At 64.3% G+C, this 57,671-nt stretch carries 52 protein-coding genes and 1 pseudogene (2 of these 53 only partly in view); 29 read left to right on the top strand and 24 right to left on the bottom strand.

The features are described 5' to 3' along the window. Positions 1–179, bottom strand: a pseudogene (locus J7024_RS07025) (type II toxin-antitoxin system RelE/ParE family toxin) (it extends 99 nt beyond the left edge of the window). A gap of 419 nt (positions 180–598) precedes the next feature. Here J7024_RS07025 and dapF point away from each other — a divergent pair. The 8 genes from dapF to hslU all read left to right on the top strand — a co-directional run bounded on the left by dapF (position 599) and on the right by hslU (position 8,776). Next, positions 599–1,468 (top strand): diaminopimelate epimerase, encoded by an 870-nt coding sequence (gene dapF, locus J7024_RS07020; protein WP_124828169.1) that lies wholly within the window; start codon positions 599–601, stop codon positions 1,466–1,468. 36 nt (positions 1,469–1,504) lie between these two features. Beyond that, entirely contained in the window at positions 1,505–2,227 is a 723-nt protein-coding gene (locus J7024_RS07015; protein WP_175761504.1) for a DUF484 family protein, read from the top strand. A gap of 13 nt (positions 2,228–2,240) precedes the next feature. Then, the gene (gene xerC / locus J7024_RS07010) at positions 2,241–3,161 is read left to right on the top strand and encodes a tyrosine recombinase XerC (protein ID WP_124828170.1); all 921 of its coding nucleotides are present in this window, start codon (positions 2,241–2,243) and stop codon (positions 3,159–3,161) included. 74 nt (positions 3,162–3,235) lie between these two features. Then, positions 3,236–4,450, top strand: a complete 1,215-nt coding sequence (locus J7024_RS07005) for a class I SAM-dependent rRNA methyltransferase (protein ID WP_124828171.1) — start codon at positions 3,236–3,238, stop codon at positions 4,448–4,450. Between the two features lie 198 nt (positions 4,451–4,648). Beyond that, the gene (locus J7024_RS07000; RefSeq protein WP_124828172.1) at positions 4,649–5,719 is read left to right on the top strand and encodes a CobW family GTP-binding protein; all 1,071 of its coding nucleotides are present in this window, start codon (positions 4,649–4,651) and stop codon (positions 5,717–5,719) included. Between the two features lie 491 nt (positions 5,720–6,210). Then, complete coding sequence (dksA, locus tag J7024_RS06995) at positions 6,211–6,627, top strand: RNA polymerase-binding protein DksA (protein ID WP_006477498.1); 417 nt, start codon at positions 6,211–6,213, stop codon at positions 6,625–6,627. Between the two features lie 258 nt (positions 6,628–6,885). Then, the gene (gene hslV, locus J7024_RS06990; RefSeq protein WP_006760749.1) at positions 6,886–7,422 is read left to right on the top strand and encodes an ATP-dependent protease subunit HslV; all 537 of its coding nucleotides are present in this window, start codon (positions 6,886–6,888) and stop codon (positions 7,420–7,422) included. A gap of 10 nt (positions 7,423–7,432) precedes the next feature. Beyond that, positions 7,433–8,776 carry an ATP-dependent protease ATPase subunit HslU gene (gene hslU, locus J7024_RS06985; RefSeq protein WP_124828173.1) on the top strand — a complete coding sequence of 448 codons (1,344 nt, stop codon included), beginning with the start codon at positions 7,433–7,435 and terminating at the stop codon, positions 8,774–8,776. An 83-nt stretch (positions 8,777–8,859) separates the two neighbouring features. On the opposite strand, the gene J7024_RS06980 is transcribed toward hslU, so the two are convergent. The 3 genes from J7024_RS06980 to J7024_RS06970 all read right to left on the bottom strand — a co-directional run bounded on the left by J7024_RS06980 (position 8,860) and on the right by J7024_RS06970 (position 11,160). After that, positions 8,860–9,402 (bottom strand): response regulator transcription factor, encoded by a 543-nt coding sequence (locus J7024_RS06980; RefSeq protein WP_124828174.1) that lies wholly within the window; start codon positions 9,400–9,402, stop codon positions 8,860–8,862. 13 nt (positions 9,403–9,415) lie between these two features. Then, positions 9,416–10,822 carry an ATP-binding protein gene (locus J7024_RS06975; RefSeq protein ID WP_124828175.1) on the bottom strand — a complete coding sequence of 469 codons (1,407 nt, stop codon included), beginning with the start codon at positions 10,820–10,822 and terminating at the stop codon, positions 9,416–9,418. A 116-nt stretch (positions 10,823–10,938) separates the two neighbouring features. After that, positions 10,939–11,160: a cysteine-rich CWC family protein gene (locus J7024_RS06970; protein WP_175751047.1), complete on the bottom strand. Its 222-nt coding sequence runs from the start codon at positions 11,158–11,160 to the stop codon at positions 10,939–10,941. Positions 11,161–11,466: 306 nt separating this feature from the next. On the opposite strand from J7024_RS06970, the gene argB reads away from it, so the two are divergent. The 3 genes from argB to slmA are packed head-to-tail and all read left to right on the top strand — an operon-like array spanning position 11,467 to position 13,786. Continuing rightward, positions 11,467–12,366, top strand: a complete 900-nt coding sequence (gene argB / locus J7024_RS06965; RefSeq protein WP_124828177.1) for an acetylglutamate kinase — start codon at positions 11,467–11,469, stop codon at positions 12,364–12,366. After that, on the top strand, positions 12,363–13,154 hold the full coding sequence (locus J7024_RS06960; protein ID WP_124828178.1) for a pyrimidine 5'-nucleotidase: 792 nt from the start codon (positions 12,363–12,365) through the stop codon (positions 13,152–13,154). Before argB ends, J7024_RS06960 begins: the two co-directional genes overlap by 4 nt. Further along, the gene (slmA, locus tag J7024_RS06955; RefSeq protein ID WP_234744936.1) at positions 13,121–13,786 is read left to right on the top strand and encodes a nucleoid occlusion factor SlmA; all 666 of its coding nucleotides are present in this window, start codon (positions 13,121–13,123) and stop codon (positions 13,784–13,786) included. Before J7024_RS06960 ends, slmA begins: the two co-directional genes overlap by 34 nt. Positions 13,787–13,857: 71 nt before the next feature. Here the strand turns inward: slmA and J7024_RS06950 are convergent, their stop codons facing one another. The 4 genes from J7024_RS06950 to J7024_RS06935 form a co-directional block, all read right to left on the bottom strand. After that, positions 13,858–14,865 (bottom strand): fimbrial protein, encoded by a 1,008-nt coding sequence (locus tag J7024_RS06950; protein WP_175751049.1) that lies wholly within the window; start codon positions 14,863–14,865, stop codon positions 13,858–13,860. A gap of 125 nt (positions 14,866–14,990) precedes the next feature. Next, positions 14,991–17,645 carry a fimbria/pilus outer membrane usher protein gene (locus J7024_RS06945; protein ID WP_124828181.1) on the bottom strand — a complete coding sequence of 885 codons (2,655 nt, stop codon included), beginning with the start codon at positions 17,643–17,645 and terminating at the stop codon, positions 14,991–14,993. A 161-nt stretch (positions 17,646–17,806) separates the two neighbouring features. Beyond that, positions 17,807–18,568, bottom strand: a complete 762-nt coding sequence (locus J7024_RS06940; protein WP_124828182.1) for a fimbria/pilus periplasmic chaperone — start codon at positions 18,566–18,568, stop codon at positions 17,807–17,809. A gap of 125 nt (positions 18,569–18,693) precedes the next feature. Further along, a complete protein-coding gene (locus J7024_RS06935) occupies positions 18,694–19,227 on the bottom strand; it encodes a fimbrial protein (RefSeq protein ID WP_124828183.1) in 534 nt (177 codons plus the stop codon). 414 nt (positions 19,228–19,641) lie between these two features. Here J7024_RS06935 and J7024_RS06930 point away from each other — a divergent pair, with 414 nt between their 5' ends. From J7024_RS06930 to J7024_RS06905, 6 genes are all read left to right on the top strand, one after another. Next, a complete protein-coding gene (locus tag J7024_RS06930; RefSeq protein WP_234744933.1) occupies positions 19,642–20,940 on the top strand; it encodes a hypothetical protein in 1,299 nt (432 codons plus the stop codon). After that, the gene (locus tag J7024_RS06925) at positions 20,922–22,754 is read left to right on the top strand and encodes an autotransporter family protein (protein ID WP_234744931.1); all 1,833 of its coding nucleotides are present in this window, start codon (positions 20,922–20,924) and stop codon (positions 22,752–22,754) included. Before J7024_RS06930 ends, J7024_RS06925 begins: the two co-directional genes overlap by 19 nt. A 262-nt stretch (positions 22,755–23,016) precedes the next feature. Continuing rightward, on the top strand, positions 23,017–24,162 hold the full coding sequence (gene metX / locus J7024_RS06920) for a homoserine O-succinyltransferase MetX (protein ID WP_124828185.1): 1,146 nt from the start codon (positions 23,017–23,019) through the stop codon (positions 24,160–24,162). Next, positions 24,159–24,767 (top strand): methionine biosynthesis protein MetW, encoded by a 609-nt coding sequence (gene metW, locus J7024_RS06915; protein WP_034179337.1) that lies wholly within the window; start codon positions 24,159–24,161, stop codon positions 24,765–24,767. The genes metX and metW overlap by 4 nt, the downstream gene beginning before the upstream one ends. Positions 24,768–24,863: 96 nt before the next feature. Then, entirely contained in the window at positions 24,864–26,285 is a 1,422-nt protein-coding gene (locus tag J7024_RS06910; protein WP_124828186.1) for an AmpG family muropeptide MFS transporter, read from the top strand. Further along, positions 26,275–27,318, top strand: coding sequence for a M48 family metallopeptidase (locus J7024_RS06905; RefSeq protein ID WP_175751051.1), 1,044 nt, complete (start codon positions 26,275–26,277; stop codon positions 27,316–27,318). Before J7024_RS06910 ends, J7024_RS06905 begins: the two co-directional genes overlap by 11 nt. A gap of 22 nt (positions 27,319–27,340) precedes the next feature. Here the strand turns inward: J7024_RS06905 and J7024_RS06900 are convergent, their stop codons facing one another. After that, the gene (locus J7024_RS06900; protein WP_124828188.1) at positions 27,341–28,291 is read right to left on the bottom strand and encodes an AraC family transcriptional regulator; all 951 of its coding nucleotides are present in this window, start codon (positions 28,289–28,291) and stop codon (positions 27,341–27,343) included. A gap of 228 nt (positions 28,292–28,519) precedes the next feature. On the opposite strand from J7024_RS06900, the gene J7024_RS06895 reads away from it, so the two are divergent. Next, positions 28,520–29,572, top strand: a complete 1,053-nt coding sequence (locus J7024_RS06895; RefSeq protein ID WP_124828189.1) for an NAD(P)-dependent alcohol dehydrogenase — start codon at positions 28,520–28,522, stop codon at positions 29,570–29,572. A gap of 117 nt (positions 29,573–29,689) precedes the next feature. Here J7024_RS06895 and J7024_RS06890 read toward each other — a convergent pair whose 3' ends face one another. The 5 genes from J7024_RS06890 to gatC form a co-directional block, all read right to left on the bottom strand. Next, a complete protein-coding gene (locus J7024_RS06890; RefSeq protein ID WP_175770384.1) occupies positions 29,690–30,463 on the bottom strand; it encodes an exodeoxyribonuclease III in 774 nt (257 codons plus the stop codon). Positions 30,464–30,513: 50 nt separating this feature from the next. After that, on the bottom strand, positions 30,514–31,353 hold the full coding sequence (locus J7024_RS06885) for a polyphosphate kinase 2 family protein (RefSeq protein ID WP_124828191.1): 840 nt from the start codon (positions 31,351–31,353) through the stop codon (positions 30,514–30,516). A 126-nt stretch (positions 31,354–31,479) separates the two neighbouring features. Next, positions 31,480–32,955 carry an Asp-tRNA(Asn)/Glu-tRNA(Gln) amidotransferase subunit GatB gene (gene gatB / locus J7024_RS06880; protein WP_124828192.1) on the bottom strand — a complete coding sequence of 492 codons (1,476 nt, stop codon included), beginning with the start codon at positions 32,953–32,955 and terminating at the stop codon, positions 31,480–31,482. A 4-nt stretch (positions 32,956–32,959) separates the two neighbouring features. Further along, a complete protein-coding gene (gatA, locus tag J7024_RS06875; RefSeq protein WP_124828193.1) occupies positions 32,960–34,450 on the bottom strand; it encodes an Asp-tRNA(Asn)/Glu-tRNA(Gln) amidotransferase subunit GatA in 1,491 nt (496 codons plus the stop codon). 66 nt (positions 34,451–34,516) lie between these two features. Further along, positions 34,517–34,816 carry an Asp-tRNA(Asn)/Glu-tRNA(Gln) amidotransferase subunit GatC gene (gene gatC, locus J7024_RS06870; protein WP_096508406.1) on the bottom strand — a complete coding sequence of 100 codons (300 nt, stop codon included), beginning with the start codon at positions 34,814–34,816 and terminating at the stop codon, positions 34,517–34,519. A gap of 366 nt (positions 34,817–35,182) precedes the next feature. Here gatC and J7024_RS06865 point away from each other — a divergent pair, with 366 nt between their 5' ends. The 5 genes from J7024_RS06865 (at position 35,183) to rodA (ending at position 41,456) form a co-directional block, all read left to right on the top strand. Next, complete coding sequence (locus J7024_RS06865) at positions 35,183–36,226, top strand: rod shape-determining protein (RefSeq protein ID WP_004189550.1); 1,044 nt, start codon at positions 35,183–35,185, stop codon at positions 36,224–36,226. A 128-nt stretch (positions 36,227–36,354) separates the two neighbouring features. Beyond that, positions 36,355–37,404: a rod shape-determining protein MreC gene (gene mreC / locus J7024_RS06860; protein WP_124828194.1), complete on the top strand. Its 1,050-nt coding sequence runs from the start codon at positions 36,355–36,357 to the stop codon at positions 37,402–37,404. Beyond that, the gene (gene mreD, locus J7024_RS06855) at positions 37,401–37,913 is read left to right on the top strand and encodes a rod shape-determining protein MreD (protein WP_009687274.1); all 513 of its coding nucleotides are present in this window, start codon (positions 37,401–37,403) and stop codon (positions 37,911–37,913) included. Before mreC ends, mreD begins: the two co-directional genes overlap by 4 nt. 121 nt (positions 37,914–38,034) lie before the next feature. Further along, entirely contained in the window at positions 38,035–40,296 is a 2,262-nt protein-coding gene (gene mrdA / locus J7024_RS06850) for a penicillin-binding protein 2 (protein WP_124828195.1), read from the top strand. A gap of 11 nt (positions 40,297–40,307) precedes the next feature. Further along, positions 40,308–41,456 (top strand): rod shape-determining protein RodA, encoded by a 1,149-nt coding sequence (rodA, locus tag J7024_RS06845; RefSeq protein ID WP_124828196.1) that lies wholly within the window; start codon positions 40,308–40,310, stop codon positions 41,454–41,456. Between the two features lie 117 nt (positions 41,457–41,573). On the opposite strand, the gene J7024_RS06840 is transcribed toward rodA, so the two are convergent. From J7024_RS06840 to J7024_RS06795, 10 genes are all read right to left on the bottom strand, one after another. Continuing rightward, positions 41,574–42,353, bottom strand: a complete 780-nt coding sequence (locus tag J7024_RS06840) for a tetratricopeptide repeat protein (protein ID WP_234744929.1) — start codon at positions 42,351–42,353, stop codon at positions 41,574–41,576. After that, positions 42,350–43,135, bottom strand: a complete 786-nt coding sequence (locus J7024_RS06835; RefSeq protein ID WP_175761508.1) for an HpcH/HpaI aldolase family protein — start codon at positions 43,133–43,135, stop codon at positions 42,350–42,352. Before J7024_RS06835 ends, J7024_RS06840 begins: the two co-directional genes overlap by 4 nt. Positions 43,136–43,360: 225 nt before the next feature. Then, positions 43,361–43,813 (bottom strand): 6-carboxytetrahydropterin synthase QueD, encoded by a 453-nt coding sequence (gene queD / locus J7024_RS06830; RefSeq protein WP_098550281.1) that lies wholly within the window; start codon positions 43,811–43,813, stop codon positions 43,361–43,363. An 18-nt stretch (positions 43,814–43,831) separates the two neighbouring features. Continuing rightward, complete coding sequence (gene queE, locus J7024_RS06825) at positions 43,832–44,464, bottom strand: 7-carboxy-7-deazaguanine synthase (RefSeq protein ID WP_124828199.1); 633 nt, start codon at positions 44,462–44,464, stop codon at positions 43,832–43,834. Between the two features lie 75 nt (positions 44,465–44,539). After that, positions 44,540–45,274 (bottom strand): 7-cyano-7-deazaguanine synthase QueC, encoded by a 735-nt coding sequence (gene queC / locus J7024_RS06820; RefSeq protein ID WP_124828200.1) that lies wholly within the window; start codon positions 45,272–45,274, stop codon positions 44,540–44,542. 529 nt (positions 45,275–45,803) lie between these two features. Beyond that, positions 45,804–46,037 carry a hypothetical protein gene (locus J7024_RS06815; RefSeq protein WP_234744926.1) on the bottom strand — a complete coding sequence of 78 codons (234 nt, stop codon included), beginning with the start codon at positions 46,035–46,037 and terminating at the stop codon, positions 45,804–45,806. Between the two features lie 34 nt (positions 46,038–46,071). Then, a complete protein-coding gene (locus J7024_RS06810) occupies positions 46,072–47,271 on the bottom strand; it encodes an XRE family transcriptional regulator (protein WP_234744925.1) in 1,200 nt (399 codons plus the stop codon). Then, on the bottom strand, positions 47,268–47,933 hold the full coding sequence (locus J7024_RS06805) for an alpha/beta hydrolase (protein WP_234744923.1): 666 nt from the start codon (positions 47,931–47,933) through the stop codon (positions 47,268–47,270). Before J7024_RS06805 ends, J7024_RS06810 begins: the two co-directional genes overlap by 4 nt. 171 nt (positions 47,934–48,104) lie before the next feature. Continuing rightward, on the bottom strand, positions 48,105–48,908 hold the full coding sequence (locus J7024_RS06800) for a hypothetical protein (protein ID WP_234744921.1): 804 nt from the start codon (positions 48,906–48,908) through the stop codon (positions 48,105–48,107). 82 nt (positions 48,909–48,990) lie between these two features. Next, positions 48,991–49,737: a hypothetical protein gene (locus J7024_RS06795; RefSeq protein ID WP_234744920.1), complete on the bottom strand. Its 747-nt coding sequence runs from the start codon at positions 49,735–49,737 to the stop codon at positions 48,991–48,993. 405 nt (positions 49,738–50,142) lie between these two features. Between J7024_RS06795 and J7024_RS06790 the strand changes: the two genes are divergently transcribed. The 6 genes from J7024_RS06790 to J7024_RS06765 all read left to right on the top strand — a co-directional run. Continuing rightward, entirely contained in the window at positions 50,143–50,589 is a 447-nt protein-coding gene (locus J7024_RS06790; protein WP_234744919.1) for a hypothetical protein, read from the top strand. Positions 50,590–50,755: 166 nt separating this feature from the next. Beyond that, a complete protein-coding gene (locus J7024_RS06785) occupies positions 50,756–52,321 on the top strand; it encodes a recombinase family protein (RefSeq protein WP_234744915.1) in 1,566 nt (521 codons plus the stop codon). Then, positions 52,318–53,220 (top strand): plasmid partitioning protein RepB C-terminal domain-containing protein, encoded by a 903-nt coding sequence (locus J7024_RS06780; protein WP_234744914.1) that lies wholly within the window; start codon positions 52,318–52,320, stop codon positions 53,218–53,220. Before J7024_RS06785 ends, J7024_RS06780 begins: the two co-directional genes overlap by 4 nt. After that, the gene (locus tag J7024_RS06775; RefSeq protein ID WP_234744913.1) at positions 53,217–54,098 is read left to right on the top strand and encodes a plasmid partitioning protein RepB C-terminal domain-containing protein; all 882 of its coding nucleotides are present in this window, start codon (positions 53,217–53,219) and stop codon (positions 54,096–54,098) included. Before J7024_RS06780 ends, J7024_RS06775 begins: the two co-directional genes overlap by 4 nt. Before the next feature lie 285 nt (positions 54,099–54,383). Beyond that, positions 54,384–54,578, top strand: coding sequence for a hypothetical protein (locus J7024_RS06770; protein ID WP_137330768.1), 195 nt, complete (start codon positions 54,384–54,386; stop codon positions 54,576–54,578). Next, positions 54,575–57,671, top strand: the 5' portion of a protein-coding gene (locus J7024_RS06765; protein WP_234744912.1) for an anti-phage-associated DUF499 domain-containing protein. It continues 29 nt past the right edge of the window; the window shows 3,097 of its 3,126 coding nt (coding positions 1–3,097); it begins with the start codon at positions 54,575–54,577; its stop codon lies off the right edge, out of view. The genes J7024_RS06770 and J7024_RS06765 overlap by 4 nt, the downstream gene beginning before the upstream one ends.

Here is a 57,671-nt window from a genome sequence, read left to right as displayed (position 1 = left end):
AGCCCACCGGCGAGGCGGTGAAGGTGCCAGCCCGGGACGTTCATGTCGAGCGGCTGACTCGCGATGTCGAGACGGGCAAGCTGGCGCCGCAACCTCGGGACATGATCCGGCCGGATGCCCGCCTTGTTCCCGTTCATGAAAACCGCCTCCAGCCTCATGTGCTGCCATGACTTGATCATGGGCCTCCCGTTACTCGCGTGCGATATCGACGGCATGGCCCACATGGCGTAGAGCCAGACTCTACGAATCGCCTGATTGAGTCGTCAATTTGACCGGTACGAAAACACGCACCCGGTTCGTCCCGTGCGCAGGCAAAGCCCGGGCGCGTGCAGCCGGATTCACTCGCCCTGGCAACGCCCGCCGCACCACACACCTCAATCTGCCCATTCGTCGCCCGCGCAACCAGTCGGCCGATCGACCGACACCTTCCGGCTCCGCCGCCCGAACGACACCCGCCGCCCCGCCCGCGCAGGACGCCCCTGTCAGCTGCATGTATCATTTGCGGTTGAGATCGGCACGACGAACGAAGCCGCCCGCAATGGCGGCACGTCGCCGTCGTCGCGCCGACCGCCTTGTTCGCCATGGAATCCCGGACCCTGTGAAACTCTCGTTCACCAAGATGCACGGCGCGGGCAACGACTTCGTCGTGCTCGACGGCTATTCGCGCGCGTTGCCGCCGCTCACCGAAGCGCAAGTGCGCGCGCTCGCCAGCCGACACTTCGGCATCGGCGCCGATCAGTTGCTGCTCGTCGAAAAACCGACCATCGACGGCGTGGACTTCAAGTACCGGATATTCAATTGCGACGGCGGCGAGGTCGAACACTGCGGCAACGGCGCACGCTGCTTCGTGAAATTCGTCAGCGACCGCGGCCTGACCGACAAGCGCACCGTGCGCGTGCAAGTGATGAAGGGCCTGATCACGCTGACGATGCAGGACAACGGCGAAGTTGTCGTCGACATGGGCGCGCCCGTGTTTGCGCCGGCGCAGGTGCCGTTCGACGCGTCGGGGCTCGACGGCCGCACGGAAGGCCGCGACACGCTGTGGCCGCTCGACGTCGGCGGCCACACGCGCTGGATCTCGACGGTGACGATGGGCAACCCGCACGCAGTGCAGGTCGTCGACGACGCCGAAGCGTATCCGGTGCTCGAAGAAGGCCCGCTGATCGAGCGCCATGCACGCTTTCCGGAGCGCGTGAACGCCGGCTTCATGCAGATCGTGTCGCGCAACGAAGTGAAGCTGCGCGTATATGAACGCGGCGCGGGCGAAACGCTCGCGTGCGGCACCGGCGCGTGCGCGGCGGTGGCGGCCGGCATCCGGCGCGGCCTGCTCGATTCGCCGGTGACCGTGCACACGCACGGCGGCACGCTGACGATCGGCTGGGACGGCGCGCGCGACGAAGCCGCCGCGCTGATGATGGCCGGGCCCGCCGCGACCGTGTTCGAAGGCGAGATCGACCTGAACGTCTGACCCTTCAACGTCCTGATAACTGAACGCTCCCGTCACATGAACGATCGCGAAGTCGCCGACTACCTGCTCGCCAATCCCGAATTCTTCGCGCAACACGCGGAACTGCTCGCGACGATCCGTCTTGCGAACCCGCACGGCAAGGCCGCGATCTCGCTGCAGGAGCGGCAGATGGAAATGCTGCGCGACAAGAACAAGCACCTCGAGCGCCGGCTCGCGGAGCTGGTGCGCTACGGGCACGAGAACGACAGCCTGTCCGCGAAGTTCAGCCGCTGGACCGCCCGCGTGATCGCCGAGCGCGACCCGTACGCGCTGCCGCGCACGATCGCCGACGGCATATCCGACGTGTTCGACGTGCCGCAAACGGCGCTGCGCGTGTGGGACGTCGCCGACACTTACGCGCAGGCCGATTTTGCGCGCCAGGTCGGCGAGGAAGTGCGTCTGTTCACGAACGGCCTGTCGACGCCGTACTGCGGCGCGAACACCGGCTTCGAAGCGGCCCAGTGGCTCGCGCCCGCGGTGGTTCCGGCAGCGAACGCGGCGGAAGGCGGCGAAGCCGCGCCGGCGGGCGACGGCGCGGCCACGTCGGTCGCGCTGCTCGCGCTGCGCGCGCCGCTCGCCGGTGCAGACGCGTCCGCCTTCGGCCTGCTCGTGCTCGGCTCGCCCGATCCGCGCCGGTTCCACGACGGGATGGCCACCGATTTCCTCGCGCAGATAGCGACGCTCGCGAGCGCCGCGCTCACGCGCCTGCTGCCGCACTGACGCCGCACCCGCGATGACCGACGATCCGATCGCCGCCTACCTGTCGAACCTGAAGTACGTCAGGCAGTTGTCGGAACATACGCTGCGCGCGTATACGCACGAACTCGACGAACTGAAGAAGCTCGCGGCCGGCCGGCCGCTCGAAGCGCTGACGGCCGCCGACATGCGCGGCGCGGTCGCCCGCGCACACGCGGGCGGACTGTCCGCGCGATCGATCTCGCATCGGCTGTCCGCGTGGCGCGCGTTCTACCGCTGGCTCGCGCAGCGCATCGAGATGGCGGCGAACCCGGTCGCCGCGGTACGCGCGCCGAAACGCCCGAAAACCTTGCCGAAAGCGCTGTCGGTCGACGACGCATCGGCATTGATGGACGCGCCGCTCGCCAACACCACCGAAGGCATCCGCGATCACGCGATCCTCGAACTGTTCTATTCGTCCGGGCTGCGCCTCGCCGAACTCGTCGGGCTCGACGTGATGTACACGCAGGCCGACGGCTACCGGTCGACCGGCTGGCTCGATCTGGCCGAAGCCGAAGTCACCGTGCGCGGCAAGGGCAACAAGGAACGCAAGGTACCGGTCGGCCGCAAGGCGATCGACGCGCTGAAGGCGTGGCTCGCGGTGCGCGGCGAATTCGTGAAGCACGACCCGCATCCGCTGTTCGTGTCCGTGCGCGGCAACCGGATGGCGCCGGGCGTCGTGCGCGAGCGCGTGAAGCGCGCGGCGCTCACCGCAGGCATCCCCGCCAACGTCCACCCGCACGTGCTGCGCCACTCGTTCGCGACGCACGTGCTGCAATCGAGCGGCGACCTGCGCGCGGTGCAGGAACTGCTGGGTCATGCGAGCGTCGCCGCGACACAGGTCTATACGTCGCTCGACTTCCAGCATCTCGCGAAGATTTACGACAGCGCGCATCCGCGCGCGAAGAAGCGCGACTGACGCGTCCCGTCTTACCCGCCGCGTACGGCGACCGGCACCGGCCGGCTTCGCCCGCGGCCCATTTCGATCCGATCATGCAAACCGTCACACTCAAACCGTCCAAGGAAAAATCGCTGCTGCGCCGGCATCCGTGGATCTACGCCAATGCGATTGATCGCGTCGACGGCAAGCCCGCGCCCGGCGCGACCGTGATCGTGCGCGCGCACGACGGCCGCTTCCTCGCGCGCGGCGCGTACAGCCCGCAGTCGCAGATCCGCGTGCGCGTATGGAGCTTCGACGAGAACGAGCCGATCGACCACGCATTCTTCAAGCGCCGCGTGCAGCGCGCGGTCGCGCACCGCACGACGATGGTGTCGGGCACGGGCGCCGTGCGGCTCGTGTTCGGCGAGGCCGACGGGCTGCCGGGGCTGATCGTCGACTACTACATTGCGGACACGGCCGAGCCGGGCGCCGCGCCGCGCGGCCAGCTCGTGTGCCAGTTCATGGCCGCCGGCGTCGAAGCATGGAAGGACGCGATCGTCGCCGCGCTCGGCAGCGCGACCGGTTGCCCGAACGTGTACGAACGCTCGGACGTATCGATCCGCGACAAGGAAGGGCTCGAGCAGACGACCGGCGTGCTCGCGGGCGACGCGCCGCCCGCGACGCTGATCTCGAACGAAAACGGTGTGCGGTATCACGTCGACGTGCCCAACGGCCACAAGACGGGCTTCTACGTCGACCAGCGCGACAACCGCGCGCTCGTCGCACAGTACGCGGCCGGCCGCGACGTGCTGAACTGCTTCTGCTACACGGGCGGCTTCTCGCTTGCGGCGCTCAAGGGCGGCGCGACGCGCGTCGTGTCGATCGACTCGTCGGGCGACGCGCTCGCGCTCGCGCGGCAGAACGTCGTGGCGAACGGTTTCGACGCCGAACGCGCGACCTGGCTCGACGCGGACGCGTTCAAGACGCTGCGCCGCCTCGTCGACGAGGGCGAGCGTTTCGACCTGATCGTGCTCGATCCGCCTAAGTTCGCGCCGACTCGCGACAGCGTCGACCGCGCGGCACGCGCCTACAAGGACATCAACCTGAGCGGCTTCAAGCTGCTGCGTCCGGGCGGCCTGCTGTTCACGTATTCGTGCTCGGGCGCGATCGACATGGATCTGTTCCAGAAGATCGTCGCGGGCGCGGCCGCCGACGCGAAGGTCGATGCGCGCATCCTGAAGCGGCTCGGCGCGGGCGTCGATCACCCGTTGCTCGCCGCATTTCCGGAAGGCGAGTATCTGAAGGGCCTGCTGTTGCAAATCGTCTGATCGCCCCGATCTACGCGCACACTCGCGTCCGGCGGCCGTTCCCGCTGGCGGATGCGCGCTCGCCCCTGTCGTCCGGACGACGGGCGCGGGCTTGACAGGTATGTTTCAATGGATGGTTGTGCGCCCCGGCTCGCGAGTCGACGGCGCGACGCACACATCCTGGTTTTGACCCCGATTCACGAACCACAGGCGACCGACATGGCCACTCCCGTCACCATCCTCACCGGCTTCCTCGGCAGCGGCAAGACGACGCTGCTCAAGCGCATCCTGAACGAACAGCACGGCATGAAGATCGCCGTGATCGAGAACGAGTTCGGCGAAGAGAACATCGACAACGAGATCCTCGTGCAGGACTCGAACGAGCAGATCATCCAGATGAGCAACGGCTGCATCTGCTGCACGATCCGCGGCGACCTCGCCCGCGCGCTCGGCGATCTGGCCGCGAAGAAGCGCGAAGGCAAGCTCGATTTCGACCGCATCGTGATCGAAACGACCGGCCTCGCGAACCCGGGCCCCGTCGCGCAGACCTTCTTCATCGACAGCGAAATCGCCGACGACTTCCTGCTCGACGCCGTCATCACGCTGGTCGATGCGAAGCACGCGAACGCGCAGCTCGACGAACACGAAGTGGTGCAGCGCCAGGTCGGCTTCGCCGATCGCCTGTTCATCACGAAGTCGGACCTCGTCGACGACCAGACCGTCGCGGCGCTCAAGCACCGCCTGATGCACATGAACCCGAAGGCGGCGATCAAGGTCGTGAATTTCGGCGAAGCGGACATCAAGGAAATCTTCGACCTGCGCGGCTTCAACCTGAACGCGAAGCTCGAGATCGACCCGGACTTCCTCGCCGAGGACGACCACGCGCACCATCACCACGACCATGATCACGATCACGCGCATTGCGACCACGATCACGGTCAATGCGCGCACGATCACGACCACGGTCACCACCACCATCACGCGCACCACGACGACAAGATCAAGTCGTTCGTGTACCGCAACGACCGCCCGTTCGACCCGAACAAGCTGGAAGACTTCCTCGGCGGCATCCTGCAGATCTACGGGGAACGGATGTTGCGCTACAAGGGCGTGCTGTACATGAAGGGGGTCGATCGCAAGGTCGTGTTCCAGGGCGTGCACCAGATGATGGGCAGCGATCTCGCCGCCAAGTGGCTGCCGGTCGAGAAGAAGACCAACAAGATGGTGTTCATCGGCGTCGACCTGCCGCAGGACCTGATCACCGACGGCCTCGACGCCTGCCTCGCCTGAGCATCCGGGCAAGCCCCGCGAGCCGCCCGCGCGGCCGCCTCGGCGAGTTGCCGGGGCCGTCGCGCGGTGCCTTTTCCGGGAAGGGTTTCGCCGTCATCGCTTTTTCGCGATTTGCGCGTTATATTTTCTAGATATTGGCGCAGCCGACGGGGATCGACCCGATACGGCGCCCGCTTGCGATTCAGTTACAATACGTGCCCGCTGGAGTACGGCAATAACAGGCCCGGTTCTTGCAGAACCATTACCCGGGCATCGCAACCGCGCCGGATCGCCCATCCATTACCCGGCCGCGGCCGAAGCGATCTGCCGCGCAGCACACCGGTTCGCCGCGCGCAAATCCGCGCCAGGCCTATCCTGGTATTTGAGAACCGGTTTTCCAGAGGCTTTCGGCCCCGCGGCGGCAAATCGCAAATGATTGCAAGCGCAGTTGCGGGTAATCCCAAAGTGCAGGCACTATCTCCGGATTTGCCGCACATTGAAGAAGCAAGCAGATGACGAAGAAACTCTTGACCGAAGCCGAAATCCTGAAGATGAGCGACAAGGATTACATGAATGAGGATCAGCTCGCCTTCTTCAAAAATCGGCTCGAACAGTTGCAGGCGGACATCCTCAAGAACGCAGGCCAGACGACCGAGAACCTGCGCGAGACGGTGATCGTGCCCGATCCCGCCGATCGCGCGACGATCGAGGAAGAGCACGCGCTCGAGCTGCGTACGCGCGATCGCGAACGCAAACTCCTCAAGAAGGTTCAGCAATCGCTCGCCCGCATCGATTCCGGCGACTACGGCTGGTGCGAGGAAACAGGCGAACCGATCGGCATTCCGCGCCTGCTCGCGCGTCCGACGGCCACGCTGTCGCTCGAAGCACAAGAGCGCCGCGAGCTGCGCCAGAAGCTGTTCGGCGACTGATCGAGCGGCGCTCCGCTCAAACACGCTGCTTCCCGAAAGCGCGCGGCCTGCCGCGCGCTTTTTGTTTTTCCGGCACCGGCCCTGGTGCCGGCCTGCCGGCGACGACGCGCGCCGGACGATTTGCATCCCCCTCTTGATATCCCGGCGGCCGCCCTAAAATGACACGGACGCGCGCCGGACCGCTTCCCGGCGCACTGCGATTCATGCGGCGGCGCCTCGCGCCGCCCGACTCTTCCCCGTTTTTCTCAAGGAACGCAGATGGAGCAATTTCACGGCACGACCATCGTTTCGGTCCGGCGCGGCGACAAGGTCGCGCTCGGCGGCGACGGCCAGGTAACCCTCGGCAACATCGTCATGAAGGGTGGCGCGCGGAAAGTGCGGCGGATCTACAACAACCAGGTACTGGTCGGATTCGCAGGCGGCACCGCCGATGCGTTCTCGCTGCTCGATCGCTTCGAGGCGAAGCTCGAGAAGCACCAGGGCAACCTGACCCGCGCGGCCGTCGAGCTCGCGAAGGACTGGCGTACCGACCGAATGCTGCGCCGCCTCGAGGCGATGCTGATCACGGCCGATGCCACCACCACGCTGGTGATCACCGGTAACGGCGACGTGCTCGATCCGGAGGGCGGCATCTGCGCGATCGGTTCGGGCGGCGCCTATGCGCAGGCCGCGGCCCGCGCGCTCGCGGAGAACACCGAGCTGTCGCCGCGCGAGATCGTCGAGAAGTCGCTTGAGATCGCCGGCGACATGTGCATCTACACGAACCACAACCGCATCATCGAAACGATCGAGTAAGGACCGCACCATGAGCACCATGACCCCTGCCGAGATCGTCTCGGAACTCGACAAGCACATCATCGGCCAGGCCAGGGCGAAGAAGGCCGTCGCGGTCGCGCTGCGCAACCGCTGGCGCCGCCAGCAGGTCGCCGACCCGCTGCGCCAGGAAATCACGCCGAAGAACATCCTGATGATCGGGCCGACAGGCGTCGGCAAGACCGAAATCGCGCGCCGCCTCGCGAAGCTCGCCGATGCGCCGTTCATCAAGATCGAAGCGACCAAGTTCACCGAAGTCGGCTACGTCGGCCGCGACGTCGACAGCATCGTGCGCGATCTGATCGAGATCTCGGTCAAGCAGACGCGCGAATCCGAGATGCGCAAGGTGCGCAGCAAGGCGACCGACCAGGCGGAAGACCGCATCCTCGACATCCTGCTGCCGCAGCCGCGTGCGGTGGGCTTCGGCGGCAACGCCGATCACGCGAACGACGACAACAACTCGACGCGCCAGACCTTCCGCAAGCGTCTGCGCGAAGGCCAGCTCGACGACAAGGAAGTCGAACTCGACCTCGAGCAGCCGTCGGCCGGCATGGACATCATGGCGCCGCCAGGGATGGAAGAGATGACCGAGCAGATCCGCTCGATGTTCTCGAACCTCGGCAGCGGCAAGAAGCAGCGCCGCAAGGTGAAGATCAAGGAAGCGCTGAAGCTGCTGACCGACGAGGAAGCGGCGAAGATGCTCAACGACGAGGAAGTGAAGACGAAGGCCGTGCAGAACGTCGAGCAGAACGGCATCGTGTTCCTCGACGAGATCGACAAGATCACGTCGCGCAACAACGAAGGCAGCGGCGGCGAAGTGTCGCGCCAGGGTGTGCAGCGCGATCTGCTCCCGCTCGTCGAAGGCACGACGGTCAACACGAAATACGGGATGGTGAAGACCGATCACATCCTGTTCATCGCGAGCGGCGCGTTCCATCTCGCGAAGCCGAGCGACCTGATTCCGGAACTGCAGGGCCGCTTTCCGATCCGCGTCGAGCTCGACTCGCTGTCGGTGAACGACTTCGAGGCGATCCTTGTCGCGACCGATGCGAGCCTGGTCAAGCAGTATCAGGCGCTGCTCGCAACCGAAGACGTGCAGCTCGAGTTCGCCGCCGACGGCATCCGCCGTCTGGCCGAGATCGCGTACTCGGTCAACGAGAAGACCGAGAACATCGGCGCGCGCCGGCTGTACACGGTCATCGAGAAACTGCTCGAGGAAGTGTCGTTCTCGGCAGGCAACCACGCCGGCGAGCGCGTGACGATCGACGCGAAGTATGTCGACCAGGCGCTCGGCCAGGTGTCGCAGGACGAAGACCTGTCGCGCTACGTGCTGTAACGTACGCGGCGGCGAATGCGCAACGGGCGGCCCCACGGGCCGCCCGTTTTCGTTGGTGCGGGCGACAGGCGCCGCCCCACCGTTTACTGGCGCACCGGCTTCTTCGCGAGCTTGCGCTGCAGCGTGCGGCGGTGCATGTTCAGCGCGCGCGCAGTCGCCGAGATGTTGTTGTTGTTCTCCGCCAGCACGCGCTGGATGTGTTCCCACTCGAGCCGGTCGACCGACAGCACGACCGGGTTCTCGAGTGCCTCGTCGGCCTGCACTTCGCTCGCGTTGGTCTGCAACGCAGCCAGGATCGACTCGATGTTCGCCGGCTTCGCGAGATAGTTGTCGGCACCTTCCTTCACGGCCTGCACGGCGGTCGCGATGCTCGCGTAGCCCGTCAGCACGAGAATCCGCGCGTCGGGCTGCAGGTCGCACAGCGGCGCGATCAGGCTCAGGCCCGAATCCTCGCCGAGATGCAGGTCGACGGTGATGAACTGGAACTTGCCGCCGGCGGCGAGCCGCAGCGCCACCTCCTTGTCGTGTGCCTGCTGCACCGCGTAGCCGCGGCGCTCGAGGCCGCGCGCGAGCGTACCCGCGAACACCTCGTTATCGTCGATCACCAGGAAATTGTTCTCGCTCATGTGGTTTCTCCGTCTACGTGTTGGTTGAGGCGGCAGGCGCCGCGATGTGCGTCACCGGCAGGCGCAACACCGCACGCGTGCCGCGGCCGGGAGCGCCGGCCTGGCGGCTGTCCGGTGTGGCCGCCGTGCGCTCGGCCGCGCGCTGCCCCGGTGCGGCAGAAGCATGGCCGTTCGCCGCGCTGCCCGCGCGCGCGGCGGCGCTTGCCGCGCGCGGTGCGACGTCGGACAGCTCGATCTCGCCGCCCAGGCGCACGGCCGCGCTGAATGCCAGGTACAGGCCGACCCCGTGCCCGCCCTGCGTGCTGTCGACCGGCATCGCGCCGAGCGATTCGCGCAGCGCGGCCGGAATGCCCGGCCCGTCGTCGCATACTTCGAATTCGATCTGTTCGGCCGATCGGTCGTTGTACGAGAGCCGTGCGGCCAGCGTCACGCGGTGCGGGCTGGCCCGCGCGGCGTTGTCGAGCAGGATCGTGAGGATCTGGCCGGCCGCGACCGTGTCGTCGAGCGCGACGCCCGACGGGCGTGCGCCGAGCAGCTCGAACTGCACGTGCGGATGCCGCAGCCGCCAGTGCTCGACGAACGTGTCGAGCCAGTCGCCCACCGGCTGGCGGCTCGCGGGCGCGCTCGCACGACTGCGCAGGCGCGCAAGCGCGGACGTGCAGAGTGTCATCTGCTCTTCGAGCACCTTCAGGTCGGCCTCATAGCGCGCGAGCCCCGGATCGGCACGTGCTGCGTCGCGCAATTCCTCGGCGAGCATCGCGATCGTCGACAGCGGCGTACCCATCTCGTGCGCGACGGTAGCGGCCTGCACGCCGAGCGCGACCGCCCGCTCGTCGCGCAGCAGATGCGCCTGCGCTTCGCCGAGCGCCGCATCGCGCTGACGCAGCGCGTTCGACATGCGCGCGACGAACCAGGCGGTCAACCCGACGCTGACCATGAAGTTCACCCACATCCCGGTGCGGTAGTAGTCGAACAGGTTCGCCGGGTTGTCCATGTTGAGCGGCACCGAATCGAAGCCGAGTGCCGCGTAGCAGGCGACGGCGAACGCCGCGAGCCAGATCATCAGGTGCCACGGCAGCACGGCCGCCGCGATCGCGAGCGACGGCAGGTACAGCGACACGAACGGATTGGTCGTGCCACCCGACAGGAACAGCAGCGCCGACAGCGCACCGAGGTCGACCCATAGCTGGCCGAGCAGCTCGAAATTGGTCTCGGGCCGCGCGCGCAGCACCCGCACCCAGGTCAGCGCGTTGAAGACGACTTCGAGCACGATGACCATCAGCATCGCCGGCAACGGCAGATGCACGCCGAAATAGGTCTGCACGACGCCGATCGTCGCAAGCTGGCCGATGATCGCAAGATTGCGCAGCCAGAACAGGTGGCTGAGGTTGACGCGCCCGGTGGTGGTGATTCGTTGCATCCGGCCAGTTTACCCGTTTAGCGCCCGACGTCTCTCGCGGGGCCGGATCGTGGACGTTGCGCGCACGGGCCGCGACGCACCGGCGCCTCGCGCCGCGGGGATCCATCCGCCCACGGTCAGCCTGGCGCTCCGGCCATGCGCCGTGCGATCTCGTCGGCGAGGCATTCCGGGCATCGGCAGCGCGCCCCGGCCGCGGGCGGCGCATCGCCGGACAGCACCGGCATCGACGCGCACCAGCAGTCGAACGGCTGCGTGCGGGCGCCGCAGTCGAAGCCGCGCCCGCAGTGCGGGCAGCGCGCGCGGTGCGGGGCCGAACGGGCGGCGGCGGAATCAGTCATGGCGCAATCGCGGAAGCGGGCATGAAGTCGCCCTACGCGACAAGCATAGCGCGGCGCGCGGATTTTGCACGTCGGCCGTCCGGCCGATGTGCCCCGACATCGCGCCGGGACGCGCGGCGCGCGGGCGCCGCCCGCGCTGCCGTCCGCATCGATGCCGCACACCCCGGCGCCATGGCCGGCGGGCCGCCGCGCGGGGTGCCCGGGCGGCCGCACTCGCCTTCCGGCCGGCCCAAAAACCCGATGCTGCGCTGCGCCACTCCTGTACAATTCGCCCTGTTTCAACCGTTCCCAGCCAGAGCCGCCGCCATGTCCGAGCCCCTCGACCTCTCGCAGATCGCCCCCACGCTGAAAGCAGGAATCCTCGCCGAAGCGCTGCCGTACATTCGCCGCTACCACGGCAAGACCGTGGTGATCAAATACGGCGGCAACGCGATGACGGAAGAGCGGCTCAAGCAGGGCTTCGCGCGCGACGTGATCCTGCTGAAACTGGTCGGCATCAACCCGGTGATCGTCCACGGCGGTGGTCCGCAGATCGATCACGCGCTGAAGAAGATCGGCAAGGCCGGCACCTTCATCCAGGGCATGCGCGTGACCGACGAAGAAACGATGGAAGTCGTCGAGTGGGTGCTGGGCGGCGAAGTGCAGCAGGACATCGTGATGCTGATCAACCACTTCGGCGGCCATGCGGTGGGCCTGACCGGCAAGGACGGCGGCCTGATCCACGCGCGCAAGCTGCTGATGCCGGATCGCGACAACCCGGGCCAGACCATCGACATCGGCCAGGTCGGCGAAGTCGAGGCGATCAACCCGGCGGTCGTGAAGGCGCTGCAGGACGACGCGTTCATCCCGGTGATTTCGCCGATCGGCTTCGGCGAGGACGGTCTCTCGTACAACATCAATGCCGACCTCGTCGCCGGCAAGCTCGCAACGGTGCTGAACGCCGAGAAGCTGCTGATGATGACCAACATCCCCGGCGTGATGGACAAGGACGGCAACCTGCTGACCGACCTGTCCGCGCGCGAGATCGATGCGCTGTTCGAAGACGGCACGATCTCGGGCGGCATGCTGCCGAAGATCTCGTCGGCGCTCGACGCCGCGAAGAGCGGCGTGAAGTCGGTGCACATCGTCGACGGCCGCATCGAACACTCGGTGCTGCTGGAAATCCTGACCGAGCAGCCGTTCGGCACGATGATCCGCTCGCATTGAGCGCGCGCCGCCCGCCCTCCGTCTCCGGTCTCCCGGCGTCGCTGCGACGCCGGCGCATCTCCCGCAGCCGGCCGCGTGCCGGCACCCCCGTCTGGCTGTTCGATCTCGACAACACGCTTCACCACGCATCGCACGCGATCTTTCCGGAGATCAACCGTGCGATGACGCAGTACATCGTCGACGCCCTCGACGTCGAACGTGCCGAAGCCGACCGGCTGCGCACCGGCTACACGCAGCGCTACGGCGCGGCGCTCCTCGGCCTCACGCGCCATCATCCGATCGATCCGCACGACTTCCTGCGCGTCGTCCACACGTTTGCCGACCTGCCCGCGATGGTGCGTGCCGAGCGCGGTCTCGCACGGATCGTCGCCGCGCTGCCGGGCCGCAAGTTCGTGCTGACCAACGCACCGGAGAACTACGCGCGCGCGGTGCTGCGCGAACTGCGCATCGAGCGGTTGTTCGAGCGCGTGATCGCGATCGAGCACATGCGCGACCGCCGCACGTGGCGCGCGAAGCCCGACTACGCGATGCTGCGCCGGACCCTGCGTGCCGCGCACGCGCGGCTGGCCGACGCGATCCTCGTCGAGGATACGCGCAGCCACCTGAAACGCTACAAACGCCTCGGCATTGGCACCGTGTGGATCACCGGCCACCTGCCCGGCCATCTGCCTAACATCGGCCGACCGCATTATGTCGACCAGCGCATTCGTTCGTTAAAATCGCTCCGACTGGGCACACGATCGGGGCGACAGAAATGCAGCCGACTTACCCGCAGGACCAAGCCGTAACGAAAGACCAGGCCACACCGTCCCGCCCGCGCCCGAAGCCGGGCGAGCGGCGCGTGATGATCCTGCAGACGCTCGCCGAGATGCTCGAGGCGCCCAAGCGCGAAAAAATCACGACCGCCGCGCTCGCGGCCCGGCTCGATGTGTCGGAAGCCGCGCTGTACCGTCATTTCGCCAGCAAGGCGAAGATGTACGAAGGACTGATCGAATTCATCGAGCAGTCACTGTTCGGCCTCGTCAACCAGATCGTCGCGAAAGAACCGAACGGCGTGCTGCAAGCGCACACGATCGCACTGACGATGCTCAATTTCGCTGCGAAGAACCCGGGCATGACGCGCGTACTGACCGGCGAGGCGCTGGTCGGCGAGGATGAGCGGCTCACCGAGCGGGTCAGCCAGTTGCTCGACCGGATCGAGGCAACCATCAAGCAGTGCCTGCGGGTGGCGCGTACGGAAGCGAATGCACCGCAGGATGGCACGACGACGCTCGTGCTCCCTGCCGACTACGATCCCGCCGCGCGCGCAAGCTTGCTCGTCAGCTATGTGATCGGCCGGTGGCATCGCTTCGCGAAGGGCGGGTTCCAGAAATCGCCCGGCGAGCAGGCCGATGCTCACTTGCGGCTGATCCTGCAGTAAGCGAACCGCCCGCGCCGCTGCGCGGCGCCCGGGGCCGGCGGCGCGTGAAATTGACCGACTTCCGCAACCGATTACTGGTAGCTGATGGTGAACGTCATGCGCGCTTTCGCTGCCCCGGAAGTGAGCGTCTGGGCGGTCTGAATGAAGCGTGCGCTCAACGGAATCGAGAAGAAGCCGTTGCCCGTCGTCCCGGCATACCACTGGTTCACGTTGCCCGCCGACGACGAATCCGGCCCGTAGCCGAGCAGCGTCGAATCCTTGAAGACCTGGATGCCGAGCCCCTTGGCGGCCGAATCCGGCGCAAGCGACAGCGTGTTCGACCTGTTTGACGGATTCGCGTTGTCCGTCAATGTCATGAAAATCTTCGACTGGGTATTCTCGGTGCCACCCGAGCACGTCAGGTTGATCGCGAACGGCACGAGTTTCGATACCGAGCCAATGCCCTTGAAGTCCTTCGTCGGATAGGTGCCGAGATCTACGGTTTGCGCGCCCTCCGTTGCTGCCTTACAGGTCGGTGACTTGACTTCCACGTCACCGTCGAATCGATAGCTCGCGCCCTGGAAGTCATAAAGCTTCCATCGGGCGAATTCGCCATTCAGGCTACCTCTGCCGGTAATGGGTCCCGTCTTGATGAACTCGATATCCAGCTCCATCGTGGAAGTGTGCCCGACACTCCCCCCCCACTGGACCTGATAGAGTACAGGTTGTGAAAAAGAAGTCGGGAAATACCCTTGTATCACCGGTGCCGAGTGCTTCAACTTCATGCCGACACCTTCCTTCGGCGTCTGATACAAGAAATTGCCCAGATAAGGATAAGTGCCCTCGGTCGTCAGACTGTTGAGATAGGTATTGCAGGTGAGTATGACGAGGGAACGGGGCGTCATCTGAAACCGGGTTACCTTCGCCAGCACACCGCCCACCGGGACATTCGGATCGAACGCGGGCAATCTGCTCGCATCGTAGAAAAGATTCACCGGAACGCTCTCGCCCGGCGGCGCCGTGCACTTGACGGCGGCATGAGCAACCTGGGAAATCGGTAACGTCGCCAATATCGCGAAAAGCCATTTGAATTGTTTCATAGGAAGTCCCGTCGAATTCGGTATTGAGTGAAAAGCGTATATCGGCAACATCTGGCCGCATGCGCCGGGCCATCGAGGTCGATACCCGCGCTCGGCCCTCGGCTTGAAGCGCCACCACGACCCATTCAGCGTGCACTTGTGCCCTTATCCATGCGTTGCGCGATTGGCGTGGCCCGCACCGACGGCTCACCTGCTTCGGGCGCCACGCACTGGGTGTCGATACGTTGATACCCATCCGCCTTCGAACCGGCATCGCGTATCGGCAGTTGATAGGCGATATGGCACAGCGTATCGGGCGTGTCTCCCCACTTGACCGTGAGCTCGCCACTGTCCTGCAGGCCGCGAACGAAGATCTTGCTGGCCTGGCCGACGGCGCCGACCGGATTGCCGGCTGCATCGACCACGCTCGAGCCGAACGGCAGCGGCTCGCCATTCGGCCGCAGCGCATGAATCACCGCGGAGCGGCCCGTTTCCGTCTCGTACTTCAGCATCACGACCGAGCCCGCGCGAGGCGCGACCTGCTGGCTTGTCGTCTTCAGTTCGACGTCCGTGGACAGCCCCTTCGGGTCGATCTCGACCAAATTCATGCTGTACGGCGTCAGGTAAGGCACGACGGCGTAGCCGCGGCTGTCGAGCTTGACCCCCGACGCGTTGAGTACGCGCGCGCCGCCGGCGCCCTTCGCCTCGATGACGCCGATCGTTTCGGACAGCGGTTGAGACAGCGTGACGCCACCAGGGTGCGCGACGACGGCGCCGCGCACGCCGAACGAGCCTTGCGAGTTGCCGCTGCCCGACCCTGCGCTGGCCGACACGTCGGCCAGCCGGCCGCGGTACAGCATGTTCGCGCTGCCCGACGTATCGCTCGAACCGTCTCCCGAACTGTGATTCAGGTTCACGCCATACGACAGGTTTCGGTCGACGCCCAGCGAACCCGACAGCATCGAGCGCACCTGCGTGCGGCCATTCGTGTCGTGCGACACGCTGGAGCTCATGGTCATCGGATACTGTCGGCCCAGCGGGATCGTGACACTCGCGTAGTACAACGTGCTTTGCTGGCCAAGCGCTGATTGCTGGCGGGTGGCCTGCAGGCTCAGGCTGACGTTGCGGAACGTGTTGCTGTAGCCGACCGAATAGTTGATGTCCGAACCGCCGCGGTTCCAGTAATTCACAGTCGAGGCGGTCAGCGACAGGTTGCCGCCGCGTTCGCCGAGTTGCTGCCCGAACGTGATCTGCGCGCGATTGCGCGGGCGCACGACGCTCTCGATACCGGTCGTCCCACGATCGGCGGCATCGCGCGCCTGCATCGCGGCGCCCAGGTCGAAAAAGCCGCCGGTCGAATAGCGATAAGCGGCGATCGAGATATTGGAACCCGTTTGCGGAACGTTCTTCGAATAGCTGATTCGCGCGCTGCCGCCCGTCATTCGGCCGGCGCCCGGCACGGTCGTGATCGCTTGCGTATAGTCGACGCCGATCGCGCCGATTCCCGTCGTGAGTACGCCGCCGACCATCGCGGAACCGTAGCCCTGCGCGATCGTCGCGCCAACGTAGCCGGTCACCGCATTCGTAAAGCCGCGCTGCCACGTGCCCTGCGTGAACCACGGGTTGCCCGAGGTCATCGTATCGCGCAAGGTCCCCGCCGTGATGCTATAGCGGCTGATGCCCGGGCGCAGCGACAACGGCACCGATGCATACGGCACCTTGAACGAATGCACACTGCCGTCCGATTCCGTTACTTCGACCGTCAGGTCGCCGCCGTAGCCGGTTGCGTACAGGTCGTTGATCTCGAACGCGCCGGGTGCGACCGTCGTATCGTAAATGATCGCGCCGTTCTGCTTGATCGTCACTTTCGCGTTGCTGTTCGCGACGCCGCGCACGGTCGGCGCGTACCCGCGCAGCGAATCGGGAAGCATCCGGTCGTCGGTCGAGAGCCGCACGCCGCGGAAGCCGACCGAATCGAACAGTTCGCCCGTCGTATACGACTCTCCGGCGATGAGTTGCGACAAGAGCGCCGGCACGTCGCGTTGCAGATACGTGTTCAGGCTCTGGTACTGCGCGTTGCCCTGCGAACTCCAGCTGTACGAGCCGTTGTGCCGGAAGTGCCACGCGCCGAGATTCACGCCCGCGTTCAGGCCGAGGTAGCCCTGGGTCTGTGTACCCGCGCCGCGATTGTTGTACGCGTAGACGTTCGCGTCGTAACCGAGGAACCCCGCGTTGACACCATCGCTCCAGAACTCGCGGCTCACGTAGCCGCGCGGGTTGCGGGACAGTGACGCCTGCTGAATGCCGAGGTCGAGGCGCTGCTCGCCGAAGTCGAGCGCGATCGTCGCGCCATCGACGATCCGTTCGAGCGGCAGGCACGCGCCCGGCGCGGCCAGCGCCTCGGCCGTCTCCGGTGCGAGCTTCGCCAGATCGATACCGACGCGGGTCAGCAGCAGCTTGTCGAAACACGCGCGGGCGTCGCCGCTGCGCGTCGTCTCGGACGCCTTGAAAGGCACGTCCGCGCGGCCGATCCAATTGTCGTTCACGTAGATGTCGACGTTGTACGTGCCGGGCAACACCGAGTTGCCCTTCTCGAAACGCGACAGGTCGTTCGTGATGCTGCTGCCGGACGGGAAGAAGCCCTGGTCGAATTCGACTTGGGCAATCGTCAACGGTGCACTGCCGGACTCGACCTCCGATGCCGCGGCGTGGCAGGCAGCCAGCGCGGACAGAACGGCCGCATACAGCGGCCGGAGGCGCGGCCCCCCGTAACGCGGATCAGGTTTTACGGTCTTCGTCATGGTGTTACGTACCTCGTGGCTCGGCGTGCCCGGCGAACGGGCGTCAAGCTCCGCCGGAAGCGCGTGCGCGTTTCCGGAGTCAGGAGTCGATTCGGCGGAAAAGAAGGCCGCGTCGGCGCGGCCGCGGGAGGAGGCCCCGGCGCACCGCCGGGCGCTGTGAATCAGCGCTGAGCAGGTGCGGCAAGCGAGCGCTTGCCCGGCACGCCAGCGCCGTAGTCATTGATGAACAGGTAGTCGACTTCGGCGGTCGCGTCCGGCTGGCGCTCCAGCTTGTCGATCGGGAATGTCTCCGACGCGAGCGGCGGGATGTAGCCGGAGCCGGCACCATAAGTGGTGCCGCCGCTCTTCAGCTTGACCTCGCCGAGGTTGACGAAGTACGGCGTCGGGTTTTCGCCCTTGAGCGCATAACCGTGCCCGTCCTTGGCCTGCACCACGGACCATTTCACCTGCTCGGGGGCCTCGAGCGGTTCGCCGGACAGGCCCTTCGGGCGGAACATCACCTTGATCCGCGTGCGAAACGCGAGTTGCAGGCGGTTCTCGCCGGCTTCTTCGTCGGTCGCCTTCGGCGGCACTTCGAGCACGTTCAGCCAGAACAGCGTCTCCCGGTCCTGCGCAAGCGGTTCCTTCGTATAGATCAACCGCAGCGTCTGTCCCTTCTTTGCATCGAGACGGAACATCGTCGGCGTCAACGTGAACGGCACGTCGATCTTGTCGGGAGCAGCTTGCGCGTCGCCCTTGTCGAGCCAGGTCTGGACGAGCGCAGGCCGATCGCCTGCATTCGTCAGCTTGATCGTCACTTCGCGCTCGCTGGCGCGAAAGATCACGCGCGTGTTGTCGATCACGACGCTCGCGTGTGCGCCACCGGCTGCTGCACCCGAGCCCAGCAGCATCGCGCAAATCATGCTTCTCCACAATTTATTCATATGGACTCCTATATTTGATGAGGCATTCGTACCTTTCCTGAGAAGCCGTCTCGCATGGCAACGAAACGACTTGAGAGGGGGGCACGGAGCGACCGGCTACTTCCGCCGGCCGCCCAGTCAACTGCTTAGTTGTACGCGATCGTGTAGTTCACGCGCGACTTCGCTGCGCCGGCCGTCGCGCCGCCGAGCGATTGATACTGCGCGTAGAACTGCAGATCGGCCTTGCCGGCGCTGATGTTGACCTTGTCGACGTTCTGCGAGCCGTTCGTGCCGGCCGCGTTGATCTTGTCGTAGGTGCTGTTGAGCAGCGCGATCTGGACGTTCGTCGCACCACCCGTGTCGACCTTCAGGTTGCCCGTGGTCATGTCGACCGTCGGCCCCGGCTCCAGGTATGCGCTGACGACGCCCGTATTCGGCTGGCATTCGGTGAGTGCCAGCTTGAACGCCTGGCGGCCTGCCCACGAACCGGCCGTGGCCAGCGTGCTCGTCGAAACGGTCGGCAGCGTGACGGTGAAGTCCTTCTCGCCACCGTTGATCTTGCAGGTAGCCGACGTCAGCGCACCGGTGAATTCGATCAAGCCGTCGGCCGCGTGCGCAGCCGGTGCGAATGCGGCGATAGACGCAGCGGCTACCACCGTCGAGAGAATTGCTTTTTTCATTTCGATCATTACCGTAAAAGTTAAAGGTCATTTGAAATGTTCTGCGCCGTTTTACGGGTTAATTCTTCATTCCCGTCATGTGCAGCGACATCTCATGGCAAATTTTGCGGCAAATTACATCCAAATTACATTTGATGTAGTCCGAATATCACCCTGAATTAGATAGTACAAGTACTAAATACAAGCAATCGATCCAGGGATTTGCCGAAATGTCATGGAGCGTTAACATTTGAAGCGCCGTGCAGTCGGAAATTTCACGACTGCGTCGCTATTCCCCCCCTGCATGCGCGCCGAAAAATTGGCGCGTCGCGCCCGCAGCCGCGCCACAACGGATGCGGGGCCGGCCTCGGCACCTCCCGCCAGCGAGTATTTCCTCGGCAAGGTGCGACTTCACCCATACGCCATCGATATCAATTGTGCGGCGCCCCGAAGTACTGCGATGCCGAATTACCAGATATCGCGCCGATCATCGAATGCACGACAAATTCGAATTCGTCTCATTTCACCCCTCGCCGCAAAAAGATAAATTGCACCCATCCAATCTATATCGAGGTAAGGCAGATGAATTTGCGGTTTCCGTCATTCGACCGTCTGCGCCCCACCGAGCGCATCATCCGGTCCGCATTGCTTGCGGGCGCGGTCATCCCGCTACCGTCAGTGGCACAGGTGCCTGACGTCGGCGACCAGCAGCGCGCTGAGGGAATCGCGCTCGAAGTCTCACCGGGCGACTATTCGACACGCGGCAACAACAAGCCCGTATTCGTTGCCATCGATGGCGGCACGCTAACCACGGCGGGCAAGACCCGCCTGTTCTCGTTCGGCCACGGTTCGGCCGGCGCCGCCGCCGAAGGCCCCGGTTCCCGCATCGAGCTGCGCGATGCGGAAATCCGCACGCGCGGCATTTTCGCAACCGGTATCGACGCACGCCGGGGCGGCAGCGTGCTGGCATCGCATATCTCCGTCGACACAGACAACGACAGCGCACACGGTGCGTACGTGGATGGCGCCGGCAGCCGCATCGACCTCGCCGACAGCCTGATCGTCACGCGCGGACGCGAGGCTCACGGCATCGCCGTGCACTATGCGCCGGGCGCCGTCGTCAACGTCGATGCCACGCGAGTCCTCACGGGCGGCGAGTTCTCGTACGGCGCGTTCGTCAGCGACGACGGCACGCGTGCGACGTTCACGCGTACCGAGGTCCATACCACCGGCGATTACTCGTCGGCCCTGTTCATGCCCGGCGCATCCACGGCGACCTTCAACGGCGCTCGCCTGCAGACTGACGGCTTCGCCGCCCTCGGCGTGGACACGCGCAAGGGCAGCGTCGAGCTCACTAGTACGCAGGTGTTGACGCAGGGCCGCAGCGCACATGGTCTCTACGCGTCGAAGGAATACACCGAAACACCCGTCGTGCGGGCGACCGATACACATGTCGAGACGACCGGCGCCAAGGCGGTCGGCGCCATCGCACGACTCGGCGGCCGGATCGAACTCCGGCAGAGCAGCATCAGCACGCACGGCAATCAAGCCTATGCCGTCCTGTCGGGCGGCGCCGGCTCCATCGCGTCGCTGACCGATACCGTCGCCTTCACCACCGGAGAGGAGGCCAACGCACTCGACATCGGATACGGCGGCCGGGTCGACATGTGCGCTCGGATGTCCTCACGAAGGGGGAACGCGCGTGGGGAGCCAGCGTGCGCGGCGCCACGCTGAATGTCGACGGCGGCTCGCTCGTCAGCGAGCGGCACGGCGCGCTCGAAGCGTCCAACGCCACCCTCTCGCTGACCAATGGCGCTCGCGTGGCGGGCGGCAACGGCACGCTACTGTCGGTCATCGCACAGTCCGACGCGCCGGTCCGCCTCTCGCTCGACACCGGCTCCCGTGCCGAAGGCGACATCGTCAACCATCCGACCGACGACGGCAGCCCGACGCATGCCGTAACCGACGTCAAGCTCGCGAATGGGTCCGCGTGGACCGGCGCGACCGATGTCGTCCGCGCGCTGTCGCTGGACACGAACAGCCGCTGGGCCGTCACCGCCGATTCGACGGTCGGTTCCATCTCGCTGAACGATTCGACGATCGCATTCACCGATCCGGCTGCCGGCGCGCCGGCGACGCCGCGCACGCTGGTCGTGACGGGGGACTACGCCGCCCGCAACGGCAGGCTGGTCCTGCACACAACGCTGCAGGACGATGCATCGCCCACCGACCGGCTCGTGATCGACGGCGGCCATGTATCGGGCGACACCGGCATCGTCGTCAAGCGTTCCGGCGGTGACGGTGCGCCGACGACCATCGGCATTCCGCTCGTCGAAACCCGCAATGGCGGCACGACCGACGCGTCGGCCTTCACGCTCGACTCGGCGTCGGACGGCTACCGGAAAGGCTTCGGCACGTTGTCGGCCGGCGGCTACGACTACATGCTCAAACGCGGCGGCGACGGCGGGCAGAAGGAAGACTGGTATCTCGTCTCCGCAGCCAAACCCGTACCGCCGGAGCCACCCGGGCCGGTCGATCCCGATCCGTCGGTCAAGCCGGAGATCACGCCGCCGCCCCGCGCGGTCGCCCCCGAACCGGACGCCTATCTGGCCAACGCCGACGCGGCATCGACGATGGCGATCCATACGCTGCATCAACGTGAAGACCGCTCGTTGCGGACCGACGCCGTTGCTGCCGGCCCGCTCGACGGCGCGGTCTGGCTGCGCGCGGAGGGCCAGATGACGTCGATGTCGGGGGGCAGCCGCAGCGTGTCCGGCAACGGCCGCCTGGTTCATGCGGGCGCCGACCTGTTTCGCTTCAGCGACGGTCGCGGCGGCAGCGTACGCGTCGGCGCGATGGGCATGTACGGCAGCCAGACGAACTGGTCGACCCGGCCGCTGTGGAACGCGACCGAACAGCGCATGGCGAACGCCACCGCGCGCGGCAGCGTGTCCGGCTACAACGTCGGGGTATACGGCACGTGGTACGGCAGCCGCGACATCCTGTCCGGCCCGTACGTCGATGCGTGGTTCATGTATGGCGCATATGCGAACAGCGTCGGCGGCAGTCTGGCCGCCGATTCGTACCGGTCGCGCACCCTCACGGGCTCGCTCGAAACGGGCTATTCAATGCCGTTCTACGAGCGCGGCGACTCGCGCTTCTTCGTCGAACCCGAAGTGCAGTTCGTCGTATCCGACTACCACGCGGACGCACACGCCGCGCCGGGCGGCCGGATCGACGGTCAAGGCGCGACCGACGTGCTGACCCGCGTCGGCGTGCGGGTGCACGGCGTCACCGCGATGCCGCATGGGCGCGAGCTTCGACCGTTCGTCGAAGCGAACTGGTGGCATGGCCCGGGGTCGCGCGCGCTCACGCTCGACGGCAATGCGTTCTCGTTCAGCGTGCCGCGCGACCGGGCAGCCGTCCGGATCGGCGCAACCGGCCAGTTGAGCCGTCGCTTCTCGGTATCGGCGAGTGTCGGCGTGGAAGGCAATCTGTCCGACTACTCGGTCGTTCGGGGGCAGCTCTCGGCAAAATACCGCTGGTAGGCCAGGCAGGCAGACGGCGGAGCGCGAAATCCGCGCCCCGCCGAATTCCGCTATACTTTGCCGACTTGCCGCCTCGTTGGCGGCAGGTCGGAAGCGCGCCGATTTGCTGACTCGATTGCGGGCGCGCGAACCGGCCGGGGCCTTGATCTGTCCTTGTCCCGGCGGTTCACTACAAATGCGGCTAAAGAGGTCGTCAGCCGCGCACCTTCGACTCCGCGCATCGCCGACACCCGTTTAGCCGCCCAGTCATAAGGCGGAACGAATGGAATCGATCGGCATCGTCGCTCCACAGACCATGCACTTCGCCGAACCGCTGCGCTTGCAAAGCGGCAGCGCGCTCGGCAACTATCAGCTCGTCGTCGAGACGTACGGCGAGCTCAATGCCGCACGCTCGAACGCGGTGCTCGTCTGCCACGCGCTCAACGCGTCGCATCACGTCGCCGGCGTCTATGCGGACGATCCGCGCAGCACCGGCTGGTGGGACAACATGGTCGGCCCCGGCAAGCCGCTCGACACCAACCGTTTCTTCGTGATCGGCGTGAACAACCTCGGCTCGTGCTTCGGCTCGACCGGCCCGATGAGCATCGATCCGTCATCCGGCAAGCCTTACGGTGCGCGGTTCCCGGTGGTCACCGTCGAGGACTGGGTGCATGCGCAGGCGCGCGTCGCCGACGCATTCGGCATCGAGCGCTTCGCCGCGGTGATGGGCGGCAGCCTCGGCGGGATGCAGGCGCTCGCGTGGAGCCTGATGTATCCGGAGCGCGTCGCGCACTGCATCGACATCGCGTCGACGCCGAAGCTGTCCGCGCAGAACATCGCGTTCAACGAGGTCGCACGCTCGGCGATCCTGTCCGATCCCGACTTCCACGGCGGCGACTACTACGCGCACGGCGTGAAGCCGAAGCGCGGCCTGCGCGTCGCGCGGATGATCGGCCACATCACCTATCTGTCCGACGACGACATGGCCGAGAAATTCGGCCGCGCGCTGCGCCGCGCGGACGGCGCGCTCGACGCGTACAACTTCAGCTTCGACGTCGAGTTCGAGGTCGAGTCGTACCTGCGCTACCAGGGCGACAAGTTCGCCGACTACTTCGACGCGAACACATACCTGCTGATCACGCGCGCGCTCGACTATTTCGATCCGGCCAAGGCGTTCGACGGCAACCTGACCGCCGCGCTCGCGCAGACGCAGGCGAAATACCTGATCGCGAGCTTCTCGACCGACTGGCGCTTCGCGCCGGCCCGCTCGCGCGAGATCGTGAAGGCACTCCTCGACAACAAGCGCACGGTCAGCTACGCGGAAATCGACGCGCCGCACGGCCACGACGCGTTCCTGCTCGACGACGCGCGCTATCACAACCTGATCCGCGCGTATTACGAACGAATCGCCAACGAGGTGGGAGCATGAACCAGCAAGCGCTGAATTCCCTGTCCGCACGCGCGGACTTCCGCACGATCGCGCGCTGGGTCGAACCGCGTTCGACCGTGCTCGACCTCGGCTGCGGCGACGGCTCGCTGCTCGCACTGCTGATGGAGGAGCTGGACGTGACCGGCTACGGAATCGAGCTGAACGACGCTGGCGTGCTCGCGAGCGCCAAGAACGGCATCAACGTGATCCAGCAGAACCTGGAGGACGGCCTGCGCCTGTTCGAGGATCACAGCTTCGACATCGCGATCCTGTCGCAAACGCTGCAGACGATCCACCAGACGGCCGCGATCCTGCGCGAGACCGCACGCGTCGGCCGCGAATGCATCGTGTCGTTCCCGAACTTCGGCTACTGGCCGCACCGGCTGTCGGTGCTGCACGGCAGGATGCCCGTGTCGAAATCGCTGCCGTACCAGTGGCACAACACGCCGAACGTGCGCGTGCTGACGATCAAGGATTTCGAGGCGCTCGCGCCCGAAGTCGGCGTGACGATCCTCGACCGCGTCGTGCTGCACGAAGGTCAGCCGATTCGATGGGGAGCGAACTGGCGTGGTAGTCTTGCTGTCTACCGCGTCAAGCGCAGCTGAGCCGGGAGTCCGTTGACGGACGCCGGGCCCGGCCCGCGCCGCTCCCTCCGCCGCGCGCTGCCGCCGCAATCAGTCAACGCTACCCAGTTCCTGTCCATGTCGAAAACGCCACACGAGGCGCCCGCACTCACCGCTCACGAGGACCACCCCGGCTGGCGCGCCTATCTGAACACGCACATGCTGATCTGCGTGTTCCTCGGCTTTACGTCGGGGCTGCCGCTCTTCACGCTCGTCTACCTCGTGCAGGCATGGCTGCGCTCCGAGGGCGTGAACCTGAAGGAAATCGGCCTGTTCGCGCTGATCCAGTTCCCGTATACGTGGAAGTTCCTGTGGGCGCCACTGATGGACCGCTACATCCCGCGCCTGCCCGGCTGGCGGCCGGGCCGCCGGCGCGGCTGGATGCTGCTCACGCAGGTCCTGGTCGCCGGCGCGATCGCCACGCTCGGCTTCGTGTCGCCGCGCGATTCGATCTGGACGGTCGCCGCGCTCACGACGCTCGTCGCGTTCTTCGGCGCAAGTTCCGACATCGTGATCGACGCATACCGCCGCGAACTGCTGCGCGACACCGAGCAGGGCCTCGGCAACGCGGTGCACGTGAACGCGTACAAGCTCGCCGCGCTGATCCCCGGTTCGCTGGCGCTGATCCTGTCCGATCACATGCCGTGGGACGTCGTGTTCGCGATCACCGGCGCGTTCATGCTGCCGGGCATCCTGATGACGCTGCTGGTGCGCGAACCCGAAGTGATCGGCACGCCGCCGCGCAACCTGCGCGACGCGATCGTGCTGCCGTTCCGCGAATTCATCCAGCGTGACGGCTGGGCCGGCGCGCTGCTCGTCATCGCGTTCATCTTCCTGTTCAAGATCGGCGACACGATGGCGACCACGCTGTCGACGTCATTCTTCCTCGACATCGGCTTCACGCGCACCGAGATCGGCATCGTCGCGAAAACCACCGCGCTCGTCGCGAGCGTCGCCGGCGGCATCATCGGGGGCGTGTGGCTCGTGAAGATCGGGATCGGCCGCGGGCTGTGGATCTTCGGCTTGCTGCAGATGGTGTCGACGCTCGGCTTCGCATGGCTCGCGCAACTCGGCCCCGGCTCGCCGGTGCTCGCGGTGCTGTACGACTTCACGGTAGCGACGAGCCACGCGATCGCGGCCGGGCTGTCGGTGTTCGGCATCGCCGTCATGCCGCAATTCAGCCCGATGACGGTCGCGCTCGCGATCGTCTACGGCTTCGAAACCTTCACGACGGGCCTGACGATGGCCGCGTTCGTCGCGTATATCGCGAGCACGACCGATCCGCGCTACACGGCCACGCAGTTCGCGTTGTTTACGAGCCTCGCGTCGGTGCCGCGCACGCTCGCCTCGGCCGCGAGCGGTTTCATCGTCGCGAAGATCGGCTGGTTCGATTACTTCATCGTGTGCACCGCGCTCGCGATCCCCGGCATGCTGCTGCTGTTCAAGATCGCGCCGTGGAACGGTACCGCGCGCGACGGCGAGGCCAGCCGTGCGCAATGATCGACTGCACGACCTGGCACGCGTCGCCGCGTCGCTGAGCGTCGGCATCGCCGCACTCGCGGCGGGAAACGCGCATGCGGCCGACGCAAGCGCGACCTCGGCAGACTCTGCACCGGCCACCGTGCCGGCTTCGCCGTCCACGCCGGCGGCGCCCGTTACACCGTCCGCGGCCGAAGCCGCGCAACCAACCGGTGCGGCCGCGTCCACGAAAGCCTATACGCCGACCCCGCAGCAAGTTCGCTACGGCAACGCGATCGCGTTCCGCACGCTGATCCCGTCAACGCTGCTCGAACAGCTCACCGCGACCGAATACACGCAAATCGTGCAAGCGGCCGCCGACAGCGGTCGCCTCCTGCCCGCGAACCAGCCGCGCGTGAAACGCCTGCGCGCGATCGTCACGAAGCTCGCGCCGTATTCGGTGAAGTGGAACGATCGCGTGAAGAACTGGGCGTGGGAGGTCAATGCGATCCGCTCGCGCGACATCCGCCTCACCTGCCTGCCGGGCGGCAAGATCCTCGTGTACGGCGGGATGCTCGACCGCGTGCGCCTGAACGACGACGAATTAGGCGTGCTGCTCGCGCATGGCATCGCGCACGCGCTGCGCGAACACGCGCGCAGCAATTTCAGCACGACGTCGCAAACCTCGCTGCGCGCGGCCGCACTGCCGCCGCTGTTCGGCGTCGGCGATCCGCTGCCGCAGGCGCTGAACCTCGGCGCACGCCTGCAGACGCTGCGCTACGACCCGACCGACGAAACCGAAGCCGACGTGATCGGCGGCGACATCGCCGCACGCGCGGGTTTCGATCCGCGCGCGGCAATCACGCTGTGGGACAAGCTCGCGGCGGCGACGCGCGCGGACAAGGCGACGGGCTTCATCTACCTGCACCCGTACAGCGCCACGCGGCGGCAGGATCTGCTGAACCGCCTGCCCGACCTGATGCCGCTATACGCGAAAGCGGTCGGCAAACGCGTCGACACGCTGCCCGACTATGCGGGCATCAGCGCGCAGCGGCGCAAGGTCGTGCGGCGCTGAGCGCCGCATCCGGCGACCGTGACTACGCGCGGACGACCGATTCGAACGGCCGGCTTCCGGCGCCGCTTTCGCGCATCGCACGCACTTCGTCACCCGGGCTGCGGCCGAACAGCCGCTTGAACTCGCGGCTGAACTGCGATGCGCTCGCATAGCCGACCCGCGCGGCGGCAGCCCCCGCCCCGACGCCGTCCTGCACCATCATCAACCGCGCCTGGTGCAGGCGTGCGGCCTTCACATATTGCATCGGCGATGTCGCGGTCACATGCTTGAACTGCGCGTGGAACACCGCGAGGCTCATGCCGGCCTCGCGCGCAAGCGTCTCGACGTCGAGATCGGCCGTCAGGTCCGCATGGATGCGTCGCAGCGCCTTCGCGATGCGGCCGAAATGATGCTGCTGAACGAGCGCCGCGCGAATCGCGTCGCCCTGCGCGCCGGTCAGCACGCGATACGCGATCTCGCGCATGATCGCCGGCCCGAGCACGCACGTGTCGTGCGGCGACGCGAGCGCTTCGAGGAGGCGCACCACCGCGTCGGCAAGCGGCGCATCGAGCGGTGTCGAGTAGAGGCCGTGCGGCTCGCTGACCGCGGCGCCGAGCGTCTCGTCGAGCAGGATCGCGAGTTCGGCGATCACCGCGAGATCGACGCGGATCGAGATCGCGAGAAACGGCTCGTCCATGCTCGCGAAGGTTTCGCATTCGAACGGCAACGGCACCGACAGCACGAGATACTGCTGCGCGTCGTAGACGAACGAACGCTCGCCGAGATAGCCGAGCTTGCGGCCCTGGCACACGACGATGATGCTCGGTTCGTACAGCACCGGCATGCGCGGCACCGGCCGGCTCACGCGGATGAAGCGCACGCCGTCGAGCGCCGCCAGCGTGTCGCCCTCGTTCGGTGCGAGACGCGCATGCAGCTCGATCATGCGGCGCCGCACGCGGTCGCCCGAGTCGTCGAAAAGGGGCTGGAAGCTCATCGGCGTCGTCCTGTCCTGCAAGAGAATCTGGCTCGCAATGTAGCACCCTGAAAGCGTTTTGACGGCCGTTCGCGTGCAATTCGAGAGGAATAGGCAAATCTTCGAGACCTTCGTGTATTTCGCGCCGGCCGCGCGCTGCTTACGATGGGCACCTGTCTCGCCGCGCCGCCACATGGTGCGGCGGCAGTCTGTTTCGCCGGATGTTTTCCCGGACAAGGAGCCCCCTGCATGAGCACAACTTACGCTTACGCGGCGACCGACGCGCAGTCGCCGCTCGCCCCGTTCGAATTCCAGCGCCGTGCGCTGCGCGACCTCGACATCCAGATCGAGGTACTGTACTGCGGCGTTTGCCACTCCGACCTGCACCAGGCCCGCAACGAATGGCGCAACACGATCTACCCGGTCGTGCCGGGCCATGAAATCGTCGGCCGCGTGACCGCGACCGGCCCGCAGGTGTCGCGCTTCAAGGTCGGCGAGCTGGTCGGCGTCGGCTGTCTCGTCGACTCGTGCCGCACCTGCCCAAGCTGCGAGGAAGGCCTCGAACAGTATTGCGAGAACGGCTTCGTCGGCACCTACAACGGTCAGGATCGCGTGACCGGCGACGTCACGTACGGCGGCTACTCGACGCAACTCGTCGTCGACGAGGCGTTCGTGCTGCGCGTGCCGGAGACGCTCGACCCGGCCGGCGCCGCGCCGCTGCTGTGCGCGGGGATCACGACCTATTCGCCGCTGCGCCAGTGGAACGTCGGCCCCGGCAAGAAGGTCGGGATCGTCGGCCTCGGCGGGCTCGGCCATATGGGCGTGAAGCTCGCACGCGCGATGGGCGCGCACGTCGTGCTGTTCACGACGTCGCCGTCGAAGATCGAGGACGGCAAGCGGCTCGGCGCGCACGAAGTGGTGATCTCGAAGGACGAAGCGCAGATGAACGCGCACCTGAACAGCCTCGACTTCATCCTGAACACGGTCGCCGCGCAGCACGACCTGAATCCGTTCCTGCACCTGCTCAAGCGCGACGGCACGATGACGCTCGTCGGTGCGCCGGAGCACGACCATCCGTCGCCGCAGGTGTTCAACCTGATCTTCAAGCGACGCCGCCTCGCGGGCTCGCTGATCGGCGGGATCGCGGAAACGCAGGAAATGCTCGATTTCTGTGCGGAACACGGGATCACGTCGGACATCGAAACGATTCCGATGCAGCAGATCAATGCCGCTTACGAACGGATGCTGAAGAGCGACGTGAAGTACCGGTTCGTGGTGGACATGGCGTCGCTCAAGCAGTAAGCGACGCGCCAGACGAAACGGGCCGCATGTTCGACATGCGGCCCGTTTTGCATCCGGCGACCGAAGGGTTCGACTGCGGTGCGCGTCATGCCGCACCGCGTCGCATCGCGTCGACGATTACGTCTTGTAGTCGTAATCCACCGTCAGCGGCGCGTGATCGCTGAACTTGATGTCCTTGAAGATCGCCGTGCTCTTGGCGGTGCCGGCCACGCCCGGCGTCGCGATCTGGTAATCGATCCGCCACCCGACGTTCTTCGCGTATGCCTGGCCGCGGTTGCTCCACCACGTGTACTGCTCTGCGCGCGGGTCGAGCATGCGGAACACGTCGACATAGCCGACGTCGTCGAACAGTTGCGTGAGCCACGCGCGCTCTTCCGGCAGGCAGCCCGAATTCTTCTGGTTGCTCTTCCAGTTCTTGATGTCGATTTCCTTGTGGACGATGTTCACGTCGCCGCACAGGATCACCTCGCGCTTTTTCTTCAGCTCGGCCAGGTGCGGCATGAACTCGTCCATGAAGCGGTACTTCGCCTGCTGGCGCTCTTCGCCGCTCGAGCCGGACGGCACGTACACCGACACGACCGACAGTTTGCCGTAGCGCGCCTCGACGTAACGCCCCTCGGCATCGAATTCGCTGCTGCCGAAGCCGATGATCACGTCATCGGGCTCGTGGCGGCTGTACACGCCCGCGCCGCTGTAGCCCTTCTTCTCGGCGTGGTGGAAATAGCTCCTGAAGCCGTGCGGCTCGACGAATTCGGCCGGCAGGTCGTCGGCCGACACCTTGATTTCCTGCACGCACACGCAGTCGGCGTTCTGCTCGCCGAGCCATTCGAAGAAGCCCTTCTTCGCGGCGGAGCGGATGCCGTTCAGGTTGGCGGTAATCACTCGCATCATGTCGGGTTCCGTTGTTCAGTTCAGTTCGATGTTTTTTACAGGATCGCAGCCTAGCGGATCTTCACACCGTCGAGCTCCGGCTTCGGCGGCGGGAATTCGAGCTTCATGTCGGTCATCGTACGCAGCAGCAGCTCGGCGATCATCACGTTGCGGTGCGTCTTCGAGTTGGCCGGAATCACGTACCACGGCGCATGCTCGGCCGACGTCGCGGCGAGCGCGTCGCGGTATGCCGACTGGTACGCGTCCCAGTGCTTGCGCGCGTCGAGATCGGAGATGTCGAATTTCCAGTGCTTGGTCGGATCGTCGATGCGCGCCTGCAGCCGCTCGCGCTGCTCGTCCTTCGAGATGTGCAGGAAGCACTTGATGATCGTCGTGCCGTTCTCCGCCAGCATCGTCTCGAAATCGCGGATCTGCCGATAGCGGCGCTCGCATTCCTTGTCGTCGATGAGATCGAGCACGCGCGGCACGAGCACGTCTTCGTAGTGGCTGCGGTTGAAGATCGCGAGTTCGCCCGCGGCCGGCACCTGCGCATGCACGCGCCACAGGAAGTCGTGCGCGGCCTCGATCGGCGTGGGCGCCTTGAACGGCACGATGCGCAGGCCAAGCGGATCGACGTCGCGGAACACCGCGCGCACGGTGCCGTCTTTGCCGCTGGTGTCCATCCCCTGCAGCACGAGCAGCACGCGCTTCTTCTGCTGCGTGTGCAGGCGCTCCTGCTGCACGTCGAGCTCCGTCGACACGGCGGTGAGCCGTTCGCGGTCGGCGTCCTTCGAACCCGACGAGAACGGCTTCGCGGCCGGATCGAACGCATCGAGCTTGAATCCGGCAGCTTCCTTCTCTCGCGTGCTGTACGGCACGCGAAAATCGTCGAGCGACGGTTGTTTCGCCATTCGTTCCTCCGTTGGACGGTGTGGTGCACACATGCACACGATAACGCATGCACCAAAACGACGGGCCGCCCCGAACAGGTTCGGCGGCGGCCCGTCGTCAAGCGCGGTTCAGGCGCGCGCCCATGTTCAGCCGAGCTTCTTCTTCAGCAGTTCGTTGACCTGCTGCGGATTGGCCTTGCCCTTCGTCGCCTTCATGGCCTGGCCGATCAGCGCGTTGAACGCCTTTTCCTTGCCCGCGCGGAATTCCTCGACCGACTTCGCGTTCGCCGCGAGCACCTCGTCGATGATCGCTTCCAGCGCGCCGGTGTCGGAGATCTGCTTCAGGCCCTTCGCGTCGATGATGCGGTCGGCCGCGCCTTCGTCGGTCGCCTTCTCGTCCCAGATCGTCGCGAAGATTTCCTTCGCGATCTTGTTCGAGATCGTGCCGTCGGCGATGCGCTGCAGCACCAGCGCGAGCTGGGCGGCCGAGACCGGAATCGCGTCGATCTCGATGCCGTCGCGATTCAACTGCGACGACACGTCGCCCATCAGCCAGTTCGCGGCGATCTTCGCGTTCGCCGCGCCGGCCTTCGCGACCACCGCCTCGAAGTACGCGGCCATCGCCTTGCTCGACGTCAGCACGCCCGCGTCATACGCGGACACGCCATATTGCTCGACGAAGCGCTGCTGCATCGCGGCCGGCAGCTCGGGCATCCCGGCCTGCACGCGTTCGACCCAGTCCTGGCCGATCACGAGCGGCATCAGGTCGGGATCGGGGAAGTAGCGGTAGTCGTGCGCGTCTTCCTTGCTGCGCATCGAACGCGTCTCGCGCTTGTCCGGATCGTAGAGGCGCGTTTCCTGCACGACTTCGCCGCCATCCTCGATCAGCTCGATCTGGCGACGGACTTCGTAGTTGATCGCTTCCTCGAGGAACCGGAACGAGTTCAGGTTCTTGATCTCGGCACGCGTGCCGAACTTCTCCTGGCCGACCGGGCGCACCGACACGTTCGCGTCGCAGCGGAACGAGCCTTCCTGCATGTTGCCGTCGCAGATGCCGAGCCACACGACGAGCCCATGCAGCGCCTTCGCGTAGGCGACGGCCTCGGCCGCGCTGCGCATTTCCGGCTCGGTGACGATCTCGAGCAGCGGCGTGCCCGCGCGGTTCAGGTCAATCCCCGTCATCCCGGCGAAGTCTTCATGCAGCGACTTGCCCGCATCTTCCTCGAGGTGCGCGCGGGTCAGGTTGACGGTCTTTTCGTACGCTTCCTTGCCGGCTTTTTCGTTGGCGGGCACCTGGATCGTGATCTGGCCACCCTGCACGACCGGAATCTCGTACTGGCTGATCTGATAACCCTTCGGCAGATCGGGGTAGAAATAATTCTTGCGCGCGAAGATGCTACGCGGCGCGATGGTCGAGCCGATCGCGAGGCCGAAGCGGATCGCGCGCTCGACCGCGCCGCGGTTCAGCACCGGCAGCACGCCCGGCAGCGCCAGGTCGACCGGGCAGGCCTGCGTGTTCGGCTCCGCGCCGAACTGCGTCGATGCGCCGGAGAAAATCTTCGAGACGGTCGACAGTTGCGCGTGCGTCTCGAGACCGATGACGACTTCCCATTGAGTAGCCATATGCTTACACCCCTGCCGGAACTTGCTTGTGCCAGTCGGTCGCGCGCTGGAACGCGTCGGCGACCTGCAGCATCCGGGCTTCGTTGAAATAGTTGCCGATGATCTGCAGGCCAACCGGGCGCTTCGCGTTCGCCCCGGCGCCGAAGCCGCACGGCACGCTCATGCCGGGCAGGCCGGCGAGGCTCACCGACAACGTGTAGATATCCGCGAGATACATCTGCACCGGATCGTCGCCCTTCGCGCCGAGATCCCATGCGACCGTCGGCGAAGCCGGGCCCATGATGACGTCGCAGGACTTGAACGCTTCCTGGAAGTCCTGCGCGATGATGCGGCGGATCTTCTGCGCCTGCAGGTAGTACGCGTCGTAGTAGCCGTGCGACAGCACGTAGGTGCCGACGAGAATCCGGCGCTTCACCTCAGGGCCAAAGCCTTGGGCGCGCGACTTCTTGTACATGTCGAGCAGGTCGCCGTACTGCGCGGCGCGATGGCCGAAGCGCACGCCGTCGAAACGCGACAGGTTCGACGAGGCTTCAGCCGGTGCGATCACGTAGTACACGGGAATCGACAGTTCCGTCTTCGGCAGCGACACGGGCACGAGCGTCGCGCCGAGCGCTTCATACTGCTTGAGCGCCGCGTCGATCGACGCGCGCACGTCGTCGGCGAGACCATCGCCGAAATACTCGTTCGGCAGCCCGATGCGCAGGCCCGCGAGCGGCTTGCCCGCATCGTTGCCGGCCGCCCACGGCTGGCCGAGGTGGCGCGTGAAATCCTCGTCGTCGCGCTCGAGGCTCGTCGAATCGCGCGCGTCGAAGCCGGCCATCGCGTTCAGCAGCAGCGCGCAGTCCGACGCGCTCTGCGCCATCGGGCCGCCCTGATCGAGCGACGACGCGAACGCGATCATCCCGTAGCGCGACACGCGGCCGTAGGTCGGCTTGATGCCCGTCACGCCCGCGAACGACGCGGGCTGGCGGATCGAGCCGCCGGTGTCGGTGCCGGTCGCGGCCGGCGCGAGGCGCGCGGCGACGGCGGCCGAGCTGCCGCCCGAGCTGCCGCCCGGCACCGCGCTGGTGTCCCACGGGTTCTTCACCGCGCCGAACGCCGAGTTCTCGTTGGACGAGCCCATCGCGAACTCGTCCATGTTGGTCTTGCCGAGCGTGACCATGCCGGCCGCCTGCAGGCGGGCGACGACGGTCGCGTCGAACGGGCTCTCGTAGTTCGCGAGCATCTTCGAGCCGGCGGTCGAGCGCCAGCCGCGCGTGACGAACACGTCCTTGTGCGCGATCGGCAGGCCGGTCAGCGCGCCGCCCGCGCCGCGCGCGAGTTCGGCGTCGGCGGCCTTCGCCTGTGCGAGGGTCAGATCGGCGTCGACATGGACGAACGCGTTCAGGTCGCGAGCCGCGTCGATCCGTTTCAGGTAGAGCTGCGCGAGCTCGACGGCCGAGCATTCCTTGGCGGCGAGCGCGGCGCGCAGTTCGGTCAGGCTTTTTGCGTGCATTGAGTGGTTTTCCTGGGAATTCTGGGTCGCGCGCGGCGCAGGGCCGGCGCGCTTGTCAGCGAATGCTTACTCGATCACCTTCGGCACGAGATAGAGGCCGTCCTGGACGGCCGGCGCCGGACGCTGGTTGTCGTCGCGATTGACGACTTCCGTCACGGCGTCGTCGCGCAGGCGCTGCGCGACTTCCTGGATCTGTTCGATCGGGTGGGCGAGCGGCGCGATGCCGGCGGTGTCGACCGCCTGCATCCGCTCGACGAGGCCGAAGAATTCGTTGAGCTGGCCGAGCGTATGCTCGGCGTCGGCGTCGGCCATTTCGAGTCGCGCCAGGTGCGCGATGCGTTTCACATCGGTCAGGGTCAGGGCCATGCGATCACCGGAAAAACAAGACTGCGCAGCGCCTCGAAAACAGCGCTGCGGCGGGGGGTTGGAGGGTGCGATCCCACCCTCAAAAATCGGGGCCGAAGCGGCAAAAATACCGACCGTTTCGATTCAAATACCGTGAAATTATAAGGTATCATTACGCGTTCGACCCAAACCCGGCAGCCTTTTCCCGCACCGTTTCGCCCCGCTTCGGCAAGCCGTGCGTGCTTCGTGCGCCCCCGGTAGACATCACTCGCAGCTTCGTGCGCCGCGGCGGCCGCTTCCGCCACGCTTCCCGAGGCTGTTATTTTTTCCGCTGCCGCCCTCAGCGCTCGCTATGCAGGGCCGGCCCAGAGCGAAACAGGATTCTGAATGTTCGGTTTTTTGCGCAGCTACTTCTCCAACGATCTCGCGATCGACCTCGGCACCGCAAACACCCTGATCTACATGCGCGGCAAGGGCATCGTCCTCGATGAGCCGTCCGTCGTGTCGATTCGCCAGGAAGGCGGCCCCAACGGCAAGAAAACGATCCAGGCGGTCGGCAAGGAAGCCAAGCAGATGCTCGGCAAGGTACCGGGCAACATCGAGGCGATCCGCCCGATGAAGGACGGCGTGATCGCCGACTTCACCGTCACCGAGCAGATGATCAAGCAGTTCATCAAGACGGCGCACGAATCGCGCATGTTCTCCCCGTCGCCGCGCATCATCATCTGCGTGCCGTGCGGCTCGACCCAGGTCGAGCGCCGCGCGATCAAGGAAGCGGCGCACGGCGCCGGCGCATCGCAGGTCTACCTGATCGAGGAGCCGATGGCGGCCGCGATCGGCGCGGGCCTGCCGGTGTCGGAAGCCACGGGCTCGATGGTCGTCGACATCGGCGGCGGCACGACCGAAGTCGGCGTGATCTCGCTCGGCGGCATCGTGTACAAGGGCTCGGTGCGCGTCGGCGGCGACAAGTTCGACGAAGCGATCGTCAACTACATCCGCCGCAACTACGGGATGCTGATCGGCGAACAAACCGCCGAAGCGATCAAGAAGGAGATCGGCTCCGCGTTCCCGGGTTCCGAAGTCAAGGAAATGGAAGTGAAGGGCCGCAACCTGTCGGAAGGCATTCCGCGCAGCTTCACGATCTCCAGCAACGAAATTCTCGAAGCACTGACCGACCCGCTGAACCAGATCGTGTCGTCGGTGAAGATTGCCCTCGAGCAGACGCCGCCGGAACTCGGCGCCGACATCGCCGAGCGCGGGATGATGCTGACGGGCGGCGGCGCGCTGCTGCGCGACCTCGATCGCCTGCTCGCGGAAGAAACCGGCCTGCCGGTGCTCGTCGCCGAAGACCCGCTCACGTGCGTCGTGCGCGGCTCGGGCATGGCGCTCGAGCGCATGGACAAGCTGGGCAGCATCTTCTCGTACGAGTGATGGCTTAAGCAGTCCCGTTTGATATGACGCACCCGCGGCGTGGCCGGATCGCTCGTTCAGAACGAACCGCCACGCCGTTTGCGCGTCTGAGCATTATCTAACCGATCGCCACGCGCCCGGCGCCGACCATGGAATACAGTCCGCCGCCCCTCTTCAAGCAAGGTCCGCCCGCGCTCGCGCGGCTCATCTTCTTCGTTGCACTCGCCATCGCGCTCCTCGTATCGGACGCGCGCTTCAGCACGCTCGAAATCGTCCGCGGCGTGCTGGGCACCGTGCTGTACCCGCTGCAGCGCGCGGCGCTCGTGCCGCGCGACCTGTTCATGGGCGCGGCCGACATCGCCGTCACGGGCGCATCGCTGCGTCACGAGAACGACGCGCTGCGCAAGCGCAACCTGCAGCTGTCCACGCAGGCCAACCAGGCCGCCGTGCTCGCGCAGGAAAACGTGCACCTGCGCGCGGTGCTCGAGCTGCGCCAGCACATCGCGACGCAATCGACGCCGGTCGAGATCCAGTACGACACCAGCGACCCGTTCACGCAGAAGATCGTGATCGGACAGGGTTCGCAGCAGGGCATCCAGGACGGCGCACCGGTCGTCAGCGAGGACGGCGTGATCGGCCAGGTCACGCGCGTGTTCCCGTTGCAGGCCGAAGTCACGCTGATCACCGACCGCGACCTCGCGATTCCCGTGCAGGTGCTGCGCACCGGCCTGCGCAGCGTGATCTACGGCACGCCGAAGGGTGACTCGCTCGACCTGCGCTTCGTGCCGACCAGTTCCGACCTCCTCGTGGGCGACGAACTCGTCACGAGCGGCCTCGACGGCGTCTACCCGCCGGGCCTGCCGGTCGCGAAGGTCGTGCGCGTCGACAAGCTCGCCGACACCGCATTCGCCCGCGTGACCTGCGCGCCGATCGCCGCCGTGCGCGGCGCGCGCCAGATGCTCGTGCTGCACTACCAGAACGACGTCCCGCCGCGCCCGGCCGATCCCGATCCGGCCGCCGACAAGAGCGCGAAGGGCGCCAGGAAGGGTGCGAAGGCCGCTGCCAAGAACGAGAAGGCCGACGCGAACGCGAAGCCGGCCGTCGCGGCCGCACCCGGCGCGAAACCCGCGCCTGCCGCTCCGGTCAGGCCCGCTGTCGCGCCTGCGAAGCCCGCGGCCGAATCAGGAGCCCAGCGATGAATCGCCCGCAATACATCCTGCAGCCGGTCAACCCGTACTTCATCGTCTTCAGCCTCGCCGCCGCGTTCCTGCTGAACCTGATGCCGTGGGGCCGCCTGCCCGGCGTGCCCGACTTCGTCGCGCTCGTGCTGCTGTTCTGGAACATTCACCAGCCGCGCAAGGTCGGAATGGGCGTCGCGTTCGCGCTCGGCATCCTGATGGACGTGCATGACGCGGGGCTGCTCGGCGAGCATGCGCTCGCCTATACGCTGCTGTCGTACGGCGCGATCACGATCCACCGGCGCGTGCTGTGGATGCCGATCGGCGTGCAGGTGCTGTACGTAACGCCGCTGCTCGTCGTCGCGCAGCTCGTGCCGTTCGTGATCCGCCTCGTGATGGGCGCCGCGTTCCCCGGCTGGCGCTATCTGGTGGACGGCTTCGTCGAGGCCGCGCTGTGGCCGATCGCGAGCCATCTGCTGCTGATGCCGCAACGCCGCCCGGTCGATCCGGACGATACGCGCCCCATCTGAGCCGCGCCGCCAGGACCGACCTTGAATACCCGCCGCCCCCACGCCCGCCGCGCGCCGCGCTCCGGGGCCGCCCCTCGCCCGCGCCCGCTCGCCGCGCACGGGCCGGATCGAACCTAACCGCATGACCGAATTCAACGACACCCAGCAACAGCTCTCGAGGTTCCGCCTGCGCGTCGCGGCGGCGGGCGTGTTCGTGTTCGTCTGCTTCGGACTGCTCGCGAGCCGCTTTTTCTACCTGCAGCTGTTCCAGCACGGCAAATACGCGTTGCAGGCCGAGGAAAACCGCATCTCGGTCGCGCCGATCGTACCGAACCGAGGGATCATCACCGACCGCAACGGCGTCGTCCTCGCGAAGAACTATTCGGCGTATACGCTCGAAATCACGCCGTCGAAGCTCGACGACACGCTCGAGAACACGATCGACAAGCTGTCCGAGATCATCCCGATCGATGCGCGCGACCGCCGCCGCTTCAAGAAGCTGCAGGAAGACTCGAAGAACTTCGAGAGCCTGCCGATCCGCACGCGCCTGACCGACGCGGAAGTCGCGCGCTTCACCGCACAGCGCTTCCGCTTCCCCGGCGTCGACGTGCGCGCGCGGCTGTTCCGCCAGTACCCGCTCGGCATGACGGCCGCGCACGTGATCGGCTACATCGGCCGGATCTCGAAGCGCGACCAGGATCGCATCGACGCGATGAGCGACGAGAACGACAGCGATCAGGAAAATTACGACCCGCGTCGCGATGCGAACAACTACAAGGGCACCGACTACATCGGCAAGATTGGTGTCGAGCAGAGCTACGAGACCGAGCTGCATGGCCTGACGGGCTTCGAGGAAGTCGAGGTGACGGCCGGCGGCCGGCCGGTGCGCACGCTGTCGCGCACGCAGGCGACCCCCGGCAACAACCTCGTGCTGTCGCTCGACATCGGGCTGCAGCAGGTCGCCGAGCAGGCGTTCGCAGGCAAGCGCGGCGCGCTCGTCGCGATCGAACCGAAGACGGGCGACGTGCTCGCGTTCGTGTCGTCGCCGAGCTTCGATCCGAACTCGTTCGTCGACGGCATCGACCAGCAGACCTGGGACGAGCTGAACAACTCGCCCGACAAGCCGCTCCTGAACCGCCCGCTGCACGGCACCTACCCGCCGGGCTCGACCTACAAGCCGTTCATGGCGCTGGCCGGCCTGACGCTCGGCAAGCGCACGCCGGGCTGGGGCTTCCAGGATCCCGGCTACTTCACGTTCGGCGGCCACACGTTCCGCAACGACGTGCGCTCGGGCCAGGGCTGGGTCGACATGAACAAGGCGATCATGGTGTCGAACGACACCTACTTCTACATGCTCGCGCGCGACCTCGGCGTGAACGCGATCGCGAACTTCATGAAGCCGTTCGGTTTCGGCCAGATCACCGGGATCGACATCCAGGGCGAGGCGCGCGGGATCCTGCCGTCGACCGACTGGAAGAAGAAGGCGTTCAAGAAGCCCGCACAGCAAAAGTGGTTCGACGGCGAAACGATCAGCCTGGGGATCGGCCAGGGCTACAACTCGTTCACGATCCTGCAGCTCGCGCATGCGACCGCGACGCTCGCGAACAACGGGATCGTGATGAAGCCGCACCTCGTGAAGGAAATCGAGGATCCGATCACGCGGGCACGTCACCTGACCGTGCCGAAGGAAAGCGAAGTGATCCCGCTCAAGCAGTCCGACATCGACGTCGTGAAGCGCGGGATGGAGAACGTGGTCGAAAACCCGTCAGGCACCGCGTACAAGGTGTTCCGCGGCGCGCAATACCAGGCTGCCGGCAAGACCGGTACCGCGCAGGTGTTCTCGCTGCAGGGCTCGAACTACAAGGGCCACCTGCTCGCCGAACACCTGCGCGACCACGCGCTGTTCATCGCGTATGCGCCGGTCGACCATCCGCAGATCGCCGTGGCGCTGGTCGTCGAAAACGGCGGCTGGGGGGCGCAGGCCGCGGGCCCGATCGCGCGCCGAGTGCTCGACTTCTATCTCATCGACCGCCAGAACCCGCAGAGCGAATCGGCCGCCGTGGCCGCCGCCGCCTCGGCGACCGAGCCGGTGAACGCACCGGTGATCGGCGATGCATCGAAGCCCGCCGTCGTCGCGGCCGGCTTCACCGCACTGCCGCAACCGGTCCCGCCGAACCCGGCCAGCTCGGCGAACGCCGCATCGGCGCCCGACGCGGCGTTCGCCGCGCAGCCGGCCGACGCCAGCGCCGCCGCGCCGATGGCCGCGAGCCTGCCGCCGATCCGGCGCCCGCATCGGCCGCGCCGGCCCGCCAGCGACGCGCAACCGGCTGCCACCGTGCCGCGCGACGACAACTACCGTGCGACGGCCTCCGCGAAAGCGGCGACCGCCGGCACCTCTCATTAACGGAGAAAGGCATGCAATTCGACAAGCGCGCCTGGCTCGACAAGATCAAGCAGATGTTCGCGGGCTTCGACCGCCCGCTCGCCCTCATCGTGTTCCTGCTGCTGTGCGTGGGCATTGTCACGCTGTACAGCGCGGCGATCGACATGCCGGGCCGCGTCGAGGACCAGCTGCGCAACATCATGCTGACGTTCGTGCTGATGTGGGTGATCGCCAACATCCCGCCAACGACGCTGATGCGTTTCGCGGTGCCGCTCTATACGTTCGGGGTCGCGCTACTCGTTGCGGTCGCGCTGTTCGGGATGACCAAGAAGGGCGCGAAGCGCTGGCTGAACGTCGGCGTCGTGATCCAGCCATCCGAAATCCTAAAGATCGCGACACCGCTGATGCTCGCGTGGTATTACCAGCGCCGCGAAGGCGGGCTGCGCTGGTACGACTTCGTCGCCGCGTTCGGGATTCTGCTGGTGCCGGTCGCCCTGATCGCGAAGCAGCCCGACCTCGGCACGGGCCTGCTCGTGTTCGCCGCCGGTTTCTTCGTGATCTATCTCGCGGGCCTGTCGTTCAAGCTGATCGTGCCGGTACTGATCGCGGGCGTGATCGCGGTCGGCTCGATCGCCGTGTTCGAGCAGCGCATCTGCCAGCCCGACGTGCAGTGGCCGCTGATGCACGACTACCAGAAGCATCGCGTGTGCACGCTGCTCGACCCGACTTCCGACCCGCTCGGCAAGGGCTTCCACACGATCCAGGCCGTGATCGCGATCGGCTCGGGCGGCGTGCTCGGCAAGGGCTACCTGAAGGGCACGCAGGCGCACCTCGAGTTCATTCCGGAAAAGCACACCGACTTCATCTTCGCGGTGTTCTCGGAAGAATGGGGGCTCGTCGGCGGCCTCGTGCTGCTGACGCTCTACATGGCGCTGATCGCGCGCGGGCTCTATATCGCCGCGCAGGGCGCGACGCTGTTCGGCCGCTTGCTCGCGGGCTCGCTCACGCTCGCGTTCTTCGTCTATGCGTTCGTCAACATCGGGATGGTGAGCGGTGTGCTGCCCGTCGTCGGCGTGCCGTTGCCGTTCATGAGCTACGGCGGCACCGCACTCACGACGCTCGGCATCGCGATCGGGATGATCATGAGCGTCGGACGACAGCGGCGGTTGATGAAGACCTGACGACACGGCGCGGCGCGCAGCCGCCTGCTGTCGCGGCAATGAAAAAACGGCGCCCCGTGGCGCCGTTTTTCGTCGGGAAAGTCGAAACCGGACGCGGTCACGCCGTGCGGCGCGCGCTCATTGCGGCGTCTCGTGCGGGCTCCCTTGGTCCGCGCCCGATGCCGGCCCCTGCGTCTTCAGCCGTGCACTCAGCTCCTTGAATTTCAGCTCGGCCGTCTCGTCGCCCTGTGCCGCCGCCGCCGCGTAATACGCGCGCGCGATGTTCAGGTTCTGCGTGACGCCGTCGCCACCGCGCTCGTAGAACGACGCGGTCACGTACTGCGCGGTCGGCTCGCCGGCGTCCGCCGCGAGCTTGTACCACTCGAACGCCTGCCGGTTGTCGCGCGGCGTGCCGCGCCCGTCGAGGAACTGGTTCGCGAGCGACAGCTCGGCCTGCACATGCCCCTGCTTCGCCGCCCGCAGGAACCAGCGGTGCGCTTCGACCGGGTTGCGCGCAACGAACTCGCCGTCGTCGAACATCCGCCCGTACACGTACTGCGCGTGCGACATGTTCGCGTCGGCCGCGCGCTTCAGCCAACGCAACCCTTCCTCGACGTTCGCTGTCACGCCGACGCCGGTGAGCAGCATCATCGCGTAATTGAACTGCGCGAGCCGGTCGCCGCGCTCTGCCGCGTCGTGGAACTGCACCAGCGCCGCGCGATAGTCGCCGGCGTTGTAGTCGGCGACCGCCGATTGCGTCTCGTGCGCCGGATCCGGTTGAGCGCGTGGCGCATTCTGCGCGACCGCGGCGACGCACACGGCCCACAGCCCGAGCAGCACACCGATCCGCCCGTACGCAGCGATCGCACCGGCTGCACACCGCGCACGTATGCCGCCCACGCCATCGCCCGCACTCATGATCGCACCTCCTGCAGTGCCTGCCGCGTCGCGCGCAGCAGCCACGTCACGTCGGCCGACAGCGTGATCATCCGGTAGCCGGCCTCGCGGTACTGGCGCGCGCTCGCCGTATCGCCCGCGAAGATGCCGACCGCGACGCCGGCCTGCTTGCCGGCCGCGAGCACCCGCGCCATCGCGGTTTCGACGTCCGGGTGGCGACTGTCGCCGAGATGCCCGAGGCTCGCCGCGAGATCGGCCGGCCCGATGAACAGGCAGTCGACACCGGGCGTCGCGGCGATCCGCTCGACTTCGTCGACGCCGCGCGCCGATTCGATCTGCACGATCACCGCGACCTGCGCGTTCGCCGTCTGCAGGTAATCGCGACGCATCCCGAATGCCGCCGCGCGGACCATCCCGGCGACGCCGCGCAGCCCGTCCGGGGAATCGAGCGACGGAAAGCGAGTGAGCCGCACCGCATGCGCGGCGTCGTCAGGCGTCTCGACACAAGGAAACATCAGCGTGCGCGCGCCGGCGTCGAGCGCGCGCTTCACGAGCCACGGCTCACGCCCCGGCACGCGCACGACGGGCTCGCTCGGCAGATGCGCGGCGGCCAGCGCACGCAGCTGCGACGCGACGTCGCGGCTGTCGTTCGGCGCATGCTCCATGTCGATGCAGAGCCAGTCGTAGCCGGCGTGCGCGAGCGCTTCCGCGGCCGAGTCGCAGCCGAGCGACAGCCACAGTCCGTACAGCGGCTCGTCGCCGTCATGCAGACGTTGCTTGAGGGAATTGGTGAGCGTGCTCATCGATACGGCCTCCTGGCGGACAGGCAATCGAACGGAACAGGCAACAAGGAAGACGGCCGGGCGACAGTGGCCGATCGCGGGGCGCAACGGACAGCGCCACGCAACGATCATAGCGCGCCGCCGGGCGAAATGTGGGAAGACACGTGAAGCAGGCCCGATCGGGCGCCGCAGGGCAGGCAACCGCCGGCCGGCCGCCGCGCGAATGCGCGGGCCGGCGCCGCGGCATCAGCGGGCCGGTTCGCGCTCGACGTCGGCCCAGCAGTTCGGCGTTTCGTACAGGCGCACGCGCTCCAGGCGCAGGTTCACTCCGTAGTGCGCGTCGTACACGTTCGCGAGGATGTCGAACGCGATCGCCGCGAGGTTCTCGACGGTCGGGATCCGGTCGATCACGACCGTCTTGTGGTCAGCCATCTGCTCGAGGAACGAGCGCACGACTTCGTCGCGCGCATAGACCAGGAACGCATGGTCCCACTTGTTGACGAGGTGCTCGACCGCGAGCGCCTTCACGTCGGCGAAATCCATCACCATGCCGCGGTCGGGCGCCCCCTCGGTATCGACGAGATCGCCGCGCAGCGTGACTTCGAGCACGTAGCGATGACCGTGCAGGTTCCTGCACTGGCTGCGGTGATCGGGAATGCGGTGGCCCGCGTCGAATTCGAGTTTTCGGGTAATCAGCACGATGTCAAAGGCCGTGGCTCAGGGAATGTTCAGATATTTGTGGGTCTGCATCGACAGCCGCCACTGCGGATGCCGCTTGCACCAGTCGATCGCGAGCTTCGTATTGATGTCGCGCGACGGGCCGTCCATCGGCTGCACCAGAAAATACTCGAAATCGAGCTTCGCGTAGTCGGCGAGCCGCTGGTTGTCCTGCGGGATCACGACCTTCAGTTCGTTGCCCTTCGTGACGACGAGCGGCGCGTCGGCCTTCGGGCTCACGCAGATCCAGTCGATCGTCTCGAGCACCGGCAGCGAGCCGTTGGTTTCGATCGCGATCTCGAAGCCCGCCGCGTGCAGCGCGTCGACGAGCGGCGGGTCGAGCTGCAGCATCGGCTCGCCGCCGGTGCAGACGACGAAGCGATGCGCCTCGCCGTGCGGCCACAGGCCGGCGATCGTCGCGACGAGCGCTTCGGCATCCTTGAACTTGCCGCCGTTCTCTCCGTCCGTGCCGACGAAGTCGGTATCGCAGAAGCGGCACACGGCGTCCGCACGATCTTCTTCGCGGCCCGACCACAGATTGCAGCCGGCGAACCGGCAGAACACGGCCGGACGGCCGGCGTTCGCGCCCTCGCCCTGCAACGTGTAGAAAATTTCCTTGACCGCGTAAGTCATCGTGCTTCGTCCGGCTCGCGCCGCTCGTTGTCGATCAGAATCGGTTATCGATTAAGCCCTGCCGGCGCATGTGCGTCACAGCGGCGCTTCGGTCACCCGCTCGCCCTTCAGGTAAGCCTCGTAGCCGCGCTTGCGCAGCTTGCAGGCCGGGCACTCGCCGCAGCCGAAGCCCCAGTCGTGCAGTTCCGCGCGCTCGCCCACGTAGCACGTGTGCGTCTCGACACGGATCAGCTCGACGAGCGCCTCGCCGCCGAGTTGTTCGGCGAGCTGCCAGGTCTGCGCCTTGTCGAGCCACATCAGCGGCGTCTCGAGCACGACACGCGTGTCCATCCCGAGGTTCAGCGCAACCTGCAGCGCCTTCATCGTGTCGTCGCGGCAGTCGGGGTAGCCTGAGAAATCGGTCTCGCACATCCCGCCGACCAGCACGCGCAGCCCCCGGCGATAGGCGATCGCAGCGGCGATCGTCATGAACAGCAGGTTGCGGCCCGGCACGAACGTGTTCGGCAAGCCGTTCGCCGCGGTCTCGATCTCGATCGAGCGCGTCATCGCGGTATCGCTGATCGCGCCGAGCACCGACAGGTCGATCATGTGATCGTCGCCGAGCCGGTCCGACCATGCGGGAAACTGATGCTTCAGCGCTTCGCGCACGCCTTCGCGACATTCGAGTTCGACGCGGTGGCGCTGGCCGTAATCGAAGCCGAGCGTCTCGACCGTCTGGTAGCGCTCCAAGGCCCAGGCCACACAAGTGGCCGAGTCCTGCCCGCCGGAAAACAACACGAGCGCGCCGTCTTTAGCGTCTGTCCGAATCACCGTGATACTCCGTGAATGTGTAGGCTCGCGTCGCGCTGCGCCCCGGGGCCGACTGCCGCCGGGCGGCCCGACGCGTGCCGGCCTGCGCCGGCTCGACCAGTATAGGCAGCGCGGTCGGCCGCGAACGCGGCACAGCGCTTATACCGCCCATCGCGCGGCATCGTTGCCGCGCCTCACGGCAGCGCCTGCGGGCAACCAGCCGTACGCGTAAAGCAAGGCGCTAAGTCATTGAGCGGGCACGGATTTTATCACGCCCCCACAAATGCTGCCGGGCAGGCTTCCGACGACACGCGATACCCACCACAAACGAAAAACCCCAAGAACCTTCCGATTCTTGGGGTTGGAACTGCTGGTGGCGGAGTGTATCACAAAAATCAACAGCCTCGGCCATACGTCTGAGCCACAACGGGCAGATCTGAGCCGTGGAGAGCAACCTACAGGGACATGCATACGTTCGTTCGCAGCCGCACATTCCCGCGACTGGCGCGCCGGGATTGTATCAAATATGCATGGGCATCGACCTACCCGCTTAGGCGAAATGGGTCCGCACAATCATCCGCCAGCGAATCGCCCCTTGGACGAACGTATGCTGATGATGATTTTGTGCTGGCAACGGATGCTGTTTGGTTGAGACGATGCTCTGCCCACAGCCTTCGCACCGATATATTCCGGAATATGGCGTCGGCGTTCCCGGATGGTGTATCTGATCAAAGTCAGCAGTCTGCTCTTGCGACAAGTACTGCCCATACTTGTAGAACGCCATTTGACCCTCCTAAGCCACCTTTAAATTACACCCGTCATCTCGTCGACCGAAACGGCAATACCGTACTGTCACCTTTTACACCAATCGTTCCCGCGACTGCCGATTTCAACCGCGCGAGTTCAATCACGTTGCTCTTGCCCTGGAAATATCCTTCCGGCAATCCGGCAAGCATCTCAATATCGACTGCAGACAAACCAAGATGCCTCGGGATCGCCTCTATCGGCATCACCCCCTCATTGACCAGCAGATCAATGGTTCGCCGAAGCAGCCTCGGTTGTTCTGGCTTGCGGTCCCCATCACCAGGCTCAGATTTCGCCCCCCACCGTGCGGATCGACGCTTAAACAGCACCAGTGCGTCATCGTCATCCAATAGATCAAGAGCACGCAAACGCATGATCATTGCGGCAGCCGAAACACCCCAGCGGCGCTTCAGCAACAGCAAATCATCAAGCGTCGGCGGGATCTTGATCTCGGCGGCAAAATTCTCCGCAGGCAACAGGAAAGCGCCAGCAAAATGGTGTGCCTGCTTCTCGAGCACGTTATGGCGCTCCCGCTCGTTCGGGCGCGTGATATACCGGTGCAGCACTAGATGACCAAGCTCATGAGCAAGGTCAAACCGGCTACGATACCCATTGTCCTTATCTGCCGACAAAAGAATCAGCGGCCGGCCCAATGCATCACTCCACGCGGAGAGTCCTTCAATCTGCGCGATTCCGGTCTCCTCGCGGATGACGATAATGCCAGCGCCTTCGACAGCAAGAGCCAGGTCTTGCACGACGGCTCGCCCGAGACGCCACATATCCCGGCATTCAGCCGCCGCACGTTCAATATCTTCCGCGGTAATCTCTTCGGGATCAGAATACTGACGGACAGGCAGATTGAGTTCTGGATAGTCAACGAACTCCATCAATGCTGCCGCAACGTCCTGAGCCCATTCCAAGCGAGCCTCGAGCATCGCGCGGGCAGCAACGTGTGCCGACGCATTACTTCTAAACAACGGCGGTGAGACCTTCTCCGACAATGGACGAGTAAACCATTCGGGCGTCACGTTCACGACGCCTGCGAGGCGCTCAAGCGCCTCTCGTTCTGGGGCCTGCAATCCAGCACGCCATTTGCTAACGGTCGCCGGCGACACGCCAACCATCGACGCCAGCTGAACCTGCGTAACACGACGCACTGCAAGGATCTGACTCAACCGATCCTTTTCAAACCCCTGTACACCACCCCTGCTCATTGCGTTGTTCCATCTTTGCCCTGCTTTTTGCCGATGTCCTTCTTGAGCTTCGGCACCGCAAGGTCGTTCTGAATTTCCGGTTTCTGATCGTACCGCTTGGCGAACGCCTCAATGGGCTCCTTGAACAGCCACCCTTCCATGCGCTGATCGGGAACAGCAATCTGGATGGAAGTCGGCGCATCCGGTTGCACCTGCAGCGAACCCGCAAAGCAAGCCACGAAAAAGGCGACCGCTTCCGACGGGGTCTGATAATCGCCGAACAGCCCCGGCTGAACCAGCGGCTCGATCGCCATATTAGCCAACGACATCTGGCGCCTCGTTTTACTGCGACGCCCGTTTACCCACAGTCCCTCTTTAATGTTGAAGCGCGCTAGGGTAAAAATGCCGGCCCGCCCAGTCACGATCGTGTTACCTCGGATCGGAGACGGGGCCGCGTCATTGGCTGCCAGCGCACGCTGAAATGTCTCGTTCAAGTGGAAGTGTCTCAGTTGCCCAACGACACTCGGAAGGTGACCGTCGTCCATTCCCCGCGCAGCGGCATGTGCACGCTGCGCCCCAACGATGAAGGCCTCCTCGATCGCCATCACAACGTCTCGAGGCACATTCTTGACCAGCAGGTCGGGGATCGTTTCCTTGCTCTGGGCAACCATCAGCAACTCCATACGAGAATTTCGCTTTGGAGGATTCTACACCTTAAAAATTTCGTTTAACAAGTCGCGAGTCGATTGTAATTTAGGGGTCAGATTATTTTGGGCGGTTATCGGCCTGCGACATTCGATTCGCCGCCCGGCCGCTGCCTCTCTCATCGAGATCCAATTTCCCGCCAGGTCACCTTAATCCGGCGATGGCTCGGACCAGAATGCGTCGCCGTCCTCGGGACCATCCCGAAGACCGACAATGCCAAGGTAAAGAAGAACAGGGATAGTTTTGCGATTAGCGGCCCCCTGCAGGTCAATCGCCAGCCAGCCGAGACTGAGCCCCCACACTATCGGGCCTAGCCACTCAGCCCACCAAGGGAACCTTGCAATGAGATTCTTTAAGAGCTCTTCAGCAGCTTTACGCCCAATGAAAGCGGCTATCGCTGCAACAGCGAGCCCCTGAACAATCGTTGCAGTTATTTCAGGGCCGAGCAGAGAAAACAATATCGGCAAGAAATATGCCTTGTTCTTCTTAATCTTATCGAAAAACTCATCCTGCTGATCCTTCCCTACCCCCGCTTTATCAAACATTTCACGTTGTTGGTCAGGCTTTAACTCGAAAAACATCTTTTCGACGGTGAATTTCACCAATCTTTCAAGTTTCGCCTCGACACCACCAATTAGCTTCTGCTTTACCTTTAATTTCTTGCTTACATCTTCGATGATTTCATGGATGCTAATTCCCGCCGGCTCCTCCGAAGATGTCAATTTTCTGTACGCGTATGCGATGTCCGAGCTGCCAAGATAGCGAATTTCTCGCTCTAAAATCTTCGCCAGCGACTCTTTTTGGGATCGACGGCCGCCTCCCTTAAAGGAAACAAGCGCCTCTTTCAATTCGGTATCTGACGATAGGTTTGTGTAACTCTCGATTCTATCGATCAAAAACGAATAATCATCTGCCTCGCATTTCATCAAAAGCGAAGTCAATTCGTATGCCATTTTTCTTCCCGTAGCTTATTGTCGCGAAACTCACCGCAGCTCAACAATTCGTGCCCGCAACAGGTTCGTTGCGCATTCACAATCAGTCCAACATCGAAAGCGTGCCAATTGCGGCACGCAAGAGGCGTCTGCCCTCAAATCCGTCCTTGGTTTCGGCGAACCCGCGTCGAAGACGATCGGCAAGCTCATAGCATCGTTCGTCGTCGCTTAGCGTTTCCAGTCCGATCAGGAGTTCCTCGTCACCGGCAGCAGCGTTCCAAGCTGCCTCCCCGTCACGCCATTCCAGATCGACGATGCTGCGCTCCTCGCCGGGCCTTACATAGCCCGGAGGCGCAGGAATTGGGTCGCCATTGCCTCGAATCAAGCTAACCAGCTCCCACCGCGAGTAATCGTCGGTGTAGTCGTGGAACGCTTCAGCCAGAAAGCCGCCATCGACTGAGGCCTCGAGCAACACCAGCCAGCGGAGCGTCTCAGGAGAAGCTGGTCCTTCGCACAACGACTTGACGTCGTCCGGCACGCTTTTCATGATCGCCTGCGCCAACTTCTCGGGCGATACGTTCGAGCGGATGGATCCACCGCAGTGATTTTCGAGATATTTGGCCTCGCTGCCGCTCGTGTACCGGAAGATTGTCCGGCTCGGGCGTCCCACCGGGTGATACTCACATCGCCAGTACGCACCGGATGGAGACGCGTACGGAAGAAGCAGCATCCTTCCGTAGCCATTCCGAATCAGCCAGATGCCAGCCTGCAGTACCTTGGCCCCTGCTTCCATGATCACTTGCTCGGGTGATTTCTTTTCGAAAATCGAATCTTCATCAGAGTTGGCCATAGGCCTTTGGTCTCCCTTTTTTTCATGGTTCACAGCTCGCGCTCTCTCCTTCCCACAGCCGACCTGTGAACAAGGACTGGACTTCGGTGGGCAATTGCTGTGAATACCATGTGCCCACCTTGGGGACAATCGCGAATCCACCGCGAATCCCGGAAAGTTGTCCACATGCGTGTTCATCGTGCGCACACAAACTTCAGAGGGTTTGCCGCGCGCCAAGCCATTGATCGTCAATGACTTCTTCCCCTTTTGCACAGACAGGGCGCTGCCTTGTTAACTTCTACTATGTTTACACATAATTAAATATTCAATATCTATGCCCCGGTCGTCAACCAGCACCAATGAACGCATTCAATCGCGCTTACAAACGTAAGCTTGATCGGGCGCCCATTCCTGCAGGAGACGTGGATGGCACTCAAGCCCTGTATCTGCTGCGGCGACCTGTTCGAACCGCGCCCGCAAACACCACATCAGACCTACTGCTCCTCGTCGACATGTCAGCGAGCTCGAAAGCGTCAGTGGCAGCGGGAGAAGCTCAGCACCGATCCCGATTACCGTGACAACCAGCGGGACGCGCAGCGCGCGTGGCAAAAACGTCACCCGGATTACTGGCGCCAGTACCGGAGCGACCATCCGGATTATGTGGCCCGTAACCGAGCCCAACAACGGGATCAGTCACAACGTTCGTTCGGCGATTTTGCAAAGATGGACGTGTCGCCGATCGCGCCCGGGCTGTACTGGATTCGGCTGGCTGCCGCACCAGGGCGAGAGCCGAAGGCTTCGTGGCTTGTCGCGATCGAGCCGGTTTGCGTCGACTGCCCTTGCAAAAAGGACGCGTGCAAAGAGAGGACGTGATCGACATGGAAAAAGCCGGCACTTACCGTCTTTCTCACACCATCTCTCGAACATCCTGCATGGGCGGAAATTCGGCGGCACCACGAGCTTCCTGCTCCCGGAACGCAGCCAACAGGCAACGGGGATCCGAGAGCATTCAATCGTTTCACTCACGCGATCGGTTGCCATGTTGCAAGACGAAGACCCCAGCGACGCCACGCCCTCGCCGGCCGTTCATCGGGCAGCAGAATATGTCCGGATGTCGACCGAACATCAGCAGTACTCGACGGAGAACCAGGCAGACAAGATCCGGGAGTATGCAAATCGTCGTGGCATCCAGATCGTTCGGACCTACGCGGACGAAGGCAAGAGTGGCCTGAGTATCGATGGGCGACAGGCTCTCCAGAAGTTGATTCGGGACGTCGAGTCTGGTCAAGCTGACTTCGAAATGATCCTGGTCTATGACGTCAGCCGGTGGGGACGTTTCCAGGATGCAGATGAAAGCGCCTATTACGAATACATCTGTCGACGGGCAGGCATTCAGGTCACATACTGCGCTGAACAGTTTGAGAACGATGGGTCGCCGGTCTCCACCATCGTGAAAGGCGTCAAGCGAGCAATGGCCGGTGAATACAGCCGTGAACTGTCGGCGAAGGTTTTCGCTGGGCAATGCCGTCTGATCGAGCTGGGATATCGTCAAGGTGGTCCCGCCGGGTACGGTCTGCGACGTGTCCTCGTCGACCAAAGTGGTACGTTTAAGGCCGAACTGGCGCGGGGTGACCACAAGAGCCTACAAACCGACCGCGTGATCCTGATGCCGGGCCCTGAGCCAGAGGTGGCCACCGTCAATCAGATCTATCGCTGGTTCGTCAACGACGGGTTGACCGAGTCAGAAATCGCCGCACGGCTCAACGCTCAATGTATCGGCACGGATCTGGGTCGAGACTGGACCCGTGCGACCGTGCGCCAGGTGCTCAGCAACGAGAAGTACATCGGCAACAACATCTACAACCGGATCTCATTCAAGCTCAAGAAGCATCGGGTAGTCAATCAGCCCGAGATGTGGATCCGAAAGGACGGCGCATTTGAGCCCATTGTGCCGGCCGAGATCTTTTATACAGCACAGGGAATCCTACGCGCGCGGGCACACCGATTCAGCAACGAGGAGCTGCTCGAGAAGCTTCGCAATTTGTACCGGCAGCGAGGCTTTCTGTCCGGGTTGATCATCGACGAGGCCGAAGGCATGCCCTCGACGGCCGCGTACGTCCACCGCTTCGGTAGCTTGCTGCGCGCCTATCAGGCAGTGGGGTTTACGCCGGACCGCGATTACCAGTTTCTGGAGGTTAACCAGTTCCTGCGCCGCCTCCATCCGGAGATCGTCAGCCAGACCGAACGCATGATCGCCGATCTCGGCGGCGCCGTCGATCGTGATCCGGCGACCGACCTGCTCGATGTCAACCGCGAATTCAGTGTGTCAATGGTTCTGTCGCGCTGCCATGTTCTGGAAAACGGACGGCGACGCTGGAAGGTTCGGTTCGACACCAGCCTACTGCCCGACATCACGGTCGCAGTCCGGCTTGACGAGACGAACCAGGCCCCGCTCGATTACTACCTGCTGCCGCGGCTCGACTTCGGGCAGCCGCGCATCTGCCTGGCCGATCACAACGGAATCGAGTTCGAGAGCTATCGCTTTGACAACCTGGACTACCTGTATGGCATGGCCGCACGCTGCCGACTCCGGAGAGCCGCATGACCAAGGAACATCCCTCGATCGAATTGCAGATGATCCCGGTCGATCTAATCGACGTGCTGAATCCCCGAGAACGGAACGCCCGGGTATTCAACGAAATCGTCGCGAACATCAAAGCCGTTGGTCTGAAAAAGCCCATCCGTGTCACGCCTCGAAACGGAGGCGGCGGATCGAAACGCTATCTCTTGATTTGCGGCGAGGGGCGACTCAAAGCATTCCGGGCGCTCGGAGAAACACATATCCCGGCACTCGTCGACTACGTCAACGACGAACAGGCGTTCATCATGAGCCTGTCGGAAAATATCGCGCGGCGCCAATATCAACCGCTCGAGCTACTTTCCGGCATCGAGCGCCTGCGCGATCTGGGATACGACAAGAAGATCATCTCCGAGAAGACCGGGCTGAGCATCGAATATATACAGGGAATCCTGTACCTGCTCAAAAACGGCGAGGAGCGTCTATTAGCTGCGGTTCAGCGTGGGCGCATTCCGCTCAATGCCGCCATGACCATCGCCGGCGCCGGCAACGACGACAAGGCAATCCAGGCTGCGTTGCAGGAGGCCTATGAGTCAGGGGCGCTACGCGGAAACCAGCTGATACAGGCCCGTCGCGTCATTGAACGGCGACGATCGCAAGGAAGGTCGCTCGCGCGCGGCGCCTCGCGCAAAAAGCCGGAGGTGACTTCATCGAGCCTTGTGCGGAATTACCAACACGAAGTCGAACGCCAGCGACTGATGATCAAGAAGGCCGAGATGACTCAACAACGGTTGCTGTTCATCATTGAAGCCTTGCGTCAGCTGCTCGCGAACGAAAATTTCACCAATCTGCTACGTGCAGAGGGCCTCGAAACGCTGCCGAAATACCTGGCCGAGCGTGTCTGGGAAGGGAGCCACGTCGTATGAGCCAACCACCCCTTGGGTTCGTCCCCGAGCCTATCACCGTTCTGCTCGACAGGATCTTGCCGTCGCGCAAACCGCCTGATGGCGTACTTGAGTCGAAGAAATTCAAGACCATTCTCTCGTCGATCGAGGAAGTCGGTCTGATCGAGCCACTGACTATCAGCAAGGTGGATCCGAGAACGGGCCAGCATGTCCTACTCGACGGACATATCAGGGTGCTTGCGCTGCGGCAACTCGAATTTGTCGACGCGCCGTGTTTCGTAGCGCTCGATGACGAAAGCTATACCTATAACAACCGGCTCAATCGCTTGTCCACGATCCAAGAACACTTCATGATTCGGCGCGCGGTCGATCGTGGGGTTGCACCCGAGCGACTGGCAAAGGCCCTGAGCGTCGACGTCAGCCACATCGTCAAGAAAATGAATCTGCTTGACGGGCTATGTCAGGAAGCCACCGAGTTGCTAAAGGACCAGCAGTTCTCACCGAATCTCGGGGCGGTGTTGCGCAAGATGAAACCGACCCGGCAGATCGAGTGCGTCGAGCTGATGCTCGCTGCCAACAACATCACTGTTGCGTACTGCCAGGCACTGCTTGCAGCGACGCCGCCTGAGATGCTGGTTGGAGAGGCCAAGCCCAAAAAGATCCCGGGCGTCACAGCCGAGCAAATGGCACGCATGGAACGCGAGATGGGTAATGTGCACGGCCAGTTCAAACTGATCGAGCAGTCGTACGGGCAGGACGTTCTCAACCTCGTACTCGCCAAGGGCTATATCGCCAAGCTGCTCGACAACGACGCCGTCGTTCGCTTTTTGACGAAGTATCAGCCCGACATGTTGGCCGAATTCGAAGACATCGTGCGGACCGTGTCGCTCGATAAATAGGGGCACGCTTCCTTATATAACAAAGCACCTCGATCGTCTCGTCATTGGCGTGCATTTATCAAGAAACGCTACTTCAGACTTGGCTTACGGCAGAAATTCCGCCGTCATGTCTGGAAAGCATTTCCCTGCCACCATGTCTCCGATTCGCTCTTGCCGTGCATCTTTCAGCTACGTGCGCTCACCCCACCCCTATAGCGCCCATCCGTGTGCTCGCCGCATTGTGGGAAGTCATTCGATACTGTAGAGTGCAGTACATTTACAGTGACAATGGTTTCCGGAGAGGCTATGGCCGCAAGCAAGAGTGCCACGCTGACATTTCGTATCGACCCCGGATTAAAGGAAGCGCTTCGTGTTGCAGCGGATCTGGAACATCGATCCATTGCAAACATGGTCGAGGTTCTGATTCGGGATTATTGCGAGCAACGCGGCATTGCGATTTCGCTCTCCAATACCAAGAACAATCACGGGGTGCGTTCATGATCAAGACGGTCAAGCAGGCTTGCAGGTTCAATCCCATCATCCGCGACTACCGGATGAGCCAAGGTATTGAGAACCTTGCAGAGCTCATCAAAGACGAAGGTGACGGGAGCGAATTCTTCTCGCGTAATTTCGTCACCCACGGCATGGATCAGCTTTTCCGTGAGGGGCTGCTGCGTCTGTCCGGCAAATCCGACCAGGCCGTCTTTGAACTGACCCAAGCGATGGGCGGCGGTAAGACGCACATGATGATTGCGCTCGGTCTGCTTGCCCGACATCCTCATCTGCGCAACGACGTCCTGCCCGCCGATCTGGCGTCTCGAGCTGAGTTCGGTCAGGCGCGCATTGCCGCCTTCAATGGTCGCAACAATCCGGAAAACTATATCTGGGGCGAGATTGCGACGCAGCTTGGCGCAGCAGAAGCCATCAAGCAGCATTGGGTCAATGGGCCAAAGGCCGTCGATCAGCGCCAATGGAAGGAAATCATCGGTGACCAGCCTACACTGATCCTGCTCGACGAACTGCCGCCCTATCTGGACAACGCCAGCACGCAGGTTTTCGGGCAAGGCACCCTCGCGAATATGGTGGTCTACAGCCTGAGCAGTTTGATGAGCGCGGCACTGGAGCTGCCCAACTGCGCCATTGTCATCGCCAACCTCTCGGGCAGCTACAAGGCGCAAACCAAGGCGCTAGGCGACGCCATCTCGAACCTGCAGCAGGAAACTCGTCGTCAGGCAATGACTATCACGCCGGTGCAACTGGCGGGTAATGAAATTTACGAGATCCTCAAGAAGCGGCTCATTGACGAACTGCCGGACGAACGTGTTATCTCTGATATCGCAGAAGAGTACGCTCAGCAGATCAAGAAGGCCGAAGATGGCGGCTACATTGTGGCTAGCAGCATTGAGCAAATTGTAGAGCAGATCAGGGAGACCTATCCCTTCCATCCGTCCTTCAAGCATCTTGTAGCGCTATTTAAGGAAAACGAAGGTTTCCGGCAGACCCGTGGCCTGATGCAGTTCACTGCGCGTCTGCTAAAGAGCGTGGAAGAACGCGATGCGGACGACATCTTTCTGGTCGGCACGCAGCATCTCGACCTCAATGACAATCAGGTCAAGGATGAGATCGAGCGCATTGCTCCAAAGCTGATGCCGGCAGTAACGCGTGACATTGCCGACAAGAGCAACGCTATCGCCGAGCACATTGATATCGAACTAGCAGGGGATGCTGCACAGCAGGTGATGACCTTGCTACTCGCATCCAGCCTGTCGCGTGCCGTCGGCGGACGCATCGGGTTGTCCGAAAGCGAGTTGATCGAATTCCTTGCTGCTCCGCAGCGCAAGCCAGACGAGTTTCTTCAGGCATTGCAGCGCCTGCGCGAATCGGCGTGGTATCTCCATCGCGAAGAGCAACGCTTCTTTATCAAGGAAACCGAGAACCTCTCGCGTCAGATCGAGCGCAATGCCAAGGAAGTTCCTCAACCCAAGGTTGACCAGGCGCTCATTAACCGCCTCGCAGGCATCCTTGATCCAGTTCGCAAAATTGCGTATCAGGACGTGCAGGTGCTGCCCAAGCTGGACGAACTCAAGCTTGGTGGTCCGCGCACACTGGTCGTCGTCAAGCCCGACGGGAAGATGCCGCCCAGCGAATTGCAGAACTTTTTCGACTACCAGCAGGAGAAAAACAACCTCTTAGTGCTGACCGGCCAAGACAGCCTCCTAGCTGACGCGGTCGAGGAGCGGCTGCGCGAGCTGTACGCCATCGAGCAGATTCACAAACGCCTCAAGGCAGGCGACACCCTGTTCGATGAAGCTCGCGACCGTCTCGAAGAGGCTGAGGATCGTTTCGGCAAGGCGCTGTCGGCTGCGTACAACCGCTTGTACTTTCCAGCCAATGATCCAGTAGATGGTCGTAATGTGTTGGCCGGAGTCACCATCGATCAGGGCCTCAAACTCGGTGAAGGTGACCAGTCCGCCGAGGCTCAGATTGAGAAACTGCTGGCGAGCCCGCGCGCCGATTACAAGCTCGTCGCGGAACTCAGCAAGGACAACCTCGACGAATATTTCGCACAGGCTGAGGAGTATCTGTGGCCCTCTGGCCAGGATAATCGTCGCACGCCCTGGAAGGACGTTGTCACCCGCGCAAAATGCTCGCCTATATGGCCGTGGATGCCGGGCGCGAGCGGGCTAGACACGCTCAAGACCGAAGCTTTGAAACAGGGGCGCTGGCGGCTCGGCGAGGATGGCTATATCGAGAAAGGGCCGTTCCCGAAGGACAAGGCTACCGTCAACGTCTCCGTTATCAACGTCAAATCGGACACCGGCGAAACCGTATTGAGTCTCACGCCACGCCATGCAGGCGATAGCCCCGTTGTCTATTGGTCGACCAAACCCAATGTATCGGACAAGGATCACAAGGTAGAGGATCTGGATAACTTCAGCACGCCCGAAGGCACGCTGTATTTCTGGGTCAAGGACACTACGGGACAACACGAAAGCGCATCGGCTACGCGCTGGCTTGCTGACCTCAAGATTCGTCACCAAGTCGAGCCTGTCGCTGACAAACGCCGCGTCACGCTGGCTGCTACGCCACACGCCGAGCTTTTCTACACTTTCGACGGTTCGAATCCCAAGGACGGGAGCCGTTATGACGCGCCGTTCGAGATCGGTTCTGCGAGCTGCCGTCTGCTGGTATTCGCCCGAGCAGGTGAAGCCAATAAAACAGCGGACTTCCAGATTCCCGCAAGCGGGGACAAGACAGTCCAAATTGCCGATAGCAAGCCGGCGCACCTGCAAAGTAAGCGCGTCACCCTCGACACGACCGATCGGGTTTTCGGAATCATCAACCGCTTCCGCGATCAACCTGGTACGCGCTTCAAAGGTGTGCGTGTCGAAATCGGCGAAGGCGAGAACACGGTAACCATTCGATTCCAGGAGCGAGAAGTCACGGCAGCGATCATCGAAGGCGTTGTCAACAGTCTGCGCGAAGTGCTGGGCGAACCCGAGGCGCTAGTCAATATCGCCATTGCTGACGGAGTACAGTTCGATACTGGTTTCGCACTGAAAGAATTCGCCAAGCTCGCGGGGATTGAATTGA

This window comes from Burkholderia sp. WTPI3 (genome assembly GCF_021483755.1).
Classification (GTDB): Bacteria; Pseudomonadota; Gammaproteobacteria; order Burkholderiales; family Burkholderiaceae; genus Burkholderia.
This window is presented reverse-complemented; position numbering and strand designations above follow the sequence as displayed.

Coding starts and splice junctions, on each gene's coding strand:
- J7024_RS07015 (WP_175761504.1), top strand. CDS start 1,505: ATGAACGATCGCGAAGTCGCCGACTACCTGCTCGCCAATCCCGAATTC.
- xerC (WP_124828170.1), top strand. CDS start 2,241: ATGACCGACGATCCGATCGCCGCCTACCTGTCGAACCTGAAGTACGTC.
- J7024_RS07005 (WP_124828171.1), top strand. CDS start 3,236: ATGCAAACCGTCACACTCAAACCGTCCAAGGAAAAATCGCTGCTGCGC.
- J7024_RS07000 (WP_124828172.1), top strand. CDS start 4,649: ATGGCCACTCCCGTCACCATCCTCACCGGCTTCCTCGGCAGCGGCAAG.
- dksA (WP_006477498.1), top strand. CDS start 6,211: ATGACGAAGAAACTCTTGACCGAAGCCGAAATCCTGAAGATGAGCGAC.
- hslV (WP_006760749.1), top strand. CDS start 6,886: ATGGAGCAATTTCACGGCACGACCATCGTTTCGGTCCGGCGCGGCGAC.
- hslU (WP_124828173.1), top strand. CDS start 7,433: ATGAGCACCATGACCCCTGCCGAGATCGTCTCGGAACTCGACAAGCAC.
- J7024_RS06980 (WP_124828174.1), bottom strand. CDS start 9,402: ATGAGCGAGAACAATTTCCTGGTGATCGACGATAACGAGGTGTTCGCG.
- J7024_RS06975 (WP_124828175.1), bottom strand. CDS start 10,822: ATGCAACGAATCACCACCACCGGGCGCGTCAACCTCAGCCACCTGTTC.
- J7024_RS06970 (WP_175751047.1), bottom strand. CDS start 11,160: ATGACTGATTCCGCCGCCGCCCGTTCGGCCCCGCACCGCGCGCGCTGC.
- argB (WP_124828177.1), top strand. CDS start 11,467: ATGTCCGAGCCCCTCGACCTCTCGCAGATCGCCCCCACGCTGAAAGCA.
- slmA (WP_234744936.1), top strand. CDS start 13,121: ATGCAGCCGACTTACCCGCAGGACCAAGCCGTAACGAAAGACCAGGCC.
- J7024_RS06950 (WP_175751049.1), bottom strand. CDS start 14,865: ATGAAACAATTCAAATGGCTTTTCGCGATATTGGCGACGTTACCGATT.
- J7024_RS06945 (WP_124828181.1), bottom strand. CDS start 17,645: ATGACGAAGACCGTAAAACCTGATCCGCGTTACGGGGGGCCGCGCCTC.
- J7024_RS06940 (WP_124828182.1), bottom strand. CDS start 18,568: ATGAATAAATTGTGGAGAAGCATGATTTGCGCGATGCTGCTGGGCTCG.
- J7024_RS06935 (WP_124828183.1), bottom strand. CDS start 19,227: ATGAAAAAAGCAATTCTCTCGACGGTGGTAGCCGCTGCGTCTATCGCC.
- metX (WP_124828185.1), top strand. CDS start 23,017: ATGGAATCGATCGGCATCGTCGCTCCACAGACCATGCACTTCGCCGAA.
- metW (WP_034179337.1), top strand. CDS start 24,159: ATGAACCAGCAAGCGCTGAATTCCCTGTCCGCACGCGCGGACTTCCGC.
- J7024_RS06910 (WP_124828186.1), top strand. CDS start 24,864: ATGTCGAAAACGCCACACGAGGCGCCCGCACTCACCGCTCACGAGGAC.
- J7024_RS06900 (WP_124828188.1), bottom strand. CDS start 28,291: ATGAGCTTCCAGCCCCTTTTCGACGACTCGGGCGACCGCGTGCGGCGC.
- J7024_RS06895 (WP_124828189.1), top strand. CDS start 28,520: ATGAGCACAACTTACGCTTACGCGGCGACCGACGCGCAGTCGCCGCTC.
- J7024_RS06890 (WP_175770384.1), bottom strand. CDS start 30,463: ATGATGCGAGTGATTACCGCCAACCTGAACGGCATCCGCTCCGCCGCG.
- J7024_RS06885 (WP_124828191.1), bottom strand. CDS start 31,353: ATGGCGAAACAACCGTCGCTCGACGATTTTCGCGTGCCGTACAGCACG.
- gatB (WP_124828192.1), bottom strand. CDS start 32,955: ATGGCTACTCAATGGGAAGTCGTCATCGGTCTCGAGACGCACGCGCAA.
- gatA (WP_124828193.1), bottom strand. CDS start 34,450: ATGCACGCAAAAAGCCTGACCGAACTGCGCGCCGCGCTCGCCGCCAAG.
- gatC (WP_096508406.1), bottom strand. CDS start 34,816: ATGGCCCTGACCCTGACCGATGTGAAACGCATCGCGCACCTGGCGCGA.
- J7024_RS06865 (WP_004189550.1), top strand. CDS start 35,183: ATGTTCGGTTTTTTGCGCAGCTACTTCTCCAACGATCTCGCGATCGAC.
- mreC (WP_124828194.1), top strand. CDS start 36,355: ATGGAATACAGTCCGCCGCCCCTCTTCAAGCAAGGTCCGCCCGCGCTC.
- mreD (WP_009687274.1), top strand. CDS start 37,401: ATGAATCGCCCGCAATACATCCTGCAGCCGGTCAACCCGTACTTCATC.
- mrdA (WP_124828195.1), top strand. CDS start 38,035: ATGACCGAATTCAACGACACCCAGCAACAGCTCTCGAGGTTCCGCCTG.
- rodA (WP_124828196.1), top strand. CDS start 40,308: ATGCAATTCGACAAGCGCGCCTGGCTCGACAAGATCAAGCAGATGTTC.
- J7024_RS06840 (WP_234744929.1), bottom strand. CDS start 42,353: ATGAGTGCGGGCGATGGCGTGGGCGGCATACGTGCGCGGTGTGCAGCC.
- J7024_RS06835 (WP_175761508.1), bottom strand. CDS start 43,135: ATGAGCACGCTCACCAATTCCCTCAAGCAACGTCTGCATGACGGCGAC.
- queE (WP_124828199.1), bottom strand. CDS start 44,464: ATGACTTACGCGGTCAAGGAAATTTTCTACACGTTGCAGGGCGAGGGC.
- J7024_RS06815 (WP_234744926.1), bottom strand. CDS start 46,037: ATGGCGTTCTACAAGTATGGGCAGTACTTGTCGCAAGAGCAGACTGCT.
- J7024_RS06810 (WP_234744925.1), bottom strand. CDS start 47,271: ATGAGCAGGGGTGGTGTACAGGGGTTTGAAAAGGATCGGTTGAGTCAG.
- J7024_RS06805 (WP_234744923.1), bottom strand. CDS start 47,933: ATGGAGTTGCTGATGGTTGCCCAGAGCAAGGAAACGATCCCCGACCTG.
- J7024_RS06800 (WP_234744921.1), bottom strand. CDS start 48,908: ATGGCATACGAATTGACTTCGCTTTTGATGAAATGCGAGGCAGATGAT.
- J7024_RS06795 (WP_234744920.1), bottom strand. CDS start 49,737: ATGGCCAACTCTGATGAAGATTCGATTTTCGAAAAGAAATCACCCGAG.
- J7024_RS06790 (WP_234744919.1), top strand. CDS start 50,143: ATGGCACTCAAGCCCTGTATCTGCTGCGGCGACCTGTTCGAACCGCGC.
- J7024_RS06785 (WP_234744915.1), top strand. CDS start 50,756: ATGTTGCAAGACGAAGACCCCAGCGACGCCACGCCCTCGCCGGCCGTT.
- J7024_RS06780 (WP_234744914.1), top strand. CDS start 52,318: ATGACCAAGGAACATCCCTCGATCGAATTGCAGATGATCCCGGTCGAT.
- J7024_RS06775 (WP_234744913.1), top strand. CDS start 53,217: ATGAGCCAACCACCCCTTGGGTTCGTCCCCGAGCCTATCACCGTTCTG.
- J7024_RS06770 (WP_137330768.1), top strand. CDS start 54,384: ATGGCCGCAAGCAAGAGTGCCACGCTGACATTTCGTATCGACCCCGGA.